General features: G+C 73.8%; 32 protein-coding genes and 1 pseudogene. 21 read left to right on the forward strand and 12 right to left on the reverse strand.

The features are described from left to right. Nucleotides 1-176 precede the first annotated feature (176 nt). On the forward strand, nt 177-914 hold the full coding sequence (locus tag AB0D08_RS11640) for a VOC family protein (RefSeq protein WP_359887939.1): 738 nt from the start codon (nt 177-179) through the stop codon (nt 912-914). 38 nt (nt 915-952) lie between these two features. On the opposite strand, the gene AB0D08_RS11645 is transcribed toward AB0D08_RS11640, so the two are convergent. Then, entirely contained in the window at nt 953-1324 is a 372-nt protein-coding gene (locus AB0D08_RS11645) for a hypothetical protein (protein WP_359887942.1), read from the reverse strand. Between the two features lie 304 nt (nt 1325-1628). Here AB0D08_RS11645 and AB0D08_RS11650 point away from each other — a divergent pair, with 304 nt between their 5' ends. The 7 genes from AB0D08_RS11650 (at nt 1629) to AB0D08_RS11680 (ending at nt 16302) form a co-directional block, all read left to right on the forward strand. Beyond that, nucleotides 1629-2654, forward strand: coding sequence for a hypothetical protein (locus AB0D08_RS11650; protein WP_359887945.1), 1026 nt, complete (start codon nt 1629-1631; stop codon nt 2652-2654). Then, the gene (locus AB0D08_RS11655; protein ID WP_359887946.1) at nt 2648-3622 is read left to right on the forward strand and encodes a hypothetical protein; all 975 of its coding nucleotides are present in this window, start codon (nt 2648-2650) and stop codon (nt 3620-3622) included. Before AB0D08_RS11650 ends, AB0D08_RS11655 begins: the two co-directional genes overlap by 7 nt. Before the next feature lie 111 nt (nt 3623-3733). Beyond that, the gene (locus AB0D08_RS11660) at nt 3734-4507 is read left to right on the forward strand and encodes a maleylpyruvate isomerase N-terminal domain-containing protein (protein ID WP_359887949.1); all 774 of its coding nucleotides are present in this window, start codon (nt 3734-3736) and stop codon (nt 4505-4507) included. Between the two features lie 260 nt (nt 4508-4767). After that, nucleotides 4768-5010 carry a S1 RNA-binding domain-containing protein gene (locus AB0D08_RS11665; RefSeq protein WP_359887951.1) on the forward strand — a complete coding sequence of 81 codons (243 nt, stop codon included), beginning with the start codon at nt 4768-4770 and terminating at the stop codon, nt 5008-5010. Continuing rightward, nucleotides 5010-5216 carry a S1 RNA-binding domain-containing protein gene (locus AB0D08_RS11670; protein WP_359888093.1) on the forward strand — a complete coding sequence of 69 codons (207 nt, stop codon included), beginning with the start codon at nt 5010-5012 and terminating at the stop codon, nt 5214-5216. The genes AB0D08_RS11665 and AB0D08_RS11670 overlap by 1 nt, the downstream gene beginning before the upstream one ends. 525 nt (nt 5217-5741) lie before the next feature. Continuing rightward, nucleotides 5742-6599, forward strand: coding sequence for a hypothetical protein (locus tag AB0D08_RS11675; RefSeq protein ID WP_359887954.1), 858 nt, complete (start codon nt 5742-5744; stop codon nt 6597-6599). A gap of 4 nt (nt 6600-6603) precedes the next feature. After that, complete coding sequence (locus AB0D08_RS11680) at nt 6604-16302, forward strand: hypothetical protein (protein WP_359887957.1); 9699 nt, start codon at nt 6604-6606, stop codon at nt 16300-16302. A gap of 95 nt (nt 16303-16397) precedes the next feature. On the opposite strand, the gene soxR is transcribed toward AB0D08_RS11680, so the two are convergent. Further along, nucleotides 16398-16862, reverse strand: coding sequence for a redox-sensitive transcriptional activator SoxR (soxR, locus tag AB0D08_RS11685; protein WP_359887958.1), 465 nt, complete (start codon nt 16860-16862; stop codon nt 16398-16400). A 96-nt stretch (nt 16863-16958) separates the two neighbouring features. On the opposite strand from soxR, the gene fdxA reads away from it, so the two are divergent. Then, nucleotides 16959-17282: a ferredoxin gene (fdxA, locus tag AB0D08_RS11690; RefSeq protein WP_033826163.1), complete on the forward strand. Its 324-nt coding sequence runs from the start codon at nt 16959-16961 to the stop codon at nt 17280-17282. A 60-nt stretch (nt 17283-17342) separates the two neighbouring features. Here fdxA and AB0D08_RS11695 read toward each other — a convergent pair whose 3' ends face one another. Together AB0D08_RS11695 and AB0D08_RS11700 are read right to left on the reverse strand one after the other, a co-directional pair. Then, nucleotides 17343-17630, reverse strand: coding sequence for a hypothetical protein (locus AB0D08_RS11695; RefSeq protein WP_359887961.1), 288 nt, complete (start codon nt 17628-17630; stop codon nt 17343-17345). Between the two features lie 357 nt (nt 17631-17987). Next, entirely contained in the window at nt 17988-18269 is a 282-nt protein-coding gene (locus AB0D08_RS11700; protein ID WP_359888096.1) for a pyrimidine/purine nucleoside phosphorylase, read from the reverse strand. A gap of 201 nt (nt 18270-18470) precedes the next feature. On the opposite strand from AB0D08_RS11700, the gene AB0D08_RS11705 reads away from it, so the two are divergent. From AB0D08_RS11705 to AB0D08_RS11715, 3 genes are all read left to right on the forward strand, one after another. Then, nucleotides 18471-19277 (forward strand): class I SAM-dependent methyltransferase, encoded by an 807-nt coding sequence (locus AB0D08_RS11705; RefSeq protein WP_359887964.1) that lies wholly within the window; start codon nt 18471-18473, stop codon nt 19275-19277. Between the two features lie 181 nt (nt 19278-19458). Next, nucleotides 19459-19971: a SigE family RNA polymerase sigma factor gene (locus AB0D08_RS11710; protein ID WP_359888097.1), complete on the forward strand. Its 513-nt coding sequence runs from the start codon at nt 19459-19461 to the stop codon at nt 19969-19971. After that, nucleotides 19968-20750, forward strand: coding sequence for a PASTA domain-containing protein (locus AB0D08_RS11715; protein WP_359887966.1), 783 nt, complete (start codon nt 19968-19970; stop codon nt 20748-20750). The genes AB0D08_RS11710 and AB0D08_RS11715 overlap by 4 nt, the downstream gene beginning before the upstream one ends. Nucleotides 20751-20904: 154 nt before the next feature. Here the strand turns inward: AB0D08_RS11715 and AB0D08_RS11720 are convergent, their stop codons facing one another. Then, on the reverse strand, nt 20905-21519 hold the full coding sequence (locus AB0D08_RS11720; RefSeq protein ID WP_359887968.1) for a hypothetical protein: 615 nt from the start codon (nt 21517-21519) through the stop codon (nt 20905-20907). A 106-nt stretch (nt 21520-21625) separates the two neighbouring features. Beyond that, nucleotides 21626-22921: a nucleotidyl transferase AbiEii/AbiGii toxin family protein gene (locus AB0D08_RS11725; protein WP_359887971.1), complete on the reverse strand. Its 1296-nt coding sequence runs from the start codon at nt 22919-22921 to the stop codon at nt 21626-21628. 238 nt (nt 22922-23159) lie between these two features. On the opposite strand from AB0D08_RS11725, the gene AB0D08_RS11730 reads away from it, so the two are divergent. The 4 genes from AB0D08_RS11730 (at nt 23160) to AB0D08_RS11745 (ending at nt 29139) form a co-directional block, all read left to right on the forward strand. Beyond that, the gene (locus AB0D08_RS11730) at nt 23160-23690 is read left to right on the forward strand and encodes a hypothetical protein (RefSeq protein WP_359887974.1); all 531 of its coding nucleotides are present in this window, start codon (nt 23160-23162) and stop codon (nt 23688-23690) included. A gap of 209 nt (nt 23691-23899) precedes the next feature. Continuing rightward, the gene (locus AB0D08_RS11735) at nt 23900-24703 is read left to right on the forward strand and encodes an SAM-dependent methyltransferase (RefSeq protein WP_359887977.1); all 804 of its coding nucleotides are present in this window, start codon (nt 23900-23902) and stop codon (nt 24701-24703) included. A gap of 495 nt (nt 24704-25198) precedes the next feature. Continuing rightward, nucleotides 25199-26566 (forward strand): SWIM zinc finger family protein, encoded by a 1368-nt coding sequence (locus AB0D08_RS11740; protein WP_359887980.1) that lies wholly within the window; start codon nt 25199-25201, stop codon nt 26564-26566. Then, on the forward strand, nt 26563-29139 hold the full coding sequence (locus AB0D08_RS11745; RefSeq protein WP_359887983.1) for a DUF6493 family protein: 2577 nt from the start codon (nt 26563-26565) through the stop codon (nt 29137-29139). Before AB0D08_RS11740 ends, AB0D08_RS11745 begins: the two co-directional genes overlap by 4 nt. Nucleotides 29140-29206: 67 nt before the next feature. On the opposite strand, the gene AB0D08_RS11750 is transcribed toward AB0D08_RS11745, so the two are convergent. Then, nucleotides 29207-29746, reverse strand: a complete 540-nt coding sequence (locus tag AB0D08_RS11750) for an NUDIX hydrolase (RefSeq protein WP_359887984.1) — start codon at nt 29744-29746, stop codon at nt 29207-29209. Between the two features lie 209 nt (nt 29747-29955). Between AB0D08_RS11750 and AB0D08_RS11755 the strand changes: the two genes are divergently transcribed. Next, a complete protein-coding gene (locus AB0D08_RS11755; protein ID WP_359887987.1) occupies nt 29956-31185 on the forward strand; it encodes an acetylhydrolase in 1230 nt (409 codons plus the stop codon). A gap of 57 nt (nt 31186-31242) precedes the next feature. Here AB0D08_RS11755 and AB0D08_RS11760 read toward each other — a convergent pair whose 3' ends face one another. Beyond that, complete coding sequence (locus tag AB0D08_RS11760) at nt 31243-32040, reverse strand: hypothetical protein (RefSeq protein WP_359887990.1); 798 nt, start codon at nt 32038-32040, stop codon at nt 31243-31245. Between the two features lie 139 nt (nt 32041-32179). Next, the gene (locus tag AB0D08_RS11765; protein ID WP_359887993.1) at nt 32180-36382 is read right to left on the reverse strand and encodes a LamG-like jellyroll fold domain-containing protein; all 4203 of its coding nucleotides are present in this window, start codon (nt 36380-36382) and stop codon (nt 32180-32182) included. A 686-nt stretch (nt 36383-37068) separates the two neighbouring features. On the opposite strand from AB0D08_RS11765, the gene AB0D08_RS11770 reads away from it, so the two are divergent. Beyond that, a complete protein-coding gene (locus AB0D08_RS11770; protein WP_359887995.1) occupies nt 37069-37560 on the forward strand; it encodes a hypothetical protein in 492 nt (163 codons plus the stop codon). A 51-nt stretch (nt 37561-37611) separates the two neighbouring features. Here the strand turns inward: AB0D08_RS11770 and AB0D08_RS11775 are convergent, their stop codons facing one another. The 3 genes from AB0D08_RS11775 to AB0D08_RS11785 form a co-directional block, all read right to left on the reverse strand. Next, nucleotides 37612-38340 (reverse strand): NAD(P)H-binding protein, encoded by a 729-nt coding sequence (locus tag AB0D08_RS11775; protein WP_359887997.1) that lies wholly within the window; start codon nt 38338-38340, stop codon nt 37612-37614. 208 nt (nt 38341-38548) lie between these two features. Next, on the reverse strand, nt 38549-40048 hold the full coding sequence (locus tag AB0D08_RS11780) for a cysteine desulfurase (protein WP_359887999.1): 1500 nt from the start codon (nt 40046-40048) through the stop codon (nt 38549-38551). Further along, on the reverse strand, nt 40035-41444 hold the full coding sequence (locus AB0D08_RS11785) for a family 2B encapsulin nanocompartment shell protein (protein ID WP_359888001.1): 1410 nt from the start codon (nt 41442-41444) through the stop codon (nt 40035-40037). Before AB0D08_RS11785 ends, AB0D08_RS11780 begins: the two co-directional genes overlap by 14 nt. Before the next feature lie 314 nt (nt 41445-41758). Between AB0D08_RS11785 and AB0D08_RS11790 the strand changes: the two genes are divergently transcribed. The 3 genes and pseudogenes from AB0D08_RS11790 to AB0D08_RS11800 form a co-directional block, all read left to right on the forward strand. Further along, entirely contained in the window at nt 41759-42373 is a 615-nt protein-coding gene (locus tag AB0D08_RS11790) for a TetR family transcriptional regulator (protein ID WP_359888004.1), read from the forward strand. A 114-nt stretch (nt 42374-42487) separates the two neighbouring features. Next, the gene (locus AB0D08_RS11795) at nt 42488-43123 is read left to right on the forward strand and encodes a cysteine hydrolase (RefSeq protein WP_359888007.1); all 636 of its coding nucleotides are present in this window, start codon (nt 42488-42490) and stop codon (nt 43121-43123) included. Nucleotides 43124-43446: 323 nt separating this feature from the next. After that, a pseudogene (locus AB0D08_RS11800) lies at nt 43447-43762 on the forward strand (hypothetical protein); the annotation flags it as partial.

Raw genomic sequence — 43762 nt, forward strand, 5'->3', positions numbered from 1 at the left:
CAGGCCCTCGAAGCCGCCGTGCGCGCCGTAGGAGGCGCTGTACGGGGGCTCGTCGATCGCCGGCTCCCAGGCCGTGCCCCAGGACGCGCCGTGGGTGCCTGACCTGTGCTCAGGCAGGCCGGGCGCGCCCGTGATCGGGGCTCCCGACCCCCGTCGGCTTCTCTAGGATCTGCGGTATGGCAACACGACTTGTACAGATCAACATGAAGGCCCAGGACGACACCGCGCTCGGCCGGTTCTGGGCGCAGGCACTCGGGTGGGGTGTCGACAGCGAGGGGCCCGGGGTGACCAACCTCGAGCCCGTGGGCCTCGCCTACCCCGACCCCGCCGCCGTCTGCATCGACCTCATCGCCCGCCCGGAACCCAAGACGGGCAAGAACCGGGTGCACCTCGACCTGGCCACCACCTCGCCCGCCCACCAGGCGGAGCTGGTCGCGCGGCTGAAGGACCTCGGTGCGACGCTCGCCGACGTGGGCCAGGGCGACGTGCCGTGGACGGTGATGGCCGACCCGGAGGGCAACGAGTTCTGCGTCCTGGAGCCCCGCCAGGTCTACGGGGACACCGGGCCGATCGCCGCCGTGGTGGTCGACTGCACCGACCCGCGGGCGATGGCCCGGTTCTGGGACGGTGCGATGGACTGGACGCTGCACGAGGTCGCCGACGACCACGCGACCATGCGGTCCGCCGCGGGTGTCGGCCCCTACCTCGAATTCGTCCGCACCCCCGACACCAAGAGCGGATGGAACCGCGTCCACCTCGACGTCGCTCCCTACCGCGGTGACGATCCGGCAGCGGAGGAGGCCCGGCTGCTCGCGCTGGGCGCCACCGATCCCGGTGTCGACCGGTCCGAGATCTCCTGGATGGTCCTCGCCGACCCGGAGGGCAACGAGTTCTGCCTGCTCAGCCCGCGCTGACCCCGGGCAACGGCCCCCGCCGTCCGGCGGGGGCCGGGTCAGGCGGACATCCCGAACGCCCCGCCGACGGGCTGCGGCGGCAGGGTGAGGAGCAGGGCCGAATACGCTCGGTCGGCGCAGTTCCGGCACCAGGTGTAGCGGTCCCGGAAGGCGGCCGGGTAATCGCCGGCGTCCTGGGCCAGTACGTCGGCGCAGCCGCCGGGCACGCGGGAGTACACCGCCAGCTGCTCCACGACCGCCTGGCACACCGCCTCCGGGTTCGGCCGGTCGGCGGGCCTGAGCGGCGAGAAGTACAGGGCCTGGGCCCAGATCCGGACGATCTGCTCGTGCAGGCCGCGGCAGGGCCGGTCCCCGCCGACCGCGAGGAGGGGGAGCGGGGAGGCGGTCCGCGGTGCGGTCGGAGTCGTCATGGCTGCCTACTTCGGGTCGGGGGCGGACGCTGCCGCGCAGGCGGTTTGACCGGTCGGCGGCCCCAGGAGCCGCGCGCCCCGCGGCGCCCGCGGCCGGGTGCGTCCGGGCCCTGTAGCGGACGGCACGGCCCTCGAGCGCCGGTGGAGCCCGGAGCCGGCCGCGCCGGGCGACCGGCTCCGAGGCCGTGGCGGGCACCCCAGGCCGCCCCGCGCACCGGGTGTCCGAGGTCTCCCGTACGCTCGGGCGACACCCCGGAATCCGGAGCGGCCGGTGCCCGGCCGGTCCCTTCGACGAGAGAACACCGTGGATCGATCCGACGACGAGCGCGCCGACTTCGCCCGCCTCGACGCCCTGCTGACGGAGCTGCACCCGCGCCACGGCGCCACCCGCCGCGCCGCGCCGCCCGCCGCCGACGTACCCCGCAGGCTGGCCGCCCTGTGGCAGGGCATCGGCGTCAGCGAAGTGACCGTGGCGCCGGGCGCCCGGACCAGCACGGGCACGGCCGAGAGCCGGCGGATCATGGCCGAGGTCTTCGAGGAGTGGTTCGACGACGCCGAGCGCCGCGACCGCTGGGGCGTGGAACCGGACGACCACGGCCCGGCCTGGGCACGGCTGGGGCCGCGGTTCCGGGTGCTGGCCGCCCGCGGACCGCGCAGCGAACTGGCGGCGGTGCTGGACGAGGTAGCGGTCACCGACGAGTCGGCCGGCGACGACGATCCGCCGGTGGTCGTGGTGCGGAGCGACGGCCGGCCGGTCCACCGCTGGCACGGCAGCGCGGTGGAGTGGCAGATCCGGCAGATCCTGGAGCGGGCCGCGCTGCACCGCTCGGCGCGCTTCGATCCGCGCTGCGGGCTCACCGGCGAGCCCGTCCTCCCGTCCGTCTATCCCTGGCTGGAGGTGCTCGGCGACGGAGTCTGGCGGCTGGGCGAACCCGGACTCGCACGTCAGGACGTCCGCCCCGCACTGCCCGACCTGCTGATCTTCCGCTCGCCGGCCCACTACTTCGCCCTCGCCCGGAGCGTCGACGACGCGACACTGGCGCGCCTGCACCCGCCGGGCCCCGGCCGACTGATCGTCACCGCGGCGGCGCTCGACCTCGACGGGACGGACGTCCGCCGAGTGCCCCGCGACCGCCGGGCGCCGTTCGACCGGACGGTGGAGGCGATCGCCCGGATCGGCGGCGCGGACGTGTGGGTCGAGAGCCTCGGCGACCAGGCCGTCCTGCACTGCGACCCGCGGCACCGGACGGCGATAGGCCAGGAACTGACCCGGCTCGGCGGGCGCGTGATCCGGGACGAGACCAGGGAAGGGTGGCAGCAGGCATGGTGAACGTCCACACGCAGAGGGACGCGCCCGACCCCGACGGGCGGGCGCTCGACGGGTCGGACCTCGACCGGGTCGGCGCCGAGGCCCGGGCCATCCGCGAACTGCTGGAACGCCAGTCGCTGCTCTACCGCAGCACCGTCCGCCCGATTCCCTTCGAACCCGCCGAACCCCCGCTGGTCCGCGCCTTCTGGGAGACGGTCGGCTGGGCCCCGCTGTTCGCCGCCGGACGGATCACGAACCCGCACGCCGCACCGGGGATCACCACGGTGCGCCAACGCCTCGCCGAGTACGGCACGGAGGAGCACTTCACCCTCACCGAGGCCGATCTCCCGTCCCGCTACCGCCTGGTGTACGCCGACAACGACGGCATCGGCTTCGCGGTCACCGACGAACGCGAGGGCGTCGCCGATCCGGCGGTGCTGAGCGTGCTCTGGGACGACAACGAGATCGTGCCGTACGCACCCAGCTACCTCCGGCTCTCCGCCGAGGCCGTGCTGAGCGCCGCGTTCGGCTCCTGGTACTCGCTCTGGCTGACCGCACCCACCGAACGGACGCCGGTGCCCGGCGGGGGAGCGGCGGAACGACCGTTCCCGCTCCTGGTGCCGGGTGCCCACCGGCTCGGCCCGGACCGCTGGCTGCTCCGCTCCACGGAACAGTCCGGGCCGATGACGGCCTGGCTGCTCGCCGCCACCGCCTTCGAGCACCTGGTGGAGTGGCTGCACGGGCAGGACCTGGGCGGGCTGCGCATCGCCCGGCTGCCCGGCGACACCCTCCGCCGCACCGGGCCGCTCCGGGTGGCCGACGGCACACCGGTCCGGCTCTCCGGCAGCGACGACCCCGACCCGGACCGCAGCCACCGGGCAGGCTGGATCGGCGGCATCGCGGTGATCGTCGAGGAACGCGGGGACAGACTGACCATCGCGGTGAACCCACGCCACCGCGCGGCGCTGGAGGGGCTCCTGGACGGGTAGTTGCTCTGCCCGGGACCGTCCGCCGGGTTGGCGGCGCTCCGCCCGGCTGTCGACGCGTTCGTCCGACAAATTCGCTACCCGGCGGCCGGAGTGCCGTGATACACAACCGAGGTGTCGAACACTTTGGAGTTCCCCGAGGTCCTGCGGCTGATCGAAGAACGCTCGGCTGCGTTCCGTGCCGCGATCGCGTCCGCCCCCGACCTCGACGTCCAGGTCCCGGGCTGCCCGGACTGGACGCTGCGCGAACTGGCGCAGCACCTCGGCGACGGCCGCCGCCGCCAGGCCGCCATCGTCGCGGCGGGCCCGGGCGCCGAGCCCCCGGCGAGGACGGACCCGAAGGGCGCCCCGACCGCGCCCCGCGACCGCGAAGCCCTGGACGCCTGGCTCGCCGGGTCGACCGAGCTCATGCTCGACGCGATGCGCGAGGCCGGCCCGGACCGCGGCTGCTGGACCTGGTGGGGCCGCTCGCAGGCCCCGGAGACCAGCGGAGCCGTGGCCCGGCACCAGATCCAGGAGATCGCCGTCCACACCTACGACGCCCAGCTCGCGCAGGGGGCCGCACAGCCGCTGCCGACGGACGTCGCGGTCGAGGGCGTCGACGAGTTCCTGACGACCGTCTCCGCGACGACCGTCCCCTGGCCGTTCAAGCCCGCCACCATCGACCTGCACGCCACCGAGGGCCGCTCCTGGCGCCTGACCCTCAACGCCGACGGCGTCCGCTGCGACGATCTCGCCGCCGACGCGGAGCCGGGCGACATGGCGATGCGAGGCGCAGCGAGCGACCTGGTCCTGTACTTCTACGACCGCGCCCCGCTCGACAGCGTGGAGACCACCGGCGACACCGAGCCGATGGAGCAGCTCGCAGAGTGGGACCCGAACGCGTAGGACGCGCACCTGTGACGCATCCGCCGGTGGTGCGCGTGCTCGTGCGCGCGCCACCGGGCCCGGGGTTGCGGACATCGCGCGGATGCGGGCAGGCCGAGCGCCTGCTGCCCCGGTTCCGGCCCCGCCGCCGCCAACCCGGTGGACGTTCCCGGTCGGAGCGCCAGGAAGCGTCCGGGCGACCGGCAATTCGTCGGCCGGGACAGCTCGTACGGCCGCCAGTGGCCTCGTCGACCTACGACGCGTGTGCCACAGTGGCGGGCATGGAATGGCAGTCCGAGAGCCCGGACCTCTGGGCGTTCCTGGGGTCACTGCGCCGCGGTGAGATCCTCTCCGGCACCGTCGCGGCGGTGGAGCGGTTCGGGGTCTTCGTGGCCTTGGACGACGGACCGGAGCATCCGATCTTTCCGGGCGTCGGGTTCATCACGATCCCCGAACTGTCCTGGCGGCACATCGAAGCTGCGACCGACGTCGTCGAGGTTTCCAGGCCTTCGCCGACCACGTGATGGCGGGTCACGCACTGCGCGGGACGGTCGTGCGAGTGCTCCCCTTCGGCGCCTTCGTCGGCGTCGGAGACGGGGTCGTGGGACTGGTGCCCTTCAAAGTGGTCCACGGCAGGCCCGCAGCCGGTACGCCGGAGGTCTTTCAGGCCGGGGCAGAGGGGTCAGCCGTCGTGGCGTCGAAGCTCCCTGCGGCGCGAGCTGCGAAGTAGGTACTCCCGTAAGGGCCGTGGGGATCGCCGGCCCGCGGATTGATCCGGTACGGGGTCAGGGTGACCGCCGGAGAACCGTCGCCGGGGCCACCGGCGTGGTCAGGGCCCTGCGCTGACGGAGCTTCATCGGCGAGTGGCCTCCCGTTGGTCATGTGGTGGTCATATTGCCCGGGTAACCTCCCCCGCTGGATACATGTCAAGGACACGGTGGGGGAAGCGGTGAACCTCCGGCTGCTCGGAGCGGTCTCGGCGGACGGTGCGGACGGCGAACGGCCGCACGCGTGCACCTCGCCACCGCCACGGACACCGATGTCGACGCGACGGCACGTCAGGCCATCGCCGCAGAGCCTCACAACGTCGAGCGCTCCCGCTCGGCCGCGGGGCGACGCCGAGACCGGGGCCACGCACCCGCGACCGCTGGGTCCCCGGCCGCCGCGCAGCCGGCCGCTGCCACCAGGTCCGCCCCGCCGTGCCGCGGACTGACCCGCGCCCGCCCGTCGAACCCCGCACTGACGAAGGAACACCATGAGCAACGACGAGCCGGCCGGCGTCGAGACCGAGGCCACCGCCCTGGTCGAACCCGCCCACCTGGCCCTCTCGGCCACCGAAGGCGTGAGGGTCGGTCAACCGGCCGAACCGCTGCTCCGGGCCGAAGAGGCGACCCCCGCGTTCCGGGTCGGCACCGTCGCCACCGAGGGCACCCCCGCCGAACCGCTGCTCCAGGCACGGAGTACCCAGCTGCAGGCCGAGCCACTGCTGGCACCGACCGAGGCCGTGCCCGCCGAGCGGATGCTGCAGGACCGGATCGCGGCGCAGCCCGCCGAGGACGGCGTCCCCCTGGAGCCGCTGCGCCGGATGTCGGCCACCGTTCCGGCCCAGCAGGCGCAGCCCCGTACCGGGACGGACGCGGTCAAGCGCACCGCCGCGTCCGGCGACGGCGGGGGCGGCGCCGGGCAGGGGTTCGAGGTCCACCCGGAGCAGTACCAGGCAGCGGTGTCGCCGATGCTCGCCGCCTCCGAGCAGGTCCGCACGGTGTACACCTCGTTGAGCGCGTTCCTGCCTTCGCTGGAGGCGCAGAACCCGTGGGGCAACGACGAGTCCGGCAAGAAGTTCGCCGAGGGCGAGAAGGGCTACCTGAAGTACAGCAAGGACACGCTGGACGTCATCAAGGGCCTGCCCGACGCCCTCAAGGGCATCGCCGACGGCCTGAAGGCGATGGCCGAGGGTTACGAGGGCGCGGACGAGGCGATCGCCGGCGCGTTCGACGGCATGGACACCGGCGCGAACCCGATTCCTGAGGCACCGTCGCTGCCGAGCGCCCCGGTGAACAACCCCGTACACATCCCGGTGACCCCGCGGATCGTCCAGAGCGGAAGGCACTGACCAGATGGCTGTCGAACTCCCCGAGCCCCTCCAGTGGGTGCTCCTGCTGCTCGCGGGCTGCCGGTGGCCGGAGGCGGACGAGGACCAGCTCCGCGACATGGCCGATCACTGCCGCAAGGCCGCGGAGAGCCTGAAGGACGCCGCGCAGAGCTCCGACGCCGCGATCAAGCGCGCGCTCGACGGACAACGAGGCCTCGCGGCCGAGGCGTTGGGCAAGTACTGGGACAAGTTCGCCACCGGCAAGGGCACCCAGGAGGACCCCGGCTACCTGCCCGGCGCGATCAACGCGCTCGACGGCATGGGCGACATGCTGGAGCAGATGGCCAACTCCGCCGAGACCGCGAAGATCCAGATCATCGCGCAGCTCGGCATCCTGGCCTTCGAGATCGCCACCGCCGAGGCCGAGGCCCCGTTCACCGCGGGCGCCTCGCTGCTCCAGGTGCCGGTGGCGATCGGCGCCAGCCGGGCCGTGGTCTCCACCCTGCTGAAGACCCTGCTCAAAGAGATGATCACGATGGCGGCCAAGCAGGCCGCCCAGATGGCCGCGATCAACCTGCTCGCCCAGGGCATCGAACTCGCCGAGGGCCACCGCAAGAGCATCGACATGAAGGAGGTCGGCCAGAACGCGCTCGGCGGCGCGGTCGGCGGGGCGTCCGCCCATCTGATCGGCAAGGGCATCGGCGGCGCGGGCAAGAAGCTCGGCGCGGAGGGTGCGCTGAACTCCACGGCTGGCAAGATGGCCACCGGCGCGGCCGTCGGCGTCGGCGCGGACGTCTCCACCCAGCTCATCACCACCGGCAAGGTCGACAGCGAATCCCTGCTCGGCTCCGGCCTCTCCGGTGGCGCGGGCGCGGGTCTGCACGCCGGTGCCGCCGCGATCAAGGGCCACGCCAACGCCCCCAAGGCCGCCGAGCTGCCGCACCTGGACACGCCGGCCTCCGGCTCGCGCGGCATCGGCGAGGACGGCCCGCCCACCTTCTCCAGGTCCGCCACCTCGTCGGGAGGCGGCAGCTACCACGGCCCGACCGGCGAGGGCGGCGGGGGCGGGGGCGGATCCGCCACCCGCTCCCTCGACGGCGGGAACGGCGCGGGCAACGGGTCCGGGGCCGGGACCGGTGGCGGGGAAGGCCTGGGCGGGGGATCGCACGCCGGGACGGACACGGCTGCGGGCCCGGGTTCAGGTTCGGGCCCGGGTTCGAGCGGGTCGCGGGTGAGCGGGCTCATGCCGTTCGGCTCCGCACGGGCGAGCGAGACTCCGTCGCAGGTCGGGTCGACGGACAGCGGCAGCCACCCGGCACCGGCCACCCATGCGGCGGAGAACGGCAGTTCGGGCGGCGCCACGCGCTCGTTCGACCCCTCGGCTCAGCACACGGGCGGCAACGAACCGACGGCCGCGCAGGAGCAGCCCCTGCGGCAGACCACCTCCGCGCCGAGCCACGAGTCGGCGGCGGTCCGGCCGGATACCGCTGCGGTGGCGTCGCACGAGCCGGCGTCGCGTCAGGAGGCCGGTGTCCGGGAGCCGGTGGAGCAGCGGGTCGGGCAGGAGGCCGTGGCCCGGCAGGAGCAGCCCGTACACGAGCCGGTCACCGCGCGCAGTGCGGACGATTCGGTGGCGACCCGCTCGGACGCCGCTGCGGTGGCGTCGCACGAGCCGGCGTCGCGTCAGGAGGCCGTGGCCCGGCAGGAGCAGCCCGTACACGAGCCGGTCACCGCGCGCAGTGCGGACGATTCGGTGGCGACCCGCTCGGACGCCGCTGCGGTGGCGTCGCACGAGCCGGCGTCGCGTCAGGAGGCCGTGGCCCGGCAGGAGCAGCCCGTACACGAGCCGGTCACCGCGCGCAGTGCCGACGATTCGGTGGCGACCCGCTCGGACGCCGCTGTGGTGGCGTCGCACGAGCCGGCGTCGCGTCAGGAGGCCGGTGTCCGGGAGCCGGTGGAGCAGCGGGTCGGGCAGGATTCCGCGCCCCGGCAGGAGCAGCCCGTACACGAGCCGGTCACCGCGCGCAGTGTGCACGAGCCGGCGTCGACCCTCCCGGATACCGCTGCGGTCGTGTCGCACGAGCCGGTGATGCAGGGCAGCGGGCAGGAGTCGGTGCTGCGGCATGACCCCCAGCTCTCGCACGAGCCGTCGGCGGGTCAGGAGCCGGTTCCGCACCAGCAGGTCGCGGAGCGCGGCGGCCAGGAGAGCGTGCCACGGCAGGAGCAGCCGCTGAACGAGTCTCCGGTCGGGCGTGGCTCGGACGAGGGCGCGCCGCGGCAGGAGCAGCCCGTGCGTGAGCCCGTCGTCGAACGTACCGGGCAGGAAGGCGTGCCGCGGCAGGAGCAGCCGCCGCACGAGTCCGCCGTGGAACGCGGCAGCCACGAGGGCGTCTCGCGGGACGAGCGGCCCGTCGAGTCCGGCGGGCCTCGGTCGGCTGCCACCCCCGTACACGAGCAGCAGACTGTGACGGCCGGTTCCTCCGCCGGGCACACGGCTCCGCCGGTGCGCGAGACGGTGGCGGAGCCGTCGGACGTCCCGTCGCAGGGGAGTGGTACGGGGCCCGTGCCCAACCTGTCCGGGGTGCTCGGCGGTGCCGCGCACGCCCCGGGGGCCGGAGGCAACACAAACCTCGACGGCGGGACCCGGATCTCCGGCGGCCACACGCCGACCCGTACCGAGCCGGACCAGGCGCTGCCCGGCCAGGTCGTCCCGCCCGACGCGTCCTCGTCGTCCGCCACCCAGAGCCCGAACGTCACCCCGCCGACGGCCGGCGGGTTCGTACCCGGCCCGGTCGCGGGCAGCGGCTCCACCGGTCACCAAGGCGGCGGCCGGCCCAGCTCCGGTACTCACTCGATTCCGCCCGCGCCCAAGCCGCCGGCCGTGCGGCCCAGTACGCCCACCGGCTCCGGCGGCACCATCCGCCCGGGCACCGGCCGCGGCCGCGACGGCGACCTGACGCCGCCACCGCCGCCGCCACCGCCGCCCGCGTCGGCGTCGGCGGCGGTGAAGCCGGAGCACTCCACCTCCGAGGGCAACGGCGTCACCCCGCACACCGCCACCACCACGAGCACCTCCGGCCCGGTGCACGACCACCAGGGCGGGACGACCGAAGGCACCATCCGCAGCACCCCGCCCACGCCCACGACCGCGACCGGCCATGACCCGGTCCCGGCCCGGCAGAGCCAGGAACGCGGCACGACCCCCGCGACGAACGAGAGCCTCCCGTCACCTGCGCACCGGGCCGCCACCGAGGTCGACTTCCCGCCGCCGGGATCACGTGTGAAGGTGGCGGCCGACGGGCTCTGCCTGCTCCACTCGGTCGCCGTCAGCGCACCCGACCTGGTGGGACCGCGGACGGCGGAGTCCGGCGGCGTCGCCAGGCGGCTGCAGACCGCGGTCGAGCAGCACTTCAGTGAGCTTCCCCCGGAACGCTGGCCGACCGAGGTGGTGTCCAACTACCGCCACCACATGCTCGGCCGGCCGGAGCTGGGCGCGCGTGAACTGCTCGACCACCTCCCGGCCGACGTCCGGGACGGGTACGCCGGCATGCCGATCGCCGATCTGAGGGAGATCGTCGGCGACCACCTCGCCCACAACGCGCCGCCGCCGTCGCCCCGCGAGCGGGAGGCCCTGCTCCGGACCGTCCGGGACTGGGAGAACCGCTGGCTGACCAACGAGGGCGAGATGCTCCCCGCTGCCGCGGCCCATGCACTGGGCCTGCGGATGCGGGTGGTCGGCCACGACGGCACCCCCCTCGCCGTATTCGGACCCGCGGACGGGCGGGCGGTGACGGTGTACCACCGCGGCAACCACTACGACGGCAGTGAACCCGTGGCGTCCACCTCCACGGACACCCACCCACCGGCCGCCACCCGCGAGGGCACGACGGCCCCCACTCCGGAGAAGTCCGGCGAGAAGCCGTCGGCGCCGAAGGACCCTGCTCCGGAGAAGAGCGGGGAGAAGCCGGCCGCGCCGAAGGACCCCGCCTCGCCGGAGACCCACGAGAAGCCTGCCGAGACCCACGAGAAGCCGCCGGCGCCGCCCGAGGCCGAGCAGCAGCCGTCCCAGCAGCAGCACACCACCGCAGATCCCGAGCCGCAGTCGAAGCCCGAGCCCGAGCCGCAACCAGAGCCGCAGCCACCGCACCAGGATGCCGCCGGTCCCCGGCCGATCGCCGGTACCGACCTGGTGGTCGGGCTGACCGAGAACGAAGCGGCGGTCCGGGACAAGGTCATCGCAGTCCTCGAACAGGCCGTGCCGGGGGACCGGGCCGCAGCCCGGGCCTTCGCCGACGCCCACTTCGGCCCGGCGACCCTGCGCCCCATACTCAGTGCGCTCTCCCGCGGCGAGGTGTGGACGGCCCCGCTCGAGGGCAACGGCTGGAGCGGCAGCATCAAGCTGCGCGGCCAGGTCACCGAGTCGACGCACCTGCGCACCGAGAAGATCGAGTTCGAGAACGGCGCCGACCGGACGGTGGCGACCGGGACCGGCCGCGACGCGCAGTGGCAGTACAACATCGGTGTCCAGGCCCGGCAGTCGGGCGGGGGCGCGGAGCCGGCGGAGCTCGCCGCCTACTTCCACGACCGCGGCCACGGCGAGGTCAACCTGGACCTCGGCGGGATGGTGGCGCGGTCGAAGACCGCCGAGCCCGCCGAGGTGTACAGGTCGACGATGCGGCTGGAGCTGGACTTCGGGGACCTGCGCCACGACCACACCCCGGTGCGCACCGGATCCGGCGGGCACGCGGAGACGGTGGACCTCGGCATGACGGTCGCCGTCCCGGTCCGTCCCGAGGCCGGTGCGGTCGGCGAACCGAGGACACCCCCGCAGCGCCTGCAGGACGGCCGCGTCGGCGGTCAGGAGATCGTGCTCGACCTGTCGCCGCGCGGCGCCTCCCAGGGCAACCGGCCGGTGGAGGAACTGCTCGACCACGTGGAGCAGGCGGCCAAGCAGGAGTTCGGCAAGGACTGGCCCGCGCTGCGCGAGAAGGTCCTCGTGGAGGTGGACTTCGGACGGCTCCAGCGCGACCTGAAGAGCATGACGGCCGGCGAACCGGTCACCGTCGCGCTCACCGACCGGCGCGGCCGGACGCTCGGCACGGTCGAGATCAGCGCGCGGGTCGGCGACCTGCGCCAGACCGGCACCACTAAGGAGACCGAGTTCAACATCGGCACCAGCGTCCAGCAGGTGCGCAGCACCGCGACGACCCGAGGCAACGCGGGACAGTTCGGGCTGGCGAACGTGCTGAAGCCGGGGGCGGCCCTGATGGGCGTCGGCGGTGCCGGGCGGCTCGGCCGGGACCGGATCGAGATCGCCGGTGACAGCCGGTCCGCCCAGCTGACCAGCAAGTCCAAGGTGCCCGGCGTCCGCTACGAGGGCGCCGTCCACTTCGAGATGTCCTTCAACGGCAAGGCCGACACGCACGAGGCGGGAACGGCGGACGTCCGGCTGCTGGTCGACCGCGCGGACACGACCCCCGAAGCCGTCAAGGCGGACCCCGCGGCCCACGACACCACCCCGCCCGAGCCGCAGAAGTCGCCCGCACCCGAGACCGACGGGACCGCCAAGTCCGACGGGACCACCGAGGCCGTCAAAACGGACGGGACCACCGCGCCGCCGACGCACGAGGTCACCAGCCCGCCGGACTCGGTCTGGCACGGGGGTGACGACCGGGGCGGCCTGGGCGAGACCGTCGTGGTGCGGGACCTGGAGAGCACCGCCGCGCTGCGTGCGGCCGTGGACGCCAAGGGGCGGGAGCGTTTCGGCGACGACTGGGACGCCGTCCGGGACCAGGTCCTGCGCGGGTTCACCCAGCCGAACCTGGCCGCCAGGCTGACCGGGATGACCCGCGGCGAGGCGCTGGAGGTGAAGATCCCCGGCAAGGAGAGCCTGGTGGTCACCGCGACCGCCCGGGTCGAGTCGATGACCTACCGCCGCGAGGACGGCAAGGCCGAGCTCAACACGGTGAACGAGACCGGCGCGTTCAGCGTCGACCGCCGGCTGCTGGCACGCACCGGCGCCGCCAACGGCCAGCTCGGCGGCACCGTCGCCAAGGGCGCACCCGGCGCCGACCTGCTCGCCACGGCGTCCGGCCAGCAGCGCGACCGCGTGGGCGGGCAGGGCCGCCAGGCCGACCGGGTGTACGCCAACGGGAAGTACAGCGCGCCGCAGGTCATCTACGGTGCCGACCTGGCCGTGGACGTGCACTTCGGCCGGCCCGGCGAGGCCCCCGACGGCCGGTCCGCCGTCTCGGCACCGCTGCGCGTCGAGGTGGGCATGGACGCCCGGGACACCGTCAAGGTCCAGGCGCCCCGCAGCGAGGACGGCACGGTCGCCTTCAAGCGCCCCGCCGAGCCCCCGGAGCCCGCCGCACCCGCCGAAGGCTCCGCGCCCGCCCGCGACGACCGGCCTGCCGGTACCCGTCGTGACGGCGTGGAGCTCGACCGGCCCGCGGCGACCCACACCGCGCCGCGCCGGATGCGCGAGCAGCACGAGCTGAACGCGTCCTACGTGGTGCACACCCTGAGCGGCGCCGACAAGGTGCGCACCGCGGTCGAGGACGCGGTCCGGTCCAAGTACGGGGAGCCGTCGGACGAGGTGACGCAGCGGATCGGCGCCACCTTCGACCGGGTCGCGCTCAAGACCCAGCTCTCCCAGCTCACCCGGGGAGGGAAGATCACCGAGACCGTCTCGGGGACGACCTGGAAGGCCGAGGTCACCGTCACGGCCAGGCTGGCGGACACCACCTACCACTCCACCGCGGACAAGTACGAGTTCGAGTCCGGCACCCGCACCTCCCGCGGCCAGGGCAACCTGCGCGACCGCCGCGACCGCCTCGACGCCGGCGGCCGGACCAACATCCGGGCCCCGTTCGTGACCACCACCGGCGGCTACGCCCACCGGATGGACCGCAGCTACGGCCACGGCGCGGAGACCGTCGGCTCGGCCTCCAACCGCGGCAAGCACGTCGAGCCGGCGGTGTTCTTCGACGTCGACGCGGCGTACGACGTCAAGGTCACGTTCAAGCGCCTCGGCGTGGACGACGGCTCGCACACCCAGCAGGTCGACACCGTGGCCCGGGTGGCCGTCCCGATGCGGGACGCCGACCCGGTGTCCGGGCCGGTCGAGCGGACCACGGCGAAGCAGCCCAAGGGCTTCGTGGAGGGAAGGCGCCTGGACTCCTCGGCGATCGTCACCGACGTCCACGCACTGCCCGACGCACGGCCCGACGCACAGCCCGCCGCGGCGCACGGCACCGCGCCGGGCACCAAGGACGACACCGCGCACCCCACGGCCGGGGCCACCCCCGGCCCCCGGCGGACCCTGGGCGAGTCGATCGTGTCCCAGGTGGAGTCGGGCTGGAAGTCCGGCAGCTCGCGCCCGGCGACGGGGGGACCGGACGGCCGGCCCAAGCCGGAACGCAACCCCTTCGCGAGCGACTGGGCGGGCATCCGCCGCAAGCTGGACGAGGAACTCACCCCCGACCGGCTCCAGTCCAGGCTGAAGGGCATGACGGCCGGGGACGAGATCGTCGTGCGGCACGGCCGCACCACCGTCCGCGTCGGCGCGGTGCTCCGCGACCGGATGGAGCACCTGGGCGATTCGGGCACCACCGAGTTCAACACCGGTACGGACGTCCAGCGGTCCTTCGCCGACTCCAACGGCACCGGCCACGGCCACCAAGGCGTCCTCGGTGCGACGGCGGCCGTTCCCGTGCCGGGTGCCCCCGTCTCGGTGACCGCCGGTGTGACCGGTACCGGCGGCCGGGGGCAGGAGCACGCGGACGTCCGGACCAGCAGCACCGCGGCCGGCTCCGCGACCAAGGCCAAGCTTCCCGGCAGCGCATACCGCGGAGAGGCCGAGCTGCAGTTCACCATCACCCGGCGGCCGTGGGTCGGCGCCTCCGTCCACCAGCGGCGCACCGCGGCGATCGGCTTCGAGACCATCGTCGAGTCCGGCGAGACCGTCCCGGTCCCCCCGAAGAGCTCCGACGACGCGCCGACCGCGCAGCGCCCGCCCCGGACACTCCCGACCGAGGCGCCCGAGCAGGTCAGCGTCCGGATCCCGCCGGAGCGGGTCTGGGAGACCGGGCTGCGCGACACCGACGTGCTGCGCTGGCTCGGCGACGTCGGCGGCGTCCAGGACCTGGTCCGGCTGCGCGGTCCGGAGTTCTTCGGCAGGTCGACCTGGCAGGAGATGGAGCCCATGGTCGGGACCGTCACCTCGCACAGCCACCTCTCGGCGATGTTCGGCACCGCCAGCCAGGGCAGCGAGGTGGCGGCGAGCATCCCGACCAAGCGGGTGACGCTCGGCGGCGGCAAGGGGGTGGAGGTCGGCGTGAAGATCGTCTCGCTCGAACACCGGGACACCGACGCCGCGGTCGAGCTGAGCCCGGCCAACGCCACCTCCTCCGGCACCGTCCGCTCCGACCTGGCGGCGAAGAACGCGGGCGTGCAGGGCCAGGTCGGCGCCAGGATCACCGGGGACGTCACCAACAACCCGGCGATCACCGGCGGCGCCCAGCGGCTCTGGCGCGAGGGCGGCACGCACGGCGACTCGGGCCAGATCGTCTCCAACGGCAAGTTCGCCACCCCGATGGCCCGTTACCACGGCGCCGCCGAGGTGGAGGTGACCCTCTTCGACGGGAACCGCAACCCCGTCAAGGAGAAGGGAATCGTCCCGTTCACCGTCGACATCCCGCTGTCCGAGACCACCGGGGTCGACCTGCCGGGCGACCACTACCTCGCCTTCACCGAGGACCACAAGGGCGGTGAACTGCGCTCCGGCGACGGGGCACGGCTGCTCGAGGACGTCCACCGGACGCTGACCGGAGGCGACCGGCCGTTCGACCACACCGCCGCCACGCCCGCCGAGCGCGAACAGCTGATCGGCACCACCCGCGTCGGACGGGCGGCCTTCGGCGGGGAGTTCACCGCCGGAACCGAAGCCGGCCGCGCCCACATCCAGGCGACCCACCGGCTGGTCGAACTGGCCGGCGGATCCTCGGCCGCCACCTCCGCCCTGCTGGGGGACCTTCTCAACACGCCCGACGGCGCGGCACTCAAGGCCGACGACGTGCGCAAGGTGATCGACTACGTGGAGCGCAAGAGCGCCGAGGGGTCGCCCGTCATCCTGGACGACCTCGTCGCCGGGGCCCAGGATGGCTGGCCCGCGCACGAGCCGTACGACATCCACCGCGAGACGTGGACCGAGCCCGGCCCGGCGAACGAGCTGGTCACCGCCGCGATGGCGTCCGCCGCGGCGGCGGCCCGTCCGCTGCTCCAGGACGGGCTGCCGGAGATCGGGCGGCTCCACCTCACCGTCTCCGGCGAGGGCGCGGAACTTCCGCTGCGCCGGGAGTTCGAGCTGACCGGTGACCCGGCCGAGCAGATCCGCAGGATCGAGGAGGCCACCTACCTGAAGCCGGGCACGCGGCCGAGCGAGGTCTCCGTCCGGCTGGCCGGTGCGCCCGAGAGCGGCCACCAGTGGGACTTCCGGGTCACCGCCCGCCCCGAGGGCAGCCGCGAACTGACGCTCCGCCACCGCCGGCCGGCGGACGACCAGCAACCGGACGGCCAGCAGCCGGACGGGCAGGGGACAGACGGGCAGGGGTCGGACGGGCAGCGGCCGGACGACCCGGTGCGGTCCGCCGCCGCCGCGAGCGTCACGGCGGCGGCCGCGTTCGCCGCAGGGCGGAGCGCGGCACCGGCGGAGTCCGCGTGATCGCCCGGGCGGAGGTGCAAGGAGGCTGACCGGGTGCCCGGGCGGACTCCCCGTGGGTGCCCAACCCCACGGGGAGTCCGCCGGGTACCCGTCCCTCACAGCCGCCGGGGCCCGGCGCCGTCGTCGGCGAGGCTGTCTCCGGGGTTGAGCAGGGCGCAGGCCTTCATCGAGAGACAGCCGCAGCCGATGCACCCGGTGAGCTCGGACTCGAGCCGCTCGATGGTCTGCCGCCGCTCCTCCAGCCGGCGCTTCCAGCCGCGCGAGGCCCGCTGCCACTCCTGATGGCTCGGCGGACGGTCGAGCGGCACATCGGCGAACGCCTCGAGGAGGTCCTGCAACGGGATGCCGATCCGCTTGGCCACCGAGATCAGCGCGATGCGGCGGAGCATGTGCCGCGGGTAGCGGCGCTGGTTGCGGCCGTCGCGCTGGGAGGCGATCAGGCCGAACTCCTCGTAGAACCGCAGGGCGGAGACGGCCGCCCCGGTCCGCGCGCTCACCTCGCCGATGCTCAGCCAGTCGTCCGCGGTGGGCCGGGCATCGCCGGAACGGTAGGTCGTCATGCGGTGGCCTCCTCTTGTGCTCAACCTTACTTGAGGTCCTACGGTCGGCTGCGTCGCAACGACAAGCAGCAACGATCCGGAGGGGACGGCAGTTCGATGACGTTTGTGATCGCTTTGCCCTGTGTGGACGTCAAGGACAAGGCATGCATGGATGAATGCCCCGTCGACTGCATCTACGAGGGGGAGCGGATGCTCTACGTCCACCCCGACGAGTGCATCGACTGCGGAGCCTGCGAGCCGGCGTGCCCCGTCGAAGCGATCCTCTTCGAGGACGACACCCCCGAGGAGTGGGCGCACTTCAACGCCGTGAACGCCGAGTTCTTCGCCGACCTCGGCAGCCCCGGCAGCAGCGCACGGGTGGGCCCGATCGGGCGGGACCACCCGACCGTGGCGGCCCTGCCGCCCCAGGGCGCCGGGTGAGCCGGCCGGCCGGGGGAGCAGCCTGAGGGGTGGGCCGCGGACGTCCGCTGCGCGGTGGGGTCAGCCGCGTTCCTGCTGGCCCGCACCGTCGACGGCGGCGGCCCGGGCTCGCCGGCGGCCCAGCAGGGTGCATCCCACGGTCACCAGGCCGATGGCGACGATCCTGGCGGCCTGGTAGTAGCCGGAGGCCAGTTCCTCCGGGGTACCGGGCAGCCGGAAGGAGACCCAGACCGCCGCGACCGCCCCGAGGACGATCAGCCCGACGGATCCCCACGTCCCGAGCTCCGCCCACCACGGTGCCGGGGCGTGGTCCCGGTCCTCGGTCTGCGTGGTGTCGGTGTCGGCCATGGTCTGTTCTCCCGGGCGTGCGGTGGCGGTCTGTCAGGGAGGACGCAGGATCGGCGCGGAAGGTTCACCGGCGGGCCGACCCGCCGAAGGCCGCACCGCCGGTCGGCGGCGCGGGCGCGGGCCGCGTTCAGGCGCAGGCGCGGAAGACGTACGCCGTCATCGGGGTGGTCACCTGCCCCGCGCCCAGTCGGGCGGTCGTCTCCTCGACCGGTACCACCACCGGCCAGCGTCGACCCCCGTCACCCGGTGACGGTATCGCTGCCACGCCGGGCCCCCGTGCCCGGCACGCCCGCCCCGCCCGCCGGGTTCCGCCCCGGCGCGACGAGCGGCCAGGTCAACGGCGGCCGGCCGGTGCAGTCAGCGGTACTCGCAGAGGTAGGCGGTGTCGGACTCCACCTTGAGGTCGAAGGTGCTGGTGCCCGGGACGTCGAACCGGGTGCCGGCGGCGAAGGTCCGCCAGTCGTCGGCACCGGGCAGCCTGACGGTCAGGGCACCGCTGATCACGTGCATGGTCTCCGGGCCCGCGGTGTCGAACCGGTAGTCGCCGGGGGCCATCACACCGATGGTCGCCCGCCCGTCCTCCTGCTGGAAGGCGATCGACTTGACCGTGCCGTCGAAGTATTCGTTGACCATGAACATGGGCATCCCTCTCGGGGAACGGGCGGGAACGACCGGGCCGCTCGCCGCGTGCTGATTGCCGGCGGGGGAAAGCTACCGGCGGAGCCGTCGCGGCCGACGGCCCGTCTCGCCCTGCGGAACCGCCCGCCGTCCGGGCAGCGGACCCGGCCCGGGGCGGCGCCGGGCAGGAACCGGGCTGCGGCAACCCACGTCCCTCGCACCATGACAGCCGACGAACAGCCGGAGCACGCGCACCCCACCGGGTCCACCCCGCCGTCAGCGGCGGCCGCGGACCCGCCGAAGGTCAACGACTACGACAGCTTCGCGGAGGGGTACGCGGCCGAGAACGAGACCAACCTCGTCAACGCGCACTACGAGCGGCCCGCGATGCTCGCCCTCGCCGGGGACGTGACCGGCCGGCGGATCCTCGACGCGGGCTGCGGCGCCGGGGCGCTGTTCGCGGCGTTGCGCGAGCGCGGCGCCGTCGTGAGCGGCTTCGACGCGAGCGCCGGGATGCTGGCGCTGGCCCGCCGACGGCTCGGCGACGGCGCGGACCTGCGCGTGGCCGACCTGGGCGGCCCGCTGCCCTACCCCGACGACGCGTTCGACGATGTGGTCGCGTCGCTGGTGCTGCACTACCTGGAGGACTGGGGACCGGCGCTGGCCGAGCTGCGCCGCGTACTCAGGCCGGGCGGCCGGCTGATCGCATCCGTCGACCATCCCTTCGCCGTCAGCCTCATGCATCGCGAGGCGGGCCGCCAGGCCGAGTACGGCTACTTCGACACCACCAACTGGACCGAGGAGTGGACCATGGGCGGCCGCACCGCCCTGATCGGTCTCTGGCACCGGCCGCTGCACGCGATGGTCGAGGCCTTCACCGCGGCAGGCTTCCGGATCACGGTCATCAGCGAGCCGGAGCCCGACCCGGCCGCCCGCGACCTGTTCCCCGAGGCCATCGCGGCCAAGCCGCGCTTCCTCTGCTTCCTGTTCTTCGTGCTGCAGGCCGACGGGACCGCTCCCGGTCGATGACCACGCGACCGTCGGCGTCCGGCCCGGGAGTCGGGCGTTCCGAGGTGTGGTGTGCGTCTCATCGCGCCCGTGCAGCAGAACGGTGTGCGCCGTCGTCAGGGAGGGGTGACAGGAAGGAGGGCGTGTGGATCTCGCCACTGAGTCGCCCGAACCGGCTCCGGCGCTCGTCGGGCCGGATGCGGTGGTGTCGTTCGACGCGTTCGTCGCCGGACGGTCGGCCGTGCTCTACCGGGGAGCGTACGTGCTGACCGGCAACCGGGAGGCGGCCGAGGACCTGGTCCAGGAGACGCTGGAGCGGGCTTGCCGCCGGTGGCGTCGGATCGCTGCGGCGGACTCCCCGGAGGCGTACGTGCGCCGCATCATGGTGAACCTGGCCAACGACCGCTGGCGGCGGTGGCGGCGCAGGCCGCCCGAACTGGAAGTTGCCGACGCGGCGGCGCCGGGCGACGAGTACGGGCGCGTCGACAGCCGGGACCAGCTGGTGCGGGCGTTGCAGCGCCTGCCGATGGGCATGCGCACGGTCGTGGTGCTGCGGTACTTCCACGACATGTCGGACACCGAGATCGCAGCCGATCTGCGGATCTCCCCGAGCGCCGTGCGGTCGCAGCTCGCCCGCGGACTCGACCGGCTCCGCACCCAGCTCCCCGTCTCCCTCGACCTGTCCTCGCGGCACACAACGGAAGGTCTCCGATGACCCGTCACGAGCCGCAGCCCTCCGGCTGCGCCGAAATCTCCGCCTTCGAACAGGAACTGGTCGACGCCATGAACGACTTCGCCGACACGTCCGGCACCCCGCGCTTCGACGCGACCGCCATCCGGCGCCGGGCCCGCCGCAAGCCGCTGACGGCCGGAGTCGGTCTTGCCGTCACGATCGCAGTGATCGGCGGCGGCACCGCCCTGGCGGCCGTCTCCGGCTCGCCGCAGAACCCGGCGGCGGGTGTGAACGCGGCCGCCTCCGACACACCCTCGCCCCTGCCGTCGTTGCCCGGGAACCCGACACGGATCGTGCAGTCGCCCGGCCAGGTCGTTCCCCGGCCGGGCTACGCCACCGTACCGGCGGTCATCGGCAGGGACGTGGCGTCGCTGGCTTCGGATTCCGGTCGGATGACGGGACTCAAGGTGGGGAAGGTCACCGAACAGGACGGCTGCACCCAGCCCGCGGGCACGGTGATCGCCCAGAGCCCGCCCCCCGTGACGCCCGTCTCCCCGGGCGTCGGGCGGCTGACGGAGGTCCAGTTGGGGTCCGCGATCGACGTGATCGTCTGCAGCGCCGCAGGCGCCCCCGGCCAGGCCGTCCTCCCCGCCCTGGTCGGCAGGACCGTCGACGACGCGAAGCGGATCCTGACCGGGACGCCGGGCCTGACCCTCGGCGTGATCACCGACAAGCCGGACGACTGCACCGCCCCGGCCGGCGTGGTCGTGGCCCAGTCCCTCAGGGAGGGAAGGTCCGTCGACCTGACCGTCTGCGGGTAGCGCAGCACCGGCGGTCCTTCAGAGGCCCGGCCCTCGGCTCTGCGGTGGCGGCCGGGAATCCCCGTCGGCGGGGAGCATGGTCGCCGCACCGGCGCCCGGCTGCCGTGGCCTCAGGGCCGAGGGCTGTTCCGCCGGGCCGTCGGCCTCCGTGCGCTCAGTGCGGCGCGGCCGGCTCCGCCGAGGCGAACTTGCGCGCGGCCGGCTCCGGTACGCCGAACTCGCGCTCGGCCGTGGTGGTCACCCACATCGGGAGCTGCGCCACCGCGATGGGCGGTGAGGCGGGGAAGCCCGGGCTGATGGCCCCCTTCGGGAAGAACGCCACCAGGCATCGGCGGCACAGCCAGGCCGCCTGCCAGACCCGGTGGCGCCTCTCCCAGACCGCGAACTGCTTCGCGGCACCGTCCTCGGCCGCCTTGACCCGCCGTCGTCTCGTCGACAGCTGCACAACGAGCCCGGCCACCGCGAGGGGCACGGACAGGAACAGTGGGCCGAGGAGGTAGCCCAGGCGGTAGGCGGGGCTGGCGTCCTGCAGATCGGATAGGTCACCGGCAAGGTTCTTCAGCCACAGGGCGGTGACCACGGCCGCCGCGATGTAGAGACCCATGGCGGGCCTGCTGCGCTCGGCCGTCGCCCGCACCGGGGGTGGGGGCGGGGGTGGCAGGAGTAGGCCGTGCTCCGTTGCCGGGAGCGGGTCGCCGGTGTCGATCAGGGCGTGCGGCACGCTGACGGTCCGGTCGGACTCGGTGCAGTGGGGGCATACAGCGTTCATCGGCCGGTCGTGCTCCGGTCTGACGTGCACCTGCAGGTGGTGCGTGGACGGCGTGACAGCGTATTAGAACACGGACGTGCGAACGCCCGTCACATGATTTCGCAGGTCAGCCCAGCCGTTGCAGCAGCCGGTCGATGGTGGTCCTGCCGTCGCGGACCTGCTCGGCCCAGTACTGCCACGCCGGGCAACGCAGCATCGCCTCGGCGAGTGCCGTCCCGTCCGGCGCGGCCCCGGACACGTCCGCGGGCGCGGCCCAGGCGGCGGCGTTGAGCAGCGTTCGGGTCAGACGGTGGGCGAGCCGGAAGGATGCTCCCGAGTGGAGGAGCAGGGCCTGGACCGCCTCCAGTCCCCCTTCCGCGTGGGCCGGGCGCAGGCGTTCGATCCAGCCCTGTGCCCACCAGGGCCCGAGAGGGGTGGGGTCGGTGCGGGCGAAGGTCGGGGTGAGAGCCGTGGCCAGGCGCGGCAGGGCGTCGGCGGTCGCCGCGGCGAGGTGCGGGTACTCCCGCTCGAAGTGGTGTCGCCCGGGTCCGAGGCGGTCGGCGAGGGCAGCGATCGTGTCTGCGTCCACCGGGTGTTCGGCGTAGTGGGCCTCGCCGGTGGCGAAGACGTCCCGCAGCACCTGGTAGGGCAGCGGGGTCGACTCGGCGAGCAGCAGGGCGTCGTAGAGGTCCTTGCCCTGGGGGTGGATGTCGGAGACCAGCCACATCAGTTTCCACGCGAGCGACAGTTCGCGGGTCGCCGCGGCCAGCCGGGCACCGGGGCCGTCCAGGGCGGGCAGCAGGACGGGCTCGGGCGCCACCGTCGGCGGTTCGTTGAAGACGAAGTCGAGCTGCACGGCACCGCCCGGCAGCCCGTCGGCGTGCCAGGGCAGGACCAGTCGCCTCCCGGGTACCCGGTCGTACGTCCAGATCTCCTCGCTGACCGCCTCGGCCGCGCGGAACCGCACGGTTGCAGTGCTCGCCGCCTCCGCAGCGCAGGCGATGCCCTGCAGCAGGTCGGTGGTGCGGTCCTCCTCGATCCGCCACTCCCGCGGGACGACCACGAAGTCCAGGTCGCCGGGCTCGCGGGCGGCGTCGCCGTACCAGGCGCGGAGTACCACGCTGCCGCGCACGACCAGGTGCCCGGCCCAGGGGGAGTCGGCGACGGCCGCGAGCAGCAGGTCCATGGCGCGTCGGCGCGCCGCGTACCAGGCGGTCGACAGCGCGGGGTCGGTGAAGTTCGGGTCGGCGGCGCGGAAGGCGTTGGGGTGCTGCGTGAGCGCCGGATCGAACACGGCCGCCTGCGTGGCGCGGTCGTCGTCGACCGGACGCAGCGTCAGCGGCAGACCCAGCCCCGGCAGGTGGGGCGCCGGCACCGAACGCGGCACGGTTCCGCGTTGCAGGCCGGTCCGGATGTCGTTCATGGGTGCTGCGCTCCTCTCCCGGGCCGGCATGTCCCGGCCCCGGCCGTGGATCACGGTAGCGGCCGGCCTGCTCCCGCCGGAACCGGATTACCGGCGCCCGCGGGGGCCGGGCCATCAGACCGCTGGCCTGCTCGGCTCGTCGCCGGGGGTGCCGCACCTGTCCGGCCGGGCTGATCGTGTGCTGCCCGTATAGGGTCGCCCACGTCGGCAGGTTCGAAGCTGTTGAGGGGGAAGCGCATTGGAAACCACGGTCACCGGATCCGGTCCGACGGGGGACGCCGGGCGGCGGCGCCGCGATCTGGCCGCCCGCTGGTGGAAGTGGGCGTTCTCCGCGCCGGCCGGGCACTCTCCCGTGCGGGACCGGACCGGGGAACACGCGGCGTGGGGCCAGGCGGCCGACGTGTGGTTCCTGGCGGGGACGTTCGGTGGGCGGGCCGAGCGGCGGTGCCGCGTGCCGGCGGGGACGCCGCTGTTCTTCCCCGTGTTCACCTACGAGATCACGGCGCTGCTGGCTCCCCTCGGGGCGCCGCGGATGCAACTGGCCGTCGCGAAGGCGGACCTCAACGGCTCACCGCTGCCGCTGCACGAGACCTCCGCCGGGTGGTACTGGTCGCGGGGCCTGCCCCGATCGACGTGGGGACACTGGTGCAGCATCGAGCCGCTCAGGCCCGGCCAGTACGTGCTGTGGTTCAAGTCGGCGACGCCGGAGGACTTCCGCGTCGAGGTGACCTACCACCTCGAGGTGGCCGACGAACCGGCCGTCAGGTAGGCGATCGGCGAGAGGCTCGAGGAGGCGGACGAGGTCGACGACCAGCCCGGCGTCGAACCGCCGGGCCTGGAACTGCTGTTGGTCACACCATCGGGTGGCTTCCGCACAGTGGCGGCGAGCGCTGCCGACTTCGGCGCCCTCGCCGGATTAGGGTCCGTCGACCGAACGATCCGATCGAGACCGACCGTGAGGCCCGTATGTCGAGCGCAATGTCCGATGTCGATCCGACGAAACCCAGTATCGCCAGGGTGTTCGACGCCTTCCTCGGCGGCAAGGACAACTACGAGGTGGACCGTGAGGTGGTCCGCGGCGTGCGGAAGGCCGCGCCGGAGGCCGCCGACCTGGCGGTCGAGAACCGGGCCTTCCTGATCCGCGCGTGCCGGTTCCTGGCCGCCGAGGCCGGTATCACCCAGTACCTGGACTGCGGTTCGGGCCTGCCGACCGCGGAGAACACCCACCAGGTGGTGCAGCGGATCGATCCGGACGCGCGGGTCGTCTACGTGGACAACGATCCACTGGTGCTGGCCCACGGCCGCGCGCTGCTGGAGGGGAGCAGGACGGCCGTCGTCGTCGCCGCGGACATCTTCGAGCCGGAGAAGCTGCTGCGGAACGAGGTGGTGACGTCCCACCTGGACTGGAGCAAGCCGATCGCGCTGCTGCAACTGGGCACGCTGCACCACTACAACGGCGAGCACCTGCGCACCCGCAGGGACATCATGCGCGGCTACCTCGACGCTCTTGCGCCCGGCTCCTACGTGGCGATCAGTCACTTCCTGGACCCGGAGGACGAGTACAGCGCGACCGCCCGGAAGATGGAGGACATGTTCCTGCACAGCATGATGGGCAGTGGCACCTTCTCCACCAGGGCCGAGTTGCAGGACCTGTTCAACGGCCTGGAGATGGTCGACCCGGGCCTGGTGCGGTGCGCCGACTGGCGGCCCGATGGCCCGCGGGCCGGGGAGCTGAACGCGGCGCAGCGGTGCATCGCCGGCGGCGTCGCCCACAGGCCGTAGGCGGCGCACCGGCGCACCGGCGGTGGGCCGTTGCTGCATGGCGGTGGCCGTGGTCGGCTGAGGGTGCGTCGGCGAGGTGCGACCCGTTGCAGGGGCGCCGCCGCAGGGGCCGTCACCGAACGTCCGGTCGGGGGGTGGTAGCGGCGCGTATCTTTGGCATGTACGCTCAGTGGTGGTGGCAGGTCGTGGAGACGGCCGCCTTCGCGCTCCGTGGGGGGAGCGCTGGGGCGGCCGTGGTGACCTGCTGGGCCCGGCTGTGTATTCCGTGGGGGAGTGCCGGCCGGGTCCATCTCCTCGTACTCCGTTGTACCCGGCCGAGGCCGGATTTATGCCGGGTTCATGCCAGGTCCCTGTGGTGTCGGCCACTGCGGGGCCTTCCTGAGCCCGCGTCGGTCGCAAATGCACCCGCGAAGGGTCACCACGCCGGCCGACCGCCGCCCGTCGGGAACCCCGCCACGGGGGCCGGTGTCAGTGACCCGCCTTACCGTCCTCGGCATGACGCAAGCCGTACACACCTACGCCTACCTGCGCCCTTCCGCGGTGCGGCAGAACACCGACGGACGCAGCCTCGCCCTTGAGACCTCCGGCGGCGCCACCCCGCTCGGCCAGGCCGCCAACCCCCGCTTCTTCAGCGGCTTCCTGACCTCCCCCGCGGCCGCGGCCGCCGCCCTCCTCACGGTCGCCGACATCGCCGCGGCCCGCTACCACCAGCCCCGCCTGCGCGCCTCGCTCGACCCGGTGGTCACCGCGGACGGCGACCGGCTGCGCTTCGAGTCCTTCTCCGGCTGCTGCGGCGTCCACGCCCGCCTCGACGTCCTCGCCGACGGCCTCGACGGCGGCGACGTCCACCACGGCACCACCAACGTGGACATCAACAACCCACTGCGGGAGAGCCTGTCACGGCTCGGCGGCACCGACCCGCTGCACCTCGCCGTCGGCCCCGACGCCCTGGAGGTCACCACCCTCGACGGGCCCCTGGTGGAGAAGAAGGTCCCGCTGCCCGAACGCTGGCTGCGCGGCTTCGCCGAGACCCAGGTCATCGCCGCCACCTTCGAACTCCGCGCCGAACTCCCCGCCGCCGAGGCCGTCCGCTTCCTGCGCGCCCTGCCCCGCGGCGGCGACCGCTCCGCCCCGCCCGGGTGGGTCGTCCCGGCCGGCCGCACGCTGCGCCCGACCGCCCGTCCCGTCCCCGGCGCCGTCTGCCTGCCCGGCCCCGAGCGCCTGGCCGCACTCCAACGCGTCCTGCGGCACGCCCTCGCCCTGCGGATCTACGGCCCGGCCCAGGTCAACGGCCCCGCCGCGTCCGCCTGGGAGATCGTCCTGCCCGGCATGCGGCTGACCCTCACCCTCTCCCCGGACGCCACCCGCGGCTTCTCCGGCGAAGGCGGAGTGCTGGACGCCCTCGCCGCTGAAGGCTCCGCGGACGACGCCGACCTGGTCGCCGCCCTGCTCGCCTGGGACCCGCGGATCGACCCGGCCGAACTCGCCGAACAGGCCGCGATCCCCGTCAGCCGGGTGCGCGCCGCACTCACCCGCCTCGGCACCGCCGGCCGGATCGGCTACGACCCCGCGGACGCCGCCTACTTCCACCGCGCACTGCCCTACACCACCGGCCACGCCGAGGCCCACAACCCGCGGCTGACCGCCGCCCGCGCCCTGCACGCCGCCGGCGCCGTCCGGCTGGAGGACCAACGCGCCGTCGTCACCGTCGGCGACCACGTCCAGCACGTGCGCACCGGCGCCGACGGCGCCCTCGGCTGCACCTGCCTGTGGTGGGCCAAGTACCGCGGCGGACGCGGCCCGTGCAAGCACGTGCTCGCCGTCGGCCTGGCCCGCGCCGCCCGGACGGAGGACGCCCGGTGAGCGAGCTGACCGACCTGGTGCGCCGCGGCCGCACCACCCGCACCGCCCAGCTGATCGCCACCCTCACCCCGGAGCAGCGCCGCTGCGAGCTGCCCGCGCTGCGCGCCCTGCGCACCGAGTACGGGCGGAGCCGGCACACCTCCGCCGGTGCCTGGACGGCGCTGCTGGTGGCCGGCGCCGGCTGCCACACCGCGCCGTCGGCCGTCGCCGACTGGCTGGGCGGCCGGGCGTTCGAGGACTGCTCAGGCTGGCGCGACCCGGCGCTGCTGGCGGTGCTGGAGCGCCAACCGGCCGAGTGGCGGACCGCCGTGGTCGCCCGCCTCGCCGAACGGCGCGCCCCCGGCTGGCGCTGGTCCGAACGCTTCCTCCTGCTCGAGAACCTGATCCACCGGCTCGGCTGCCCCGTACCGACCGCCGACCCCTTCGTCGTGCAGTGGGTCGGCGAGCGGGCCCGCCCCGACCAGCGCAGCGGCGCCCTGCCGCCCGGCACCGACCTGCACGCCCGGCTGGCCGCCGACCCGTTCACCCCCGCGCTCGCACCCCGCCTGTTCGAGGTGGCGGAGATCGGCACCGACCTGGAAGGGCCGTGGGCCGCGAAGGACGACTCACAGCGCTGGCCCGCCGTCCTGGCCCGGCTCGCCGACGACGGGATCCTGGACCGCGCCGACCTGCTGACCCGCTGCCTGGCCCGGCTGCTGCGCGGCGGCCGGCCCGCCGAACTGCGGCCGTTCCTCACCGTGCTCAAGACCTTCGCACCCACCGAGGACGAGTACACCGCACACGTCCCCACCCTGCTCGGCCTGCTGGACGGCCCCTCCACCCTCGCCGGCCACGCCCAGCAGGTGCTGGCCGGCCTGGAGAGCGCCGGCCGGCTGCCCGACGAGGCGCTCGAGCAGGCCTCCGGGGTCCTGCTGTTCCGCCCGGAGAAGAAGCTCGTCCGCGCCCAGCTCGGCTGGCTCGACCGCGCCGCCCGGGCGGCACGCGACCGGTCGGGACCGGTGGTACTGGCCGCGGCCGCCGCCCTCGGCCACCGGGACCGCGGCCTCCAGGACCAGGCACTCAAGGTGATCGCCCGTCACCTCCCGGTGGCCGGCACCGCCGTCCTCCCGGCACTGCGCGAGGCCGCAGCCTCGCTCGACCCCGCCCACCACGCCCGCGCCGCGCAGCTGTTCGGCACCGAGATCGCCACCGAGGCGCACCGGGAACTGCTCCCACCCGTACCGGCCCCGCGGCCCGTGCCGCCGCCCGTCGCGACCCCGGCCGAACTCGCCGAGGAACTCGGCGCGGTACTCGCCGGCGACCAGGACCCCGTCACCTTCGAACGCACCCTGGACGGCCTGGTACGGCACGCCTGGCAGGACCGGGCCGCGCTCGCCGAAGCGCTCGCGCCCGTCCTGGGCCGCAACTCCTGGCACCCGCTGCACCCCGTCGCCGAAGCCGCCACGGCGACCTCCGTCCCCCGCGCACTCGCCGTGATCCGCGGCCGCGACGACCGGCTGCGCGGCCACGACGAAGGCAGCGGCTTCACCGACCACCTCGCCTCCCGCATCGAGGAGACGGTCCACCGGCTGGCCACCCGCCCGGTCCCGTACCTGCTCGCCACCCCGACCGCCGCCACCGGCGCGCTCGACGCGGCCACCCTGGTCGAGCGACTCGCCGGCTACGAGCACCGCGGCACCGCCCCCGGCCCGGTCGACCTCACCCAGGCACTGCTGCGCGTCACCCCGACCGGCGACCCCGAGGTACTCGCCGCGGCCGCCCGGCTGGAGTCGCCGGAAGGCGAGCGGCTCGCGGCCTGGCTGCGCACCGGCGGGCTGCCGCACCAGGCCTCCAGGGCGGAGGTCACCGCCGCCGAGACCCTGCTGCCCTGGGCGGTGCCGACCCGCAGGCTGGCCCGGCAGGACGGCTCGCCCCTCGCGACCGGCCTCCCGCGGGACACCGCCCGCCTGCTCGGCCCGACCGAGCAGCGGCACCGCCGCTCGTACTGGTCGCCCTGGACGGACGCCCACCGCGCGGCCGTCCTGCCGCACCACCGCGAGGAGACCGCCGCGCGGCTGCTGCACGTCGTGGCCGCCGCCGCCGACCAGGACGACCGCGGCGCCGCCGCCGTGCTCCCGTACCTGGCGGAGGCCGACGGCCCGGCCGGCCTCGCGGTCCACCTCGCCGTCGGCCACGGCCTCGGCGCCCGCCACCGGGAGGACCGCACCGCCGCGGTGGACGCCCTGCTGGTCCTGGCCGCCCGCGGCGACCTGGACGGCGACCTGCTCGGCCGCGAGAGCGCCGAGCTGATCCGCCTCGGGTCGGTCAAGCCGGCCCGGCTGGCCGAGTCGCTGCGCGCAGCGGCCGACACCGGGGCGTACAGCACCGTGTGGACGGTCCTCGCCGCGCTGCTGCCCGGCCTGCTGGCCCAGGACCAGGCCAGGCCCGGCGACCTGCTCGCCCTCGGCGCGGACTGCGCCCGCCGCAGCGGCGCCCGCGGGCCGATCGCCGAGGTCACTGCCGTCGCCGGCCGGGGCGGCGCCGGCCGCGCCGTGCGGGAGGCGGCGGCCCTGCGGGACGTCCTGGCAGGCTGATGGGGGGCGAGGACGGCGGCGCGGGCGGGCGAGGCCGCTGCGCCGGTCCCGCCCGTACCGGCCGGGGTCACAGGAGGTGGAGGTGGTCCAGAGCGAGGTAGGCGGCGGCGGTGTCGGTCATCGCGCCGCTGCGGAGCACGGTGGCGCGGAACTCGGGCAGGGGGAGGGTTACCACTTCGATGAACTCGGTGCGCTCCGGGGCGGGCTCGGCGACCTTGACGCAGTCGGTGGCGCAGAAGGCGAGGCGCAGGGCGTCGGAGTAGGCGTCTTGCCAGTACGGACCGGCCAGGTGGATCTCGCCCTGGTAGCCGGTCTCCTCCAGCAGCTCCCGGGCGGCGGCCTCGGCGGCCCGCTCACCGGGTTCGACGATCCCGCCGGGGAGTTCGTACAGCACGCGGGCGGGGCCGGGCCGGTACTGGCGGGCGAGGACGACCTGCCGGTCGGCGGTGAGCGCGAGAACGGCGGCGGCCGGGCGTTCACGCTTGAGGTAGAACTCCTCCCGCGCCCCGTCGGGCAGCTCGAAGCCGACGCGGTCCACGGACCGTCCGAACCTGCTGAACACGGCGGTACGTTCGAGTTCGCGCCACGCCGCGATGTCGGTCGTCATGGCAGGACCGTACGGCACGGCGGGCAGATCTACCGGACCCGTCGGCCGGCCGCATCGGCCCCAGGACGTAGTCCCGTGGGCCGATGCCCGGGCGAGCGTCAATCGACGGTCCGATGCCGGACGGGAAGGGCGCGTGACAGCGTTCCTTCGTGCCCAACGAATATCCGCTGCGGCACGAATGACGATCCGTCACCTCGGGAGGGGAACCCTTGACCATCACGCCGTTCAACAGCCGGACGAGCATGCCGCGCCGCCGTGTCCTGGGAGCCGCGCTGGCCGCGGGAGCCGCCGTGCCGCTCGCCGCCGTCGCCGCTCCCGCCTGGGCCGCCCCGGCCACCCCGGCGGATCCCGCTCCGGCCCCGGCGCGGCTCACGCTTCCCGCACCCACCGGGCCGTACCCGGTGGGCACGGTCCAGCTGCGCCTCGTCGACCGGTCGCGCCCGGACGGGATCGCGGGGCCCGGGCACTTCCGCGAGCTGATGGCCGCCGTCTGGTACCCGGCCAGGAACGTCGACGGGTACCCGCCGGCGCCCTGGATGCCGGCCGGCGCCCTCCAGGCGTACCTCACCGACGCGGGGTTCGGTGCCCTGGCCCCGCTGGCGCCCCTCACCGCCGGCCGGGTGGGCGCCCCGGTGCGGCGCTCGGGCCCACGGCTGCCCGTCCTCGTCTACTCCCACGGCGCGCACAGCCACCAGGGCGACCACACGATCATCGTCCAGGAGCTCGCCAGCCACGGCTACGCGGTCGTCACGATCGCCCACCAGTACGACACGTACACCGAGTTCCCCGACGGCCGGATCACCGTCCCGAACCGCGACCAGCAGGCCCCCACCTTGCCGGGGGACTTCGCCGCGGACCTCCGCTTCGTCCTCGACTGCGTCGAACAGCTCGCCGCAGGGTGCAATCCGGATGCCGACCGGCGGACCCTGCCGGCCGGCCTGCTCGGCTCCCTCGACCCGGACCGCATGGGCGCGTTCGGCTGGTCGAAGGGAGGGACGGCCACCGCCTGTGCCGCGCTGGCGGACCGGCGGATCCGCGCCGGGCTGAGCCTCGACGGGCCGATGGTGATGAACCCGCCGCTGACCGGCGACCTGGACCGGCCGTTCATGATGATGACCGCGGACTTCACCCGGGCCACGGACCCCGCCGCGGCCGCGTTCTGGCCGCACCTGCGCGGGTGGCGGCTGGACGTCCGGGCCGAGGGCGCCGTCCACGTGTCGTACGGTGACAACGAGGCCCTGTTCGCCCAGGTGGCGACGCTGCTCGGATGGAGTGCGCAGCAGCTCCAGGCGGCGATCGGCACACTCGACCCCGACCAGGGGGTGAGGATCCAGCAGGCGTACCCGCTCGCGTTCTTCGACGAGCACCTGCGCCACCGCCACGGGCACCTGCTCGACGGGCCGTCCCCGGCCTTCCCGGCGGTGACGTTCCTCCCCTGAGCACCCGGGAGGGACGGCCCAGGACCAGGCGCCCGGCCCGCCCCGGACAGGGTCAGGTCACGGCAGGCCGACCCGCACCGCGACCTCGTTCCGACACAGCCGGCCATCGACCCACAGCGCCAGGTCGAACTCCTCGAAAGCCGCCCCGCACTCCGTCAGCAGCCGCTCGGTGAAGCCGGGCAGCGCCTCCGGCGCCCCGGACCAGCCCGCCGTCCGTGCGGCGGCGCGGAAGCCCGGCCGTCCGGCACGCAGGGCCAAGGTCTCCGTCACCGCGTCGCCCGCCGACTCCGCATCGGGGATGAACCGACCGGGCGGGCACGCGTGGAACCGCGGCCCGGGCCGGTCGGCCGCCGCCGCCCGGTCCGCCGCCCCGGCCGGCGAGAACAAGGGGACGGCCGGCTGCGCCGCACTCCCCAGCCACAGCTCGATCTCCGTCCCGCGCACCTCACGCGGGTCGATCCGGTAGCTGTAGGAGCCGTCGGCATCGAGGCCGAAGGCGGTCTCCAGACCGGGCCACGCACCGTGCAGCCGCGACACCGCCGACCGGCAGAACGCCCGCAGGGCGGCGGTGCTGTCCCCGTCCTCGCCGGCCGTCTGGTCGATCGTGACGTGGAGGTAGCAGTCGTAGGGGCGCTCCGCCGGCCACTCGGCCGAGGACTCGCCGACCGCGGGACCGAGCAGGTCGCCCGGTTCGGTGCTCATCCGGAGGCCGAACAGCGACCCGTCCGGTCCGGTCGTGCGCTGCCAGCGTACGGCTGACGGGTCATCCGGCAGGCCCAGCGCCGTGGCCACCTGCCGGACGGTGAGGGCGTCGCCCGTGCGGCGCCGTACCAGGAGGCCCGCGTCACTCGCCATCGCCCAGCACCCCCGGCCCTCGCCCATCGGTTCGTCACCGACCCTACCGGAGCGGATCCGGCGCTCGGCCGCCGGAGAACGGCTGCGCGGGCCGGGTGGCAGCAGCCACCCGGCCCGCGCAGGGCCGCCCGTCAACCGGTCAGGGACCGGTGGTGCTGTCCAACTCGGTGTTGTAGTCCGCGAGTCGGGCGATCTGGGCGGCGCTCAGCACGCCCTGGAACGCCCACACGTCGTCCAGCTCGCCGGAGAAGTACTCACCGAACGTGCCGGTGGCCTTCGCCCGCCCGAACTGCAGGCCGCCGGTGGCGTCGAACGGCCGCACCGCCTGGGCCCACGAGGTCCGGCTGGTGCAGTCCGCCGCGCCGGTCGTGCAGACCTGGTTCTCCAGGTCACCGTTGACGTACAGGCTCAGCCGGCTGGACAGCGCGTCGTAGGTGAGCGCCAGATGCGTCCAGTTCTCCAGCACCGACGGCACCGGGGAGTGCACCACGATGGTCCGGGCGGCGCCCGCCGCGTCGGTACCGGCCAGCACGGCCTGCCACTCACCCAGGTGCTCACCCGTCTTCGGGTCGTCCTTGAGGTAGTGCCAGCGCAGCGTGGCCGCGTCACCGGTGGTACCGCCCTGCGAGAGCACGGTCATGTCCCGGGTCGGGGAGCCCGCGGTGTTCGCCCAACCCGCCAGCGTGAAGCTCTGGTTGGTGTGCACCGGAGCGGCGCCGGTGGCCGCGTGGGCGGTGGTGCCGTTCAGCTGCAGCGTGCCCGTGTTGACGTACAGACCGCCACCGGCGTTGATGGTGGCGCCCCCGCCGAGCTGCGCGGCCGGCTTCGCCGGACCCTCGCCCGGGCTCGCGGTGCCGGTGACGCTGTTGAGCTTCCACCGGCCGGCCAGCTGCGGACGCTGCGCGACCAGGTCGGCCGCCTCCGCACCCGTCACGACCCGGTCGTAGATCCGCACGTCGTCCAGGTCGCCGCCGAAGAACTCGGCGTTGGCGCCCTCCCGGTTGACCGCGCCGACCTGCAGCGGTCCCGGGCTGCTCCACGGTGCGGTCTGCGTGTAGTCCGCCTCGCCGACCAGGAAGCCGTTGATGTACAGGCGGGTCTTCTTCGCCACCGCGTCCGAGACACCCAGCAGATGCACCCACTGGTTGTCGGTGCCGGAGAAGCAGGGCACCCCGTTCACCGTCGTACCGGCGGTGCAGTCCGGCTGCGCGGCCCGGACCAGGGTGTCCGCGGAGGTGTCCTCCTTGTACCGGCCGAAGATCCACTTCTTGCCGTAGGCCGAGTAGTACAGCGAGAACTCGTTGTTGTGCTGCCCGTTCTGGGTGACCGCCATCTTGGCGATGGTGTCGCCCGCCGCGGGCTGCGGCAGCCGAGCCCACGTCGACACCGAGAAGCTCCGCGTCCCGTCGACCTGCGGGCGCACGGTGCGTGCGTAGCCGGTCGTCCCGTCGAAGTGGACCGCCTTGCCGGCCGTGCCCGGCACGCCGGTCTGGACGCCTCCCGACGTGGTGAGGGCATCGGACTCCGGATAGCCGGCCACCGTCGCGGCGGCGGCGTCCTCGTCGAGGTGCCAGACCGCCTTGGCGGGCAGGCCCGTGGCCAGCGGACGGTCGGCTGCGACCGCGACGGCCTCGGCCGCGGCGAGCGGCCGGTCCCAGACCTTGACCTCGTCCAGGGTCCCGGCCCAGAAGTCCGTAAAGTCGCCCCGGTACGCGAGGCGGCCGATGTCCAGCGGCCCGCGGGCGCTCCAGCTGACCGGAGCGGGAATGGTCGCGGTGGGGACCCCGTCGACGTACAGCGCCATGGTCTGGTTGGCGGAGTCGTAGACGCCGGTCAGGTGGGCCCAGGTGTTGAGGGGGGCGGGCGTCGGCGAGGCGGCGATCTGCCAGGCGTAGCCGGCGCTGTCCTTGGTGGTGCTGACGAAGGCCCACTTGCCGTCCCGCTCTCCCAGGCTGAAGGAGGACATGTAGGTCCCCTCCTGGGCGACGGCCATGCGGTTGTGGGTGGCGTCGGTCAGGTAGACCCACGCGGAGAGGGTGAAGCTCTTGGTGGTGTCGAGGACCGCGCCCTGGGTGGTGGCGTAGGAGCCGGAGGTGCCGTTGAAGGCCGCCGCCGTACCCAGGTGCCCGGGGGACCCGGTCACCGCCGCGCTGCCCTTGGTGGCGTCGATCCGGGCGCCGGTTCCGGCGAGCGCGGTACCGGAGGACTCGTCCATGGTCCAGCCGGTGCGTTGCGGCTGGCCGTTCAGGACGCCGAAGTAGTACGTCTCCGGCTGCGAGGCGTTGCCCGCCTTGTCCAGGGCCCGCACCGACAGGGTGTGCACACCGGGCGTCTCCGGCAGCACGTCGACGGTCTGCGGTGCGCCCGCGGTGGTGGCGACCTCGTGGGCCGCGGAGGCCGTGGTGTCCAGGCCCCACTGGTACTTGACGACGTCGGTGGCCGCCGAGTCGATGGTGAAGGCGCCGTACTTGCCGACGCCGTCCGTCCACGGCAGCGCCGCGGCGCCGTCCTTCGAACCGGGGTAGGAGGCCGAGGTGACGGCCGGCCCGTCGGGCGCGGAGGTGTCGACGCGGAAGTAGCAGTTGGTCGCGTCGCCGACCGAGGACCACGGCCCCCAGCTCGCGCCGTCCCAGGCCCTCATCTCCCAGCCGTAGGCGCCCTTGGCGGCCGCGGGCATGGGCGGGACGGTGAGCGAGAACTGCGAGCCCGACCCCTTGAAGGTGTCCGCCGCCGGTGCCGCACCCGCCGACCCGGTCGACCACCACCGGCGGGCGAAGCCGGTGCCGTCGTCCCAGCCGACCGCGAACTGGACGCCGATGGCCTCGCCGTCCGGGTCGTCGGCGCGCGCCGTGATCTGGGGCCACTTGTTGATCGTCACGCCGGTCGACAGGCAGCTGCCGGGGGACATCGTCAGACCGCTCATCAGGGTCTGACGGGGCGCCAGGTTGTAGTGCACCCGCAGGAAGGCGTCGTCGGTCAGGCGCTTCCAGCTGTTGGAGTCGCCCTCGTTCTCGGCCTTGAGCCCGAAGGTGGTCCAGGACCAGCCCCAGTTCGCGGCGTCCTGGACCAGGTCCTTGACGCCGCCCGAGGTACCGCCGAACTCCAGCCAGCCGCCCGGGCAGCTACCGCTCCAGCCCTTGGCCGCACTCATGGTCTGCAGCTTGCGGCTCCAGAAGCCCGAGGCGTTCTGCGCGTTCCAGTTCGTGCCCGAGGACACCCAGCCGGTGTTCCACAGCTCGATGTTGCTCGGCGAGCACGACCAGGAGTGGCTCTCGTAGGTGCCGAACTCCGCGCTCAGGATCTGCTTCCCGATGAACGTCGACGTCGGGATCTGGAAGAACGCCCGCTTCACGTCCGACGGCGCACAGCGGCTCGAGTCGCCGCAGTAGCCGACGCCCCAGTCGTGGACGTAGGTGCTGTTGTAGGTGAAGTGCCAGTAGGACTGGGACGCGTAGTAGCGCGACACGCCTGTCCAGTCGGCGGCGTTCGGCGTGTTCCAGGCCGGGTCGATCATGACGGGGAAGACCGTCGCGGGGTCGTCCAGCATCGCCTGGTCCGGGGTGAGGACCAGCTTGTCCTGGGCGGCCGGCAGGTCGACCTTGATCCGGGCGACCTTCGCACCCTCACCGGGCAGCAGGTCCGGTGCGGGCAGCGCGGCGGACTCCTGGGCCGGCGCGGCGAGGCTCCTGGCCTTCGCCGCCGGTGCCGCCTGGGCGGCGGCTGCCGGGCCGGAGGAGTCCCACATCACCGGCGTGGGCGCCTCGAAGACGGTCCCGCCACCGTTGCGGTCCACCGCGGTCAGTGAACCGTCGGTGGCCTGCTTGACCGTCAGGCCGTCGCCCTTGAGGCCCAGGCGCAGCTGGTCGAGCTCCGGGTTCTTCGCCGCCGCCGCGGTGTGCACCACGAGGATCTGGCTGAAGCCGGTCCGGGTCGCGGTCAGCTTCAGGTCCACGTCCGGCAGGATCGAGCGGTACTCCGCGGTGCTGCCTTCCACCACCGGCTTCGGCAGCGCGTGGGGCCAGTTGAGCTTCAACTCCTTGCCCTGCGAGGCCATCCGCACCAGCGGCTGCGAGCCCCCGCCGCCGGAGAACACCACGTCCGCCGTCGCGGCCTTCGGCGCCACCGAACCGTCCGCGCGCACGGCCAGCGCCGGATCGATGTCCACCCAGCCGCCGGGCTTGCGGACCCGGTGCGGCTGCACGTACGTGGTCGCCACCAGCTTGCCGTCCGGCTGGGCGACCACGTCGCTGGTCTCGGTCCGCTTCGAAGCCACCTCCACCGGCTTCCCCGACCGCTTGGCCTCCGCCACCGCCGCGACCTCGGCCGCGTCGGTCGAGGTCACGCCCACGCCCGCCTTCGCCGGATCGGCCGAAGCTCCGTCAGCGGCGTACGCGCCGACCGGAAGCAGACCGGAGCCCACCAGCGCTCCGGCAGCCACGGTCGCGGCTATCCACGCCCGCGTCGCCCGTCTCCACTCTGTTCTTGCCACGCCTTCTCATCCCCGAATTCTTAAGATCTTCTAATGCGAAGCAGATCTTCGTGAACCATCGAAGCGGGTGTCAACAAAAGCGCGAGGTCAAGGGGGTCGACCCGGTGCGTTTCGGGTGGAGCAAGCGCGACCATGTCTGCCAAATCTGGACAATGTGCAGGTAAAATGTGCGCTAAGTCACACGGGTTGGTGACGTGCCGTCGGAATCGGCGGAAATGCCGCGCGCCAGCGGCCGCGCGCAGCCTGCGCCGAGGCGTCGCGGACGAGCCCGAGCGGCACCGATCCGATTCGGCTCCTGCCGGATCGGGCCAGTTGACGGGCCGACGGGGAGAGCCCCCGGGGTGCCAGGGCGGGTCGCGGGCCGCTGCGCCGTGCCGGTCAGCTGTGACAAGGGCCCGCGGTCGGGCGACAATCCAGGGCATGGATGACGCATTCACACTGATCCGGCAGGCCGTCGACCTCCTGGCCGAGGACGCCGCGGCGGAGAACGGCCGGACGGTCCGGACGTCCGGGGGGATATCCGGCTCCAGGAGTGGGAGATGGCGCTCGATGTGCTCATCGAGATCGCGGATGTCCGTCCGGTGCCCGTCGCCTTCTGGGAGAAGCTCGCCGAAGCCGCTCGGCAGATGAGGATGGAGAGCAGCCGGCGTTGGTGCGAATGGCGGGCCTGGGAGGTCGAGCACGGCACGATCCGGGCGATCCTGACCCTGCTGGGGGCGGACGAGGGCGGACGCCAGGGTCCCTTCGCCGGGGACGGCCGGCTCAGGCCACTGTGGGACATCGGTCACCGCACCGCAGCCGGGCAGCAGGACCTGGACACCGCCCGGCTCTGGGTGGAGTTCACGCCGCAGCTCGGCCCGGGAGGAACAGCGGACGTCCGCCTGGCTCCCCTGCGGCCCGGGCGGTGGCGGCATCTGGAACCCGGTGATGTGATCACCATGCACGAGGTGCGCTCCGCCGCCGGCATCGCCGAGATCATCGAGGTCCTGCCCCCTCGCAGCCTAGGTGCCGCAGGCCGTCCCGGCGGATGACTCCCGCCGGTCCGGCGAACCGCCCTCCCGGGGTGCGCGGGTGCGGGTGGGTCAGGAGAGCCAGTCCGCGTAGTGGGTGGGGGCGAGCCGGGCGTCCCTGTCGGTGAGGACGTCGCCCTTGACGACGGCGAACATGCCTGCGGTGGGGTCGGTGACGACGGTGCGGTGGTCGCCCTTGCGGGACAGGGTGATCCGGCCCAGCTCGTCCAGGGGGAGGATCTCGGGGCCGGCGATGTTGCGGATACCGCCGAGCGGGCTGCCCACGGCGACCTCTGCCACCGCGGCGGCCACGTCCGCGGCGGCGATCGGCTGGATCGGCGTGGCGGGCAGCCGGACGGTGTCCGCGTCGGCGGTCCAGGACAGCACGGCCGCCATGAACTCCATGAACTGCGTCGCCCGCACGATCGAGTAGGGGATCGGCCCGGCCGCGAGGATGTTCTCCTGGAGGACCTTCGCCCGGTAGTAGTCCAGCTCCGGCACCTGGTCCGCGCCGACGATCGACAGGATGACGAAGTGGCCGACACCACCCTTCCGGGCTGCGCCCAGAAGCGAGTCCATCGAGGTCTGGAAGAAGGCGAGGGACGCCTCGTCGAAGGTCGGGGAATTCGTCAGGTTGACGACGACGTCGGCCCCCGCGACCGCCCCGTCCAGCCCCTGGCCGCTGATGACGTCGACCCCGGTGGACTGTGAGTGCGGCACCGCCTCGTGCCCGGCGGCGTTCAGATCCCTGACGACCTGTGACCCGATCAGCCCGGTACCGCCGATGACCGCGACCTTCATGACGTGCCTTTCGTCGGGAGTATGTCCGCAATATGGCATATGGCACCTGGCCGCAGCTGTGGGCGCGCCACGCGCCCGGGCCGAACCGGCTGTTCGCCGTGGTCGGAGTCGGGGACCGGCGCCGGAGCGCGCCCGGTCCCGGAGCCGCCCGGCGCGCGCTGCGCCGTGCGGCTCCGGGACCGGGGCCCGCCGTGATCGACCGCTCGGGCTATCCGGCGGACGCCGCCGACCGGGCCTGGACGTCCTGGAGGGCCGCCACCAGGGAGTTCACGTCCTCGACGGTGTTGTACAGGGCCAGCGAGGCCCGTACCGCCGCCTGCAGCCCGAAGGCGGCCAGCGCCGGCTGTGCGCAGTGGTGACCGGCGCGCACGGCGATGCCCTGCTGGTCGAGGGCGCCGGCCAGGGCCATCGGGTCCGCCCCGGCGAGCAGGAAGGTCAGCACGCCGATCTTCCCCGGGGCGTTGCCGATCAGGCGCAGACCGGGGACGGTGGCCAGCGCCGCCATCGCGTACGCGGTGAGCTGTTCCTCGTAGGCGGTGGCGGCCTCGCGGTCCAGCGCCGCGAGGTACTGCAGGGCGGCCCGCAGCCCGGCCACGCCGGCGATGTGGCCGGTGCCGGCCTCCAGCCGGTGCGGGACCGGGGCGTACGTGGTCTCCTCGAACCCGACCGAGTCGATCATGTTCCCGCCGCCCTGCCACGGGGGCATGGCCTCCAGCAGCTCGCGCTTGCCGAACAGCACGCCGATACCGGTCGGGGCGAAGATCTTGTGCCCCGAGAAGGCGTAGAAGTCGGCGTCAAGCGCGGTGACGTCGACCGGGAAGTGGCTCACCGCCTGCGCGCCGTCCACCAGGACCTTCGCGCCGTACCGGTGGGCGAGCGCGGTCATCTCGGCCACCGGCGGGACGGTGCCCAGCACGTTGGAGGCGTGCGTGAGCGCGACCATCCTGGTGCGGGAGCCGAGCAGGTCGCGGTAGGCGTCCTGGTCCAACTGCCCGTCGGGGAGCAGCGGGATCGGGCGGATCCGCGCCCGGCGCTCGGCGGCGATCAGCTGCCAGGGCACCAGGTTGGAGTGGTGTTCGGCGGCCGAGACCAGGATCTCGTCGCCGACCCCCAGGTTGGCCCGGCCCCAGCTCTGCGCCACCAGGTTGACGGCCTCGGTGGTGCCCCGGACGAACACGATCTCGCCCTGGTCCGGGGTGCCGAGCAGGTCGGCGGCGGCCTGCCGGCCCTCCTCGTAGACCTGGGTGGCCTGCTTGGCCAGGGTGTGCGCGCCGCGGTGGACGTTGGAGGTGCCCATCGCGTAGTGCTCGCCGACGGCTTCGACCACCTGGCGGGGCTTGAGCGTGGTGGCGCCGTTGTCGAGCCAGACCAGCAGGCGGCCGTTCACCTCCCGGTGCAGCTGCGGGAAGTCCCGCCGGACGGCCTCGACGTCGAATCCGCCCGGCGGTGCGGCGGGCGGCGCTGCCGGGGGCGTCGGGGCGGTCGGGGCGGTCGGCGGCGTGCCGCCGGAAGGTGCGGCTGCCGATGGCGGTGTGGCGGTCTCCCGGTCCGGCTGCTCGGGCAGCCAGTACCGGGGGCCGCCCGCCAGGTGGGCGAGCGCGGCCGGCAGCGGCGGCGCCTCGGGCGGCGGAAGCGTGCCCGACTGCGGGGAGCCCCAGGGTGGTTGGGCGGTCGCGGTGCCGGCGCCGCTGCCGTCAGGAGTAGTCATAGTAGTTCGACACCTCGACGTTCTGGAGCACCGCGACGGCGTCGTCCACCAGCGCGGCGGTCGAGAAGTAGCTGGTCACCAGGTACGAGGTGATGGCCCGGCGGTCGACGCCCATCGGCCGGACCGACAGGCCCGGCTCGACCTCGTCCGGGACGCTCGACGGCCGCAGGCCCACCACGCCCTGCTCCGCCTCGCCGACCCGCATCAGCAGGATGTTGGTGGTGCCGGGCGCGGAGTTGCTGGAACCCCTGAGGTCCAGCTTGTCGGAGGGCAGCAGCGGTACGCCGCGCCAGGTCAGGAACGGGCTGCCGAAGAGCTCCACGATCTGCGGCGGTACCCCGCGCCGGGTGCACTCGCGCCCGAACGCGGCGATCGCCCGGGGGTGGGCCAGGAAGAACGCGGGCTGCTTCCAGACCCGGGTGAGCAGCTCGTCCATGTCGTCCGGGGTCGGCGAGCCCTTGCGGGTGTGCACCCGCTGGGTCGGCACGACGTTGTTGAGCAGCCCGTACTCCGGGTGGTTGAGCATCTCCCACTCCTGGCGCTCGCGCAGCGCCTCGGTGGTCAGCCGCAGCTGTGCCTGGACCTGGTCGATCGAGGAGTTGTAGATGTCGGAGACCCGGGTGTGCACCTTCAGCACGGTCTGCGCGATGCTCAGCTCGTACTCGCGCGGGGACTCCTCGTAGTCCACGAAGGTCTGCGGCAGCTCGGGTTCGCCGCTGTGGCCCGAGGTCAGGTCGATCGGGTGCTCGCGGTCGGCCGGGCCCTGTCCGTCGGCGGCGTACGCGTCCAGGCGGGCCCGCAACGCTGGTTCCCGGTCGGCCAGTTCGGCGAGCATCCGGTGCTCGAGGGAGAGCACCGTACACGGGGTGAGGGCCCGGACCTGGTACGGGGTCGGCTCGCCGCGCACCCAGGCGCCGTCGTCGAAGTAGTCGCCGTCGCCGAGGACGGAGAGCAGGGCGTCCTCGCCGTACTGGCCGGTGGCGCGCTTCTCGGCGCGGCCGAAGGTGATGACGTGCAACTGCCCGGGCGGGGTGTCGGCGCCGGCGATGAGTTCACCGGGCTCGACCTCGCGCTGGACGAAGCCGTTGGCGAGGGCGCTCAGCATCGAGCTGTCCAGGTCGCGCAGGAAGACGATCTCGCGCAGGTCCTCGGCGATCACCCGGGCCTCGCCGCCGCCGTCGGTGAAGGTGCCGATCAGCCCGTCGCCGAGGATGAAGCCCCGCCGGCGGTTGACCCGGTAGACGCCGGCCTCCAGATCGACCCAGGGCAGCACCCGCAGCAGGTAGCGCGGGGTGATGCCGAGCATCTGCGGCGCGGTCTTGGTGGTGGTGGCCAGGTTCCTTGCGGCGGAGGTGCTGAGGCTCCGCTGGTTCTGCGGAGCGGTCTCGGTGGTCATGGCGCGTCCCTATCCGTGAGTAAGAGATCTGATGACACGTCAACTTGCTTGCCGTGGAGGCGAGATGTGGTCACGCTCCGGGCTTCACGGAGATTGTTGCGGGCGGATTGCGCGGCTGCGAGCGTGTTCGATCGTCCCCGATTGGTTCCGGTGCGCACCAGTGGGCGCGGGGGTCATCAAACTCACTCGAACGAGTGATATCGGGCCATAAGGGGCAGTGGGATGTTCGAAAGCGCCGCTTGGATGTGGGTCGTCGAGGAGTCGGCGGCAGGGCATTCCAACCCGCCGGTTGGTGGCTTCGTATGCTTGGGGGCATGGCATGGGACACCGAGAGGACCAAGCGGCTGCTGCTCGATGCGGCCGTGGACGAGTTCGCCGCACATGGGCCCGAGGGTGCGCGGATCGACCGCATCGCGGCCGCGGCCGGAGTGAACAAGGAGCGGATCTACCCCTACTTCGGGGGCAAGCAGCAGCTGTTCGCGGCGGTGGTCCAGCGCGAGCTCGAGCAACTCGCCGCCGCCGTCCCGCTGGAGGAACCGGACGGCGGGACGGTGGACCTGCCGGAGTACGCGGGCCGGGTCTTCGACTACCACCTCGCCCACCCGCACCTGCTGCGCCTGCTCCAGTGGGAGGCGCTGTGCGGCGACGGCTCCGCCCCGGTCGCGGGGGAGGGGAGCAGGGCCGCCCACTACGCCGAGAAGGTCGCCGCGGTCTCCCGGGCCCGCCGCGGCTCCGGGGGTGCCGGTGACGCCGCGAGGGGTGAGGTGCAACTCCCGCCCGCGGACCTGCTGTACGCCGTGATCGCGCTCGCCGGCTGGCAGTTCGCGGCGCCGCAACTGGCCCGCATGATCATCGGCGGGGCGGTGGATGCGGATCCGGCCGCGAGGCGCGCCGCCGTGGTGGACATGGTGCGCAGGCTCGCGCTCTGACCGGCCTGCGGGGCCCACATCTCCAACTCAAGGGTTGGAGATGTGGGTGCGCTCGCGCTAATATCCAACTCGTCAGTTGGAAACATTCGCACCAGGAGACCGACCATGACGGCCATGCCCGCACGCCCGAACGCCGCCCTCGTCCTGATCGAGTTCCAGCGCGAGTGGCTCGACCCCTCGCACGGCCGCCTCCACCACCTCGTCGAGGACCGCGACCTGCTGGACACCGCCGTGCGCGGCGCGGCCGTCGCGCTGGCCGCCGCCCGGGAGCACGGCGTTCCCGTCGTGCACGTGCCGCTCGTCCTCACCCCGGGCGCGCCGGAGCTGGAGAGCTGGACCCCGGCCGTACTCGGCCTGCGCGCGGCGATCCCGAAGGCCGGCACCTGGATCGAGGGCAGCGCGGGCGTCGAGTTCGCCGAGGACTTCCGGCCCGCCCCCGGCGAGCAGGTCGTGCGCGGCCGCGCCGGCGCCAGCGCCTTCGCCGGCTCCTCCGACCTCGACCTGATCCTTCGCCGACTCGGCGTCACCGACCTGTACCTGGCGGGCTTCGCCACCCACGTGTGCGTCGAATCCACCCTGCGCGAGGCCCACGACCGCGGCTACACCGCCCACGTCGTCCACGACGCCTGCGCGGCCTTCACCCGGGCACAGCAGGACCACGTCCGCGAACACGTGATCCACCACTTCGGCGACGAGACGGACGCCGCAGCCTTCGCCGCCTCCCTCGAGGCGCCGCTCCCCGCCCACTGACCGCCGGCAAGCGGACGCCGTCGGCGGGGACGGGGGAGAGGCGGTGCGCTGCGCGGAGTGGGTGCACGACATGTCCGCCGGGCCCGAACGGTGGCCCGACCCGGGATGTGTCGGAGCCGTGGGCTACGGTCTGGTGCGCAGTACTGGATCTTTAGGGGGAGGCCCGGAGGTGGTGATCGACCTGCCCGGTGCGGCGGAGGCGTTGCTCCGCCGCACCGGCATCACTTGGCCATCGGTGCAGGGGGACGAGGTCCGGGAGTCCGCCTCCCACGTCCGGGGGTTGCGCAGAGCCAGGAGGCCGCGCTCGCGGGGGTGGGTGCCGCATGAGCAACCGGATCGTCAGGGCCCTGGAGAACGGGGCGCAGAAGCTCGGCACGACCCTCGCGCACCACGCCGGCACCGCGGTGCGCAAGCTCTACAAGCAGGCCGGGGACAACCTGACCAAGGTCGCGAAGAACACCCGCGACCTCGACGCCAAGCACGCCGCCGACCTGCGCAGGATCACGGGTGGCGAGAACGAGGACCTGCCGCACTCCCCGCACTCCCCCCGCTCCGGGGGCCACCGGGGAACGGGCGAACGGCCGCTGGGCCGCGGCGGCCGCAACGGACAGGCAGTCGACGGCAACACCCGCTGCCTGA

Origin of the sequence: Kitasatospora sp. NPDC048540 (genome assembly GCF_040651175.1) — a bacterium.
In the GTDB taxonomy this organism is placed as follows: domain Bacteria; phylum Actinomycetota; class Actinomycetes; order Streptomycetales; family Streptomycetaceae; genus Kitasatospora.

Coding starts and splice junctions, on each gene's coding strand:
- AB0D08_RS11640 (WP_359887939.1), top strand. CDS start 177: ATGGCAACACGACTTGTACAGATCAACATGAAGGCCCAGGACGACACC.
- AB0D08_RS11645 (WP_359887942.1), bottom strand. CDS start 1,324: ATGACGACTCCGACCGCACCGCGGACCGCCTCCCCGCTCCCCCTCCTC.
- AB0D08_RS11655 (WP_359887946.1), top strand. CDS start 2,648: ATGGTGAACGTCCACACGCAGAGGGACGCGCCCGACCCCGACGGGCGG.
- AB0D08_RS11665 (WP_359887951.1), top strand. CDS start 4,768: ATGGAATGGCAGTCCGAGAGCCCGGACCTCTGGGCGTTCCTGGGGTCA.
- AB0D08_RS11670 (WP_359888093.1), top strand. CDS start 5,010: ATGGCGGGTCACGCACTGCGCGGGACGGTCGTGCGAGTGCTCCCCTTC.
- AB0D08_RS11675 (WP_359887954.1), top strand. CDS start 5,742: ATGAGCAACGACGAGCCGGCCGGCGTCGAGACCGAGGCCACCGCCCTG.
- AB0D08_RS11680 (WP_359887957.1), top strand. CDS start 6,604: ATGGCTGTCGAACTCCCCGAGCCCCTCCAGTGGGTGCTCCTGCTGCTC.
- soxR (WP_359887958.1), bottom strand. CDS start 16,862: ATGACGACCTACCGTTCCGGCGATGCCCGGCCCACCGCGGACGACTGG.
- fdxA (WP_033826163.1), top strand. CDS start 16,959: ATGACGTTTGTGATCGCTTTGCCCTGTGTGGACGTCAAGGACAAGGCA.
- AB0D08_RS11695 (WP_359887961.1), bottom strand. CDS start 17,630: ATGGCCGACACCGACACCACGCAGACCGAGGACCGGGACCACGCCCCG.
- AB0D08_RS11700 (WP_359888096.1), bottom strand. CDS start 18,269: ATGTTCATGGTCAACGAATACTTCGACGGCACGGTCAAGTCGATCGCC.
- AB0D08_RS11705 (WP_359887964.1), top strand. CDS start 18,471: ATGACAGCCGACGAACAGCCGGAGCACGCGCACCCCACCGGGTCCACC.
- AB0D08_RS11715 (WP_359887966.1), top strand. CDS start 19,968: ATGACCCGTCACGAGCCGCAGCCCTCCGGCTGCGCCGAAATCTCCGCC.
- AB0D08_RS11720 (WP_359887968.1), bottom strand. CDS start 21,519: ATGAACGCTGTATGCCCCCACTGCACCGAGTCCGACCGGACCGTCAGC.
- AB0D08_RS11725 (WP_359887971.1), bottom strand. CDS start 22,921: ATGAACGACATCCGGACCGGCCTGCAACGCGGAACCGTGCCGCGTTCG.
- AB0D08_RS11735 (WP_359887977.1), top strand. CDS start 23,900: ATGTCCGATGTCGATCCGACGAAACCCAGTATCGCCAGGGTGTTCGAC.
- AB0D08_RS11740 (WP_359887980.1), top strand. CDS start 25,199: ATGACGCAAGCCGTACACACCTACGCCTACCTGCGCCCTTCCGCGGTG.
- AB0D08_RS11750 (WP_359887984.1), bottom strand. CDS start 29,746: ATGACGACCGACATCGCGGCGTGGCGCGAACTCGAACGTACCGCCGTG.
- AB0D08_RS11760 (WP_359887990.1), bottom strand. CDS start 32,040: ATGGCGAGTGACGCGGGCCTCCTGGTACGGCGCCGCACGGGCGACGCC.
- AB0D08_RS11770 (WP_359887995.1), top strand. CDS start 37,069: ATGGCGCTCGATGTGCTCATCGAGATCGCGGATGTCCGTCCGGTGCCC.
- AB0D08_RS11775 (WP_359887997.1), bottom strand. CDS start 38,340: ATGAAGGTCGCGGTCATCGGCGGTACCGGGCTGATCGGGTCACAGGTC.
- AB0D08_RS11780 (WP_359887999.1), bottom strand. CDS start 40,048: ATGACTACTCCTGACGGCAGCGGCGCCGGCACCGCGACCGCCCAACCA.
- AB0D08_RS11785 (WP_359888001.1), bottom strand. CDS start 41,444: ATGACCACCGAGACCGCTCCGCAGAACCAGCGGAGCCTCAGCACCTCC.
- AB0D08_RS11790 (WP_359888004.1), top strand. CDS start 41,759: ATGGCATGGGACACCGAGAGGACCAAGCGGCTGCTGCTCGATGCGGCC.
- AB0D08_RS11795 (WP_359888007.1), top strand. CDS start 42,488: ATGCCCGCACGCCCGAACGCCGCCCTCGTCCTGATCGAGTTCCAGCGC.